Origin of the sequence: Glutamicibacter sp. AOP38-B1-38, from assembly GCF_052377485.1 — a bacterium.
In the GTDB taxonomy this organism is placed as follows: Bacteria; Actinomycetota; Actinomycetes; order Actinomycetales; family Micrococcaceae; genus Glutamicibacter.
Genome location: NZ_JBQSWU010000013.1, coordinates 1 through 57,352, shown reverse-complemented (window position 1 = coordinate 57,352; position 57,352 = coordinate 1). Strand labels below are relative to the sequence as shown.

Below are 57,352 nucleotides of genomic sequence, written 5' to 3'. Positions count from 1 at the left end.
CCCTGGCGGTAGATGCCTCAACCGATCCCACCGGCGCCAGTGCGGTCGCACTGCTCAGCGAACATGGAGATGCGGTCCTCTACGGCGGGGAATCCTTCGACACGATCAGCATGCTCGAATTTGCTGCGCTCATCATGGCGCTGGAATACCTCGCGACCACCTCTCCGGCCAGTGCAACGATCCATACCGATTCGGCCGATGCCTATCGTGTAGCCCAGGCGCTGGCCCTTGAGGGCCGGTGCGAGACCGGCTATTGCGGCATCAGCGAGGACTCCAAGCACCGGTTCCTGCAGGCATGGAACTCCACCGAATCGCAGGTTGCCTTTGAACTGGTCAAAGGGCACAGCGGAGAAAAGCTGAATGAAGGAGCGGATCAACTGGCGTGGGCTGGGCGGGCCGCTTCAAAACGTCCGCGGGAACAGGTCGAGGCGGCGCTGATGTCCCGGATTGCAGAGATTCGCCAAGCCTTCACCGGCGGCTGCCGCTGAGCGGCAACCCCAGGGACCTTGGACGACGGCCGGCTGCGGCTTCCCCCTTGTGATTTCCTTTTCGAGAACCTCGGGTGCCTCGGCACCCGAGGTGCTTTCGTTCATGCGACCAAGGGAAAATGCCTAGCTCGCGCTAGGCCGGCACTGCGTGTTCCTCCGCGGAGCTAGAGCGCCGCCGCCGGGGACTGCGGCTCGGAATGCTCATCGGCCATGCTGAAGACCAGCTGCAGGGCGCCGCGCACGGAAAACGGTTCGACGTGGATCCCGTACACCCGCAGCAGCATCTCGGGAGTGAGCACCTCCTCGGGAGTGCCGCTGGCCACTGCCTGGCCGTTTTCGAGCATAACCAGCTTGGTGCAATAGCGGGCGGCCAGGTTCAGGTCGTGCAGCACGACCACGGTGGTGACCCCCAGCTGCCCGACCATGCGCAGCAGCTCATGCTGGTAGCGGATGTCCAGGTGATTGGTCGGCTCGTCCAGCAGCAGGTGGTCCGCCTGCTGGGCCAGGGTGCGGGCCACCAGCACGCGCTGCTTTTCACCGCCCGAGAGCGTGGCGTAGCGGCGGTCGGCCAGATCCCGCGCCCCGACCCTGCTCAGCGCCGCGGCCACCGCCTGGTGGTCCTCGCGGGTGAATGCCGCCAGCGCCTTGCGGTGCGGGGCGCGGCCGAGCAGCACCATGTCGGCGACGGTCACCGGCAGGTCGGTAGGCGTCTCCTGGGCGACCACGGCCACCCGGCGGGCCAGCTCGGTGCCGCGCAGCTCCTCGAGGGGCTGCTCGTCCAGGGTGACCAGCCCGGCGCGCGGGCGCAGCGCCGCATACAGGGTGCGCAGGAAGGTGGACTTGCCGCTTCCGTTCGGGCCAATCAGCCCAACGACCTCTCCTTGCCCGGCATGCAGGCCGACGGATTTCACTACCAGCTTGCCGCCGTAGCCCACGGATACATCGGTGGCTGTGATCATGCTCTATGCCCCTTTCGGTGGTTGGTTGTCATTGGGTCGGGTTCAGCTTGCGCACCAGCACGAAGAGCAGCGGGGCGCCGAGCAGGGCGGTGACGATGCCCAGCGGCAGCTCCTGCGGGGCCATGGACGTGCGGGCGAGCACGTCGGCCCAGACCAGGAAGATCGCGCCGAGCAGGGCGGCCACCGGAAGCAGCTTGCGGTGTGTGGAGCCCACGCACAGCCGGGCGATATGCGGGATGATCAGCCCGACGAATCCGATGCCGCCGGAGGCCGCGACCAGCGCGCCCACGCACAGCGCGGTCACGATCATCACCGCCGCGCGCAGCTTCGCCGGGGAGATCCCCAGCGTCTGCGCGGTGGAATCGCCGATGGCCAGCGCGTCCAGCGGGCGGGACCAGAGCAGCAGCAGCGCCAAGGTGCCCAGCACCACCGCCCAGGTGAGCAGCGCGGACTGGCCGGTGGCCTGGCCGAGCGAGCCGAGCGTCCAGAAGAGCACCGAGCGGCCCGCGTTCGGGTCATCGGAGGCGAAGATCAGCAGCGAGGTCAGCGCGTGCAGCACGTAGCCCACGGATACCCCGGCGAGCACCAGCCGGGTGGAGGTCATCTGCGAGCCGACCCGGGCCAGCAGGAATACCGCAATCCCCGCGGCCAGCGCCCCGGCGAAGGCGCTGCCGGCCAGCGAAACCGAGCCGATGCCGGCCGCGGTCCCGAACAGGATCGAGGCCGCTGACAGCGTGGAGGCCCCGGAAGTCACCCCCAGCAGGTAGGGTTCGGCCAGGATATTGCGGGTCAAGGCCTGCAGGGCCACCCCGGCCAGCGCCAGCCCGGCGCCGACGGCGGCGCCCAGCAGCACGCGGGGCCCGCGCAGCAGCAGCACGATGGATTCCTCGGAGTCGGTCCAGGCGCCTATCATTTGGCCGCCGGACAGATGCTGGCGCAGGATCTGGAGCACGGTGCCCGCCTCGATGGCCACCGGCCCGAGGCCCACGGCCACCGGCAGGGTGATCAGCAGCGCGCCGAGCAGCCCGGCGATCCACAGCCAGGTGTGCCGGGTGCGTTTGCCGTGCTCCAGGTCGTCTCCGGTGAACACCAGCGGCGCCGCCGGTGGTGTTGCGCCGCGCGGTTCGCGCAGCGCGGGATCAAGTTGGGTCATGGTTGCCTTTCCAGCGATTCGTCATTCGTTGCGGTGCGCAACGTCAGCGCGGCAATCAGGGCAAGCAGGGTGAACCCGCCGAGCACTGCGGCCGCGGCCAGATATCCCGCCGTACCCAGCGCCGCCCCGGCGGCACCCGCGCCCAGAGACAGTCCCAGTGACATGCCGGCGGCGTTCAGGCTCAGCGCGGTCCCGCGCACTTCGGTGCAGCGGCGCACCAGCAGGGTCATCACCGCGGCGGAGACCACCGCATGGCTGGCCGAGAGCACCGAGGTGCACAGCATTGCCAGCGGCAGCACCGGGGAAAGATACACCCCGAGCAGGGCCAGCAGCGCGGCGGCCAGGGCGATGCCCATCACCGCCCGGGTGCGCCGCTCGGAGTCCTCGGCATTCAGCATCCGTCCGGCCAGCAGATGCCCGAGGAAAAAGGATCCTCCGCTCAGCGACCAGACGAAGGCGAACCAGCCGGTGGATAGCTGGAATTTGTCCGCATACAGCGGGGCGAGGAAGGCCAGGTGCCCCATGAGCGCGCCGGCCCGCCCGAAGGAGACCAGCAGCAGGGCGCGCGCCCCGGGGATGGCGGCCAGCGTGCGGAAGGCGGCCAGGTAGCCCAGCCGCGGGGCCGGTTGCCCCGCCCCGGGTTCCGCCCGGCCGTAGCGCAGCAGTGCGGGCACCAGCGCGAAGGAAGCGATGGCGATGGCCACGAGGTTCCCCTGCCAGCCCCACCACAGCGCCGGCAGCACCAGCAGCGGCGCGCCCACCGTGGAGGCCAGGGTCTGGGCGGTCATCACCAAGGTTGCGGCGCGGCCCGCGGCGGGAGTGTTCCCGAAGTGGTCCGCCGCGGCGGTGGACAGCGCCGGGTAGAGCAGCGCGTTGGATACGCCGGTGGCCAGGCAGAAGGCGGCCAGCGCGGCGAGCCCGGAAAAGGTCCCGAGCACCGCGGCGATGCCCAGCAGCGCCAGCGCGGCGGCGGCCACCCGTCCCGGGGCGATGCGCCCGATCAGCGGGGCCAGCGCAACGCCGGTGAGCACCGCGCCGATGCCGGCCAGCCCGCGCAGGGAGCCGACCTCGGCATAGCCGGCCCCGGCCCAGTCGGCGATCGGCACCAGGAAGGTGGAGAGCACGGTGAAGGGCAGCAGGCCCACGGCCGAGGCCAGCAGGGCCGGCCAGATCTCGGCGATGATCTTCCGTTCGCCGGGCAGCTTTTCGTTGGTGTCCTATTCGGTCTCGCGCATGCGGCGCGTCCGATCCCGGCGCGGATCATGCCCAGGTCTTCGCCGAAGTCCTGCACGGCGAAGGCCGCGGAGCGCGGCTGGGTGCCCAGTGCATGCGCCGCCTGCGTCAGCGCGCTCTCGTAGGCGGCCAGCAGGCGGTCGATCATCGGGCAGGGCACCGCCAAGTGCCGGGCGAGGCCCTGGATGATCTTGGTGCGGTAGTAGTCTTCCTTCGGCATCCGCGGCACGTCCCAGCGGCCTGCGTCGTTGCGGAAGATCGGCCGGATGGGAATGGCGGAGAAGTCGAAGTAGCGCCCGTGGGCGTCCGGTTCGGAGAAGGGGTCCACGAGCAGCGAGGCGTAGCGCACGTAGACGAGGTACTCCTGGTGGATGGCCGGCAGCTGCTCGAAGGCGGCCACCTGCTCCGGGTCGATGCTCTGCGGGTGGACCGGGTAGCCGTCCTGGAGCATGAAGGCCAGCAGGTTGACTCCCTTCCCGCCCAGCGCGGCGACGATGGCCGAAAGCTCGCGCCACTGCTGGACCATGGCGTGGACCATTGATGGGGTGACCGGCCCCTCGGGGTAGAGCTTGTAGACATACTGCGTCGGCGGCTTCGCGGCGAACACTGCGCGCAGCGTGACCTCGTTCATGAACAGCGCCGGATGCACGTACAGCGAGATGTTCCGCGCCTCGGCTTCGGCCGGCAGGCCGAGCAGCGCCAGCTCGGTGCCCGCCGCCTCATGCACGGCGCGCAGCCGTTCCAGTCCCGGCGAGCTGCCGCGAGTCGATGCGGCGTAGATGCGGGCCTTGGCTCCGGCGGTCAACACCGCGGCGCCCGGGTGTCCCTGCGGCCAGCGGGTGTCGCCCAGGTAGCTGGAGAAGCTGATCACCTCCGGATCCGCGCCCCGGGCGTTGGCGTATTCGCGCACCAGTGCCCCGGAGCCCAAGGTGGGCGAGAGCAGCACGATGCGTTCGAACCCGGCCAGCACCTCACCGGCCAGTTGGCGCAGCACCGGGAGGTAGGCATCCGCAGTGACCGCCAGGAGCAAGGTGTCCCAGTTCCCGGCCACCGATCCGTACCCGTGGAAGACGTGTTCGATCTGCGCTTCCCCGGCCAGTGCCGCGTGGGCGGGGTTCTGCACCTCGGCGCGCACGGTGCCCGAAGTTGTCTCCAGCGCGGCGAAGAACGCCGCCGCGCGCTGCGATTCGCGGCCTGCAAGGCCCAGGGTCCCGGGCAGCCGCCCGAGCAGCACCGTGCTTTGCACGGCCACCGGACCGGTCCCGGCGATGAGGATATTTCCCAATTCGTCCATCTGCTAAACGTCTTTTCCTATTGGGCGCTGCTTCACGTACAGCGCGATGTCGAATACCTGCTCCGGCTGGCGGATGATGTCGACCAGCCGCCAGAGCGCCGGGTCAACCTGCTGCATCGGGTAGTTGAACAGCGATTTAAGCCCGTCCCCGAAGCGCATGGCCACCACGATGTCCTCTCGGGTCAGCGCATGCATCTGGTGCAGCAACTCGTACTTCACCGGAACCGTGGAGCTGATCACCACGTGGGTGGCCTGCGCGGTGAAGGCCAGCTCGTGGAGCGCGCGTTCCTCCAGCCCGATGTCCAGGCCCTCACCGAGCTGGGCCACAACCCGGCGCCCGAGCGCAATGGACTCGGCGTCGATGTCGATCCCGAGCGCGGACGCGCCGGTGAGCGAGGCGACGTTCAGCAGCGTCATCGGGAAGGATCCCGAGCCGACGAGCAGCAGCTTGGAATCCCCGGTCAGCGCGACGGCCCCGAATTCCTTGGCGATGCAGGATTCGATATTGGCGAAGTATCCCTCCGCTCCCGCCTGCCCCTCCAGCAGCCGTAGCGCGCGGTACTTCTCGATGACCGCCACGCAGCGCGCCGACTGGCAACGCAGTTGGTCCACCAGCTCATCGGTGCCGGCGGCCGCGGCAAGCTGGGCGAAGGGGGGCACGTTGCCCGGATCGGTGACGAAGCGCGCGTAGTCCGCCAGCAGCTCCTCGAGCTCGCCGGCGTGCCGGGTCGAGCCGTCGTAGCCGTCGGCCGCCGCGCTGAAGTGGCGCAGGAAGCCGCGCAGCGTGGCCAGCATGGCCTGCGCACCGGAGCTCAGCTCCGGGCTTGCGCCAATCGATATTTCAGTCATGGATATATGCCCTCCCCTCGGCCACGATGGCCACCTGTCCGGCGACGCGCAGCCCGGTTATCGTTCCGGAGCCGTAGTCGGCTTCCACGTCCATGGTGCCGCCGGGTTGCCGTACGCTGGCGCAGACCGGAGCGCGGTTCTTCGCGGCCAGGTACGCGCCGAGCGCGGCGGTTCCCGAGCCGCAGCTGCGTTCCCAGAGCAGGCTGCCCAGTGCGGGCACGTTGATCAGCGGGTCCAGCGCCCCGCGCGCCGGATCGTAGAGCATCACCCCGGCAACGGAGACGCCTTCGCTATTGCCCAGCTGCAAAGCCGCCTGTTCGGCGTGCTCGCGCAGCCCCTGGCCGTGGCCGGCGCATTCAATGACAAGGTGCACCGAATCCGCATACCGCACCAGGGCCGTTCCCGAGCGGGCTCCCGGGGACGGGTAGGGTTCGATGCTCAGCGGCAGCGGGCTGTCCAGCTGGCAGCGGTAGCCCGAATCCCGGGGCTCGACTCGGCAGCTCAGCAGCTGATCGGCGCCCGAGGCTTCTACAAAGAGTTCAACCCGGCCGGTCTGCCCCTGCCTCGAGGCGTGCAGCGCCGCCAGCGCCATCGCGGCGTTGGCGCAGAATTCGTCCCCTGCCATGTGCAGGCGCAACTGCGCCGCGGAGGATTCCGCCGGCAGGATGAACCCGACCTGTTCGGCATGCAGATGCTCGGCGCGCAACAACTGCTCCGCGATGGTGCGGTACTGCCGGGGCGGATGCTGGCTGGTGACCAGCACGGTGGTGTTGGATGTCGGGCTCAGCTTCGCGAAGTCCACTTCGGTGGTGCCCCTGGCCGCAGTGGAACGCGCGTATCTGCGTGCAGGCAGCGCGGAGGCGCGCCGGCGGCCGGTGTGGCGCGGGGTCCGGCGCAGCTGTGCTGACTGGCTCATGGGGCGGACAGCCGGTCCGCGAGCAGCTCCACGCCGTCCACGGCCAGCGGGCCGGGTGAGGAATAGTAGTAGTTCAGCGGCACCACGGCCGCGTCCTCCTCGATGGCAGCGAGGCCATCGAGCTCGGGTCGATCGCGCAGCGCCTGGAGCACCTCCTGGTCGGTTTCCAGTGCCGAGGAACCGGTAGGCAGGTACATCGCGAAGACCTTGTCGGCGGCGCTGGCGATCAGTTCTTCCGTGGAAGGGTCGAAGTAGCGCTTGGGCACATCGCCGAAGGCATTCTCCAGGCCGAGCAGCTCCATCTGCTCCGAGACCAGCGATTCCCCTCCATAGGATCCGAGGCCGCCGGCGCTCGGCACGTATAGGGACAGCGCGCGCTCTCCGCTGCCCTGCTCAACGCGCGCCGCGGCGGCCGCTACACGCTCGCGCATGTCCTCCACCGCATTCTCGGCCGCCTGATCGGTGCCGAACAACTGGCCGTAGGACTGCACGTCACGGTAGATCTGCTCGAATCCGCTCACTCCTCCGGTGGAGCGGTCTTCGAATCCGGCGCAGTAGCCGCTCACGGTCAGCATCTGGACCCCGGCCTCGTCCAGTCGTTCGGCCAGGGAATCCAGATCGACTCCGGCTGCGATATCGGTGCCGATGACCACGTCGGCTCCCGAACCGAGGATCATCTCGTAGGAGACGTCGTGCGAGTCCTCCGTGATCCGCTCGGCGTCCTCCACCACGGCCTTGGTGGCCGCGTCGAAAGGCACCTCCAGGCTGCCAGCGTAGTGCGTCAGCTTGTCGCCCGCTCCAGCTGCGGACAGCAGCGCCGGGGCCTCCGAACCGACCGCGAGCACGCTGCGCGGTGCCGCGTCGAACACCACCTCCCGGCCGCAGCTGTCCAGGGTGATGCTGCCGGCGGCCGATTCATTCTGCGCGCTGTTCACGGTTCCGCCGGGGACGGCGCAGGCGGTGGCCACGGCCAGGATGACGGCGGGCATGGCCACCATCCAAGGATTGATTCTTCTCATAGATCATTGCTCCATTCGGTGCGGCCAGGGCGGGGACCTTAGGTCTCTGAGTACGCCTTTTAGGCAACAATCGTAAACACTAATGAGAATCATTCTCAAAAGTCAAAACGATGACGGCCCGCCGTCTCCTTGAACCCACGCCAGCCCCGCTCGCCCGGATAGGCCGCAGCGCACCTCGGAACAAAAATAGATCGCCCGCCGTACCCGGAATTTCCGGGTACGGCGGGCGATCTCCTGGATATCCAGCCTAGAGAGGATCTGGCATTAAAGCCCTTCAGCGGTCAGCCAGGCCGAAGCGATATCGGCGGCCGACTTCTGGTCAACGGTGCTTTTCACATTCAGCTCAACCAGGGTCTCGGCACTCAGCTTTTCGCTAACCGGGTTGAGCACCTCGGCGAGATCCGCTGACAGCTCGGCGGAGACCACCGGAACGACGTTCGAAGCCAGGAACAGCGACTCGGGGTCTTCCAGCACCACGAGATCTTCGGTCTTGATGCGCGGGTCGGCGGTGAACACGTTGGCAATGTTCACCGTGCCGGCGACCAGATCTTCAACGGTGGTGTCGCCGGTCCCGGAGAAGTCAGCCTTCACCCCATAGACGCTTTCGAGCCCCTTAGGGCCATAGGGGCGTTCGGCAAGCTCCGGTGGCCCGCCGAGGGTCAACGGCTCGCTAACATTCGCCAAGTCCTTGATGGACTTCAGGTTATTTTCCTCAGCAAACGCCCGGGTCACGGTGTAGGAGTCCTGGTCAGAGGCCTCGGCCGCTTCAAGGACCGCCAGAGAATCCGGAAGCTCCGACGTCAGCTCGGTGTAGACCTCATCGGCGGCACGCGCTTCGGTGTCTTCCTTGAAGAATTGCAGCAGATTGCCGGTGTACTCGGGGAACACATCGATACTGCCCTCTTCGAGCTGAGGCATGTACGCGTCCCGCTGACCAATGCTGTACTTGCGTTCCACCTCTTTGCCGGCACCTTCCAGCGCCTGGGCGTAGATCTCGGCAACGATCTCATTCGAGTAGTAGGCCTGCGAGCCGACAACAATCGTTTCTCCGCCGCCTTGTTCGGCGTTGCTCTCGGTTGCCAGCGGGTCTCCCCCTGCGCAACCAGCCAAGACAAGACTGCCGGCCAGCATTGCGGCTGCGCTCGGGATGGTGCGTTTCAGTTTCATGGCTTTTCCCTTTCCTGGGATGTCGAGTGATCTATTTTCGGGTTTGCATCTTCACCGGCGGTTTTGTCTGGGGCGAGCTTGCGCGGTGCCTTCTTCCTAGCTTTTCCCAGGCCCTCCGGAACTGCCGTCTTTTGAATCACGGCGAACAACAGGTCCAGGAGCAGCGCAAGCACCGCCACCATGAGCGCTCCGCCGAGAACCATGTCGAAGCGCCGCAGATTCAGCCCGGTAATAATTGGCAGGCCCAGCCCGCCAAGGTTCACGTAGGCCGCGATGGTCACCGTTGCGACCACTTGCAGCATGGCTGACCGGATTCCGCCTACGAGCAGCGGCAGGCCGAGCGGGATTTCAACCTTGAAGAGGATCTGCCACTCGGTCATCCCCATGGACCGAGCCGCGTCAAGGGTCTTGCGGTCTATGGCTTCAAACCCCGTATAGGCTCCGGCCAGCAGCGAAGGGATGGCCAGTAGAACAAAGGCGACCATGGCTGCTTCGGGTTTGTGCAGCACGCCAAAGAGCAGCACCAATAAGATCAGCAGGCCGAAAGAAGGTATCGCACGGGCGACACCCGCGGCGCCCACGGCGATCTCGCGCCCAATGCCGGTGTGCCCGATCGCCCAACCGGCAGGGATGGCAATGACTCCCGCAAGAAGCACCGCCGCCATCGTGAACAGCAGATGCTGGCCAAGCAATGCCTGCAGTCCCCCGCTGCCTTCCCACTGCTCTGGCGCGGAAATCCATTCAAGTGCCTTGGCAATCAGGTTCATGGCGACACCCGCATTCTGGCCGCATGCGTGGCTTTTCGCTTTGGTTGCTTAATTTGACGTGTCCAAGGCATCAGCCATCGTCCGAGGAGGACTAAGAACAAGTCGATGGCCAGGGCAATCAAGGCCACCGCAAGGATCCCCGAAAAGACTTCTTCGATGATGCGCCGCTGGAGGCCGTTCGTGAACAGGTATCCCAGGTTCGTCACACCCACCAAGATTCCCACGGTCGCTAGCGAGATGGTGCTGACCGCGGTGACGCGCAGTCCGGCGAGAATCACCGGACCGGCAAGCGGCAGGTCCACCGCGAAAAACCGGCGCCCGGGCCCGTAGCCCACGGCAGTTGCGGCCGCGCGCGCGGCAGGGTCTACGGAGTCCAGTCCGTCCACGACGCCGCGGACCATAATCGCAATCGCGTAAATGCTCAGTGCCACGATCAGGTTGGCTTCACTGATCGCGCTCATTCCGGTGAGCACAGGCAGGAGCATCAGCAACGCGAGCGAGGGGATGGTGTAGAGCAGGCCGGTGGTTGTCACAACCGGTCCGCGAACGATTCGAAATCGCCAAGCTACCCAGCCCAGCGGGATGGAAAGCAGGAACCCGATGACGATCGCTATCAGGCTCTGCCGCAAGTGCTCTAGCGACAGCGACCCGATGAGTCCCAGATTCTCGAGTATCCAGTTCACGCCTTGGATCCGTCCTCGACGAGTCTTCCCTGGGTCCGGCCTTGGGAATCCACGAGCACGGCACCGTGGGGCGTATTTTTGACGCTCAGTGCTCTGGCTCCACGGTCTGTGCCGATGAAGGAAGCCACGAACTCGTTGGCTGGGTTTTCAATGATTTCGCTCGGGCTACCCACCTGCAGCTTCTGCGCACCGGCGGACAGGATCACCACCTGGTCGCCGAGGAGGAATGCCTCATCGATATCATGGGTGACGAAGACAATCGTCTTATCAAGTTCTTGTTGCAGTCGAATCAGTTCCTGCTGCAGTTCGGCGCGCACAATGGGATCGACGGCACCGAAGGGCTCATCCATGAGCAAAATATTCGGGTCAGAAGCCAAGCCACGGGCCACTCCGACACGTTGCTGCTGGCCTCCGGATAACTGGTGCGGGTATCGGTCAGCCATGGTTGAGGGCAGGCCTACGGTCTCCATAAGTTCCAGTGCCCGGGTTCGGGCAACCTTGCGAGATTTGCCTTCGAGCCGGGGAACCGTGGCGATGTTCTCTGCCACGGTGAAATGCGGGAGAAGCCCCGAGTTCTGCATGACGTAGCCGATACTGCGGCGCAGGCCCACCGCGGGCTTTGTGGATACATCCTGGTCGTCTATGCGGACCGTGCCGGCACTGGGGTCAACCATGCGATTGATCATGCGCAGCAATGTCGTCTTGCCGCAACCAGAGGAACCCACGAATACGGTGGTGCGATGGGCTGGAATCGTCAAGCTGAAGTCCTCAACAGCCGTGGTGCCGTCTGGATAGTGCTTGGAAACGGTATCAAATTCGATCATGCACTGTTGCTCCCCACTAGCTCGTTGTGATCAGCTGCGTCGTGCCTGTGCATACATTGGCTCCTTGCGGTGGCGTTGAGCCTAATTCTGCCCTAAAAATCCGATGACGGCACGGCAGACTACGAACTGATTTTCACTCGATCTTCGAGACAACATGCACTAAACCTTCAAGCCACATTAGGATCGACATAAACATAGTTACTACTTTTGGAGGAATATCTTGCTTATCCCCGCCGTTGCCCTAGCTTCCCTCTCGCTGACCACCGGGATATTAACGGCCTCTGCGCCAGCAGTGACTGGCCCCGAAACAGAAATACTGACAGAAATGTGGGATTCGGTGCTGACCCTCGATGCGGCCACCGGGCTAGCCCTTGACGAAAACATGCAGCAGGAATGGGTCTCAATGACGGTCGTGGACGTCCAAACAGGAAAAATTCTAAGTGAGACTACACTGACTCCTGGGCATGCAGGAACTCCGGTCCAGGTTCCGATATCGGTTCTTCCGCTTCGAGATCGCTTGGGCTGGAATTAGTCGCTTTTCGTCGAAGACGGAATGCTCCGACCTCCACAACCTTTCGCTGGACGGAGCTTTGCCTGTTTCCATCGCACGATCATCGTTCTGATAAGCGCCACGAAGGACAGCGGGATCACCATTGCCCCGGCAGCCAGCGATAGATCAGCGGTGATTCGGAATACTCCAGCCTCAGGGAAAACATCGCTCAGCAGCAGTGCCCATATGGTGCTTGGAATAATTCCCAGAGCTAGCGAGAGCAACGTGAACAGCAGAACGCTCACCCGAGTTGAAACGACGAATCCAAGGAACGCCATCAACCCAGCGAATCCGAGCCACGGCAGCAGCGGGAAACTCAGTGCAAACCACAAACCCGCGTCGAGATAAGTCCACCAAGGGGCACGGGCAAGCAACGGATCCACGACAAGCAACAAGATCGCCCATCCTGATCCGCAAAGCAGCGGCAGAAATCGCCATTTGTTTTTTGTTATCAGTTGATTGTTCCCGACACCGCGCGTTTGCTCAGAGATCTCCACGGATTCGTTCCTGTCGGGTTTTGAAAGTCTTAGTGATTGGACCTGCACCGAGGAGATGCGCTTCGATTGGAGCCTTGCCTATTCCGCGGGTGCTCCCGGCCGTGGCCGAATCGAAGATGCTGCCCTTCGTTGCGCTAGCCCACGAATGCTCATCCACGCGATAGCGAAGCACAGTATGAGGAAGGCCAAAGCAGATGCAAGCCCGGATACGAGGTCCAGCGCTTGGGAGAAAATTGCGCCGAGCGCCAGTACCACGAAGACCCCGCCGGCGGCGGAACCGATCGCGCCCATCAGAGCCTGGGAGTTTCCGGTAGCGGCGGGTCGTTTCTTCTCACGAATCGCCAAGGCGATGGTTGCCCCCGTGGCGGGAAAGACCGCGGCGATCGCGCCGATCCACGCGCCGTTGGCCAAGGCCAGCACCAGACCCCCACCAATGCCGGACAGCGAGAACGGTGATTCCTTAGCCAGAATTGGCCAGAAAATTGCGGCGCTGAGCGCGGCGCCAAAAACAATGCCGGCCAGGATCGCCAGCCCGAAGAGCGGCAAAGTGAACGATTCGGCCTTCTGCCCAGCAATTTTCACCATATGGTGATCATATGCGATTGCTATTTGACTTGTCGATATTTAATGCGTTGCAGTGATACGTCAGTCTATGCCGGTTAGTCGTTCAGGTCGTTTGCGCCACGGACCCGAGCTTGGCGATCAGGGAATCCCGCCGCTGCCAGTAGCCGAGCGGGCCCAGCGTGGGTGGCAGCAAGCTGGCTGAACGCTGCGCGCGGAGCGTTAACATGGCTCTTCTCAGATGAGGGTGTAGGTCGGCCGGGCGCGTCGGTCCGCAGATAGACGTCGAGGTCTCCCGACGATGGAGGTTCCTACGCCATCCATCCGAAAGACCTCGACGTGACCGACGCTACCCCGCCGGCCGGCTTCGGCCGCCCTGACCTGACCGCCTTCGCGTCTCATCCCAATCGACCCTGATCGGGTCTGCTGATCCTCTCGACGAGAACGCAGCGACATCATAGCCACCCAACCCCGACCGTCCGGGAAGCCGGGGCACGTCGCATGGCCTGTGCTGCGGGCGTGTCGAGTGGGGCGTCCAGGGGCGACGCAGGAGCGTCGACGCGACGTGCTGAGAGGTGGTTCTAAGGCATGGCGATAGGTCAGGAACGGCGTCGCTCCCTGCGCAGGAGGGAGCGCAGAGTCTCGGCGTTCGCGTAGCCGACCCGTAGCGCGATCTCGGCGGAGGTGAGGTCCGTGGTTGCTGAGAGGTGCCGAGCTCGTTCGATGCGAAGCCGTTGGACGAAGCCGAGCGGAGTGAGGTTGAGCGCCGCACGGACTCGTCGTTCGAGGGTGCGCCGGCTGGTGCCGAGCGACTGCGCGACGAAGGCGACGTTGAACGGTTCGTCCAGGCGGGCGCGCACGAAGCGTTCGAACTCGACGACGATCGGGTCCTCGTGCCGGAGATGTTCGTAGGCGACGAAGGCCGCCTGCGACGGACGCTCGTCGATGATGAGGAGCTTGGCGACATGTTGGGCCAGGTCGGGGCTGATCGATCGCACGAGTGAGAGCGCGAGGTCGATGTGGGCGAAGGCGGCGCCGGCGGTGACGAGGTTCCCGTCGACCACGACCATGGTGTCGAGATCGAGGGCGACGGTCGGATAGCGCTTCAGGAACTCCGGCCCCAGGAACCAGCTGGTCGTCGCCCGCCGATGATGCATCCGTCCGGTCTCGGCGACGGCGAACACGCCGGTGCACGCCGCGGCGATCCGGGTGGTCGCCTCGTCGAGGCGCCCGAGCGAGGCGATGACCGAACGAGCATCTCGGCTCTGGAGGGCGTCGTTGGTAGCGGCGGCCGTAAGGGTTCCAAGCGCAGGGACGACGACCACGTCGAACTCTGCGGACTCCGACAGCGGGTGGTCCACCGACAGGGTCATCGATGCCGTCGTGGTCACTCGCCGTTTCGGTCCGAGGATGGCGAGTTCGATCGGGTCGATCCGCGGGTCGACATCGCCGCGGGCTCCGTCGGCCACCCGCACGATGTCGATGATCGACGCGATAGCCGAACCGAAGCAGCCGTCGATCGCGATCAGTCCAATACGCATGACGTAAACAATAGCAATACTGCCGTATACGCCACTTCTCACATGCCCTTTTTCGTCATAGACTGAACTCGCTTCACCAAGAAACCTCGACACCTAGGAGAACCCCTCATGTCAACACCCGCATCACTTCCGTATGCCTTCGTCGCCAAGATCGTCGCGGCCGATGGACAGCACGACGCGCTCGCCGATCTGCTCGCCGGCGCTGTCGCGCTCGCCAACGAAGAAGTAGGAACGATTGTCTGGTTCGCGGTCAGGACCCACGCCGACACCTTCTGGATCTTCGATGCATTCCCCGACGAGGCCGCTCGCGACGCCCACGCCAACGGCGCCATCGTCGCAGCCCTGATGGCCAACCAGCACCTCCTCGGCGCAGCACCCGAGATCCTGGCGGCCGACGTCCTCGCGTCCAAGCTCCCGTAGTCCGCCAACGCACGAGACCATCGCGCCCCGCCGAGCCGTCGCCAGGTCGCGACGCAACGCCACGCTGCGTTGCCGAGCGGTGCGAGGCCTATCGGCACACGGACAGGATGCCGGCCGCGAGCGCTCAGCCTGCGAGGGGTCCGTCGCAGAGGAGAGCGACGTCGGTGTCGGGCAGAGCCGTGAGGCCAGCGCATCGCGCGACCACCAGAACCGAACAGCCCCTGCCCTGCGTTTCCGCAGGTCAGGGGCTGTTCGCCGGAGCCGCCTGTCGGAATCGAACCGACGACCGAATCACGTCGGCTTTGCGTCTATCACTTGATGCGCCCACTGGGCGAACGAGCCGCTGACCTGCGCAAACGCCGAGCGTGGGGGACGCCGCCATCCGGTGGTGACCGACGACGACCGACCAGTACCGACCGTTTCACCGGAGCTTGCGGCGGCGTCGAAGCCGAGTAAGCTCCATTCCTTTAGCTCACCGCGCCCTCCTCCTCGCCGGTCCCGTCGTCGTCGAAGACGTTTCAGGGGTCTTCTCAGATGACGGTGTAGGTCGGCCGGGCGCGTCGGTCCGCAGATAGACGTCGAGGTCTCCCGACGACGGAGGTTCCTACGCCATCCATCCGAAAGACCTCGACGTGTCCGACGCTACCCCGCCGGCCGGCCGGCTTCGGCCGCCCTGACCTGACCGCCTTCGCTCGACTCGACGGCCTCGGTCTGAGCGTGACCGGACAACGACTTGAACCGGATCGTGCGGTCCTCGCGTGCCGCGTGGTGGAACCAGATCAGTGGTGCCGACGGTGCGGCAGCGAAGGCGCTGCTCGTGACACCGTGATCCGGCGGTTGGCCCACGAGCCGCTGGGCTGGCGACCGACCGTGCTGGAAGTTGTAGTGCGCCGCTACCGCTGTGCCGACTGCGGACACGTGTGGCGCCAAGACACCAGCGCCGCGGCGGAGCCACGCGCGAAGCTCTCGCGCACCGGGCTGCGGTGGGCGCTGGAAGGGATCGTGGTCGCACACCTCACCGTCGCCCGTGTCGCCGAGGGACTCGGGGTCGCGTGGGACACCGCCAACAACGCGGTCCTGGCTGAAGGCAAGCGGCTGCTGATCAACGACCCCACGCGGTTTGAGGGCGTGAAGGTCATTGGCGTCGATGAGCACGTCTGGCGCCACACCAGGCGTGGCGACAAGTACGTCACCGTGATCATCGACCTCACCCCGGTCCGCGATGGCGCCGGCCCAGCAAGGCTGCTGAACATGGTCGAGGGCCGGTCGAAGGCGGCGTTCAAGACCTGGCTCGCCGACCGCGACGACGCCTTCCGTGACGCGGTCGAGGTGGTCGCGATGGACGGCTTCACCGGGTTCAAGACCGCCGCTGCAGAGGAGATCCCGGACGCGGTCACGGTGATGGATCCCTTCCACGTCGTGCGCCTGGCCGGTGACGCCCTCGACAGGTGCCGGCGCCGGGTCCAACTCGCGATCCACGGGCACCGTGGGTTCAGGGACGACCCGCTCTACAAGTCGCGGCGCACGCTGCACACCGGCGCGGACCTGCTCACCGACAAGCAGAGCGACAGGCTACGCGCGCTGTTCGTTGATGACGCTCACGTCGAGGTCGAGGCGACCTGGGGTGTCTACCAGCGCATGATCGCCGCCTATCGCCACGAGGACCGGCAACGTGGCCGCGAGCTCATGGAGAAGCTGATCACCGACCTCAGCGCCGGCGTCCCCAAGGTGCTCACCGAGCTCACCACCCTGGGCCGGACCCTGAAGAAGCGAGCCGCTGACGTGCTCGCCTACTTCGAACGACCCGGCACCAGCAACGGGCCGACCGAGGCGCTCAACGGACGGCTCGAACACCTGCGCGGCTCCGCACTCGGGTTCCGCAACCTGACCAACTACATCGCCCGAAGCCTGCTCGAGACCGGCGGCTTCAGACCCCAACTCCTACACCCCCGATTGGGATGAGCCGTTAACATGACCACAGCATCGGCAGAGAACCTTGCCTTAGATACACGAAATGCCCCAAACCACTGGTGGTTTGGGGCATTTCGAGGATTGAAGCTTACGCTTCGAGCACTACCGGAACGATCATCGGACGGCGGCGCAGCTTGCGCGACACCCACGAACCGATGACGCGGCGCACGATCTGCTGCAGCTGGTGGGTGGAGTGGTTTGGATTATTAGCCACTGCCTCCAAGATCGCTGCGGCGATCTTTGGCTTGATCTCGTTGAAGACCGCATCGTCCTCGGCCACGCCGCGGGCGTGGATGTCTGGCCCGGAGATCAAGGTGCCGTTCTGGCGGTTGATCACGGTGATCACCGAGATGAACCCTTCTTCGCCCAGGGTGACACGGTCCTTGAGGTCCTCGTCGGTGATGGTGCCGACCTTGGAACCATCCACGTAGACGTAACCGCATTCGACCTGGCCAACGAGTTCGGCTACGCCGTCCTTGAGGTCAATGACCGAACCGTCTTCCGCGAGGATGACGCTCTCTTCCGGAACACCGGACAGCGCGGCCAAACGGCCATTGGCGATCAGGTGGCGGGTTTCGCCGTGGACCGGAAGAACGTTCTTCGGACGGACGATGTTGTAGCAGTACAACAGCTCACCGGCCGAGGCGTGGCCGGAAACGTGGACCTTGGCCATGCCCTTATGGATGACCTCGGCGCCCAAGCGCATCAGGCCGTTGATCACGCGGAAGACCGCGTTCTCGTTGCCCGGGATGAGGCTGGAGGCCAGGATCACGGTGTCACCCGGGTTGATCTGGACCTTGTGTTCACCGTTGGCCATGCGGGACAGTGCTGCCATCGGCTCACCCTGCGAACCGGTGGACATCAGCACCACCTTGTGATCCGGCAGCTGGTCAACCTGCTTCAGGTCAACAACGACCCCCTGCGGGATGTGCAGGTAGCCGAGGCGCTCGGCGATGCCCATATTGCGCACCATCGAACGGCCGATGAAAGCAACCTTGCGGCCGTGCACGGCTGCAGCATCCAGCACCTGCTGGACGCGGTGCACATGCGAGGAGAAGGAGGCGACGATGATCCGGCGGCGGGCCCGAGCAAACTTCGCTTCCAGCACCGGACCGATTTCGCGTTCGGCGACGGTGAAGCCCGGCACCTCGGCGTTGGTCGAGTCGGTGAGGAACAGGTCCACGCCCTCCTCGCCGAGCTTGGCGAAGTGGCGCAGGTCGGTGATGCGGCCGTCGAGCGGCAGCTGATCCATCTTGAAGTCACCGGTGTGCAGCACGGTACCGGCTTCGGTACGCACGAACACGGCCAGCGCGTCTGGGATCGAGTGGTTCACCGCGACGAATTCGCACTCGAACTCGCCGATCTGAGCCACTTCATTCTCGGTGACCACGTTGGTGATCGCCTTGATGCGGTGCTCGGCCAGCTTGGCTTCGATGAAGGCAAGGGTCAGCTTCGAACCATACAGCGGGATATCTTCGCGCAGACGCAATAGGTACGGAACCGCACCGATGTGGTCTTCGTGGCCGTGGGTGAGCACTACGCCCACCACGTCGTCCAGACGATCCTTGATGTAGGAGAAGTCGGGCAGAATCAGGTCAACGCCCGGCTGGTGCTCTTCGGGGAAGAGCACACCGCAGTCGATGATCAACAGCTTGCCGTTGATCTCGAAAACGGTCATATTGCGGCCGACCTCGCCCAATCCGCCCAGCGGAACGGTACGTAGGGTCCCCTTCTTCAGCTTGGTCGGCTTCTGCATACGCGCAGTATCGGCCTTGCCTACTGAACTTTCAGTCATAAGTGGTTAAGCCCTTTCGTTAAAGATCCCATCCACCTTCACGTAGGTCCGCGCGGATGGCATCGAGTTCTGCGTCCGATGGTGCCAGTAGCGGCAATCGAACGACGGTGTTCGGCAGGACACCCTGCCAGTGAAGTCCATATTTTGCGGCAACTGCGCCCTGAATGTGGCCCATGATGCCGCGCTGGATCGGGTCCAGCTCGAAGTGTGTAGCGCGTGCAGTCGCCAAATCCCCGGCATGCATCGCATCAACAAGCGTACGGTACTTAGCCGCCGCGACGTGAGCCGTCACGGAAACGACACCGGCGGCGCCGGCTGCCATCAGTGGCAAAGTCAGCCCGTCGTCCCCGGAGTACACGTGCAAATCGGTGTTAGCCAGCACGGTGGTGGTCGACTGGTAGTCGGCCTTTGCATCCTTCAACGCAATGACCTGAGGAATCTGCGCTAATTCAATGATAGTTTCTGGGCTCAGCGCGATTCCGGTGCGGCCCGGGATGTCGTACATCATGATCGGCAGGTCAATGGCCTCGGCAATCGCCTTCACATGGGCGATAATTCCGGCCTGGCTTGGCTTGTTGTAATAAGGTGCGGTGACCAGGATGCCGTGCACTCCGGCCTCCTTGGCACCGAGCGACAAACGGATGGAGTGGCGAGTGTCATTAGTTGTGGAGCCTGCCAGCACCGCTGCGCGGTCGCCGACCGCATTGACGACGGTGCGGAACATTTCGATGTTCTCTTCGTCGGTGAGCGTCGAAGTCTCCCCGGTGGTGCCGGTGACGACCAGACCGTCGCAGCCTTCATCAACGAGTTTGATAGCCAGCTTGGCGGCGACATCATAGTCAACCTCACCTGCCTCGGTGAAGGGGGTGACCATCGCGGTCAGCACGGTACCGAACGGGAACGACTGATTATCAATTTCACTAGTTGCCATGGCTTAAATCTACACGCGGAAGTGTCTTGATGGCATATTCATGTTGTTCCGTGATGCGATATGTCTATGGACGTGGAAACAAAGGCCCGCAGACTGCCCGGATTGGATGCAGCCAGGGCGCTAGCCATCTTGGGAATGTTCGCCGCCCATATCTTTGATCTTTTCGCCCGCGATGCGACCGGTGCGCTGCAGCCAACCCTCACCGGAGCCGTGGCAAATGGCCGCGCCTCGGTGCTCTTCATGGTGCTCGCCGGTGTTTCGCTGGCCTTGTTCGCCCGCTCGCTGGAACGCAAGGGCCTGAATCGCAGGTCCGCATCGATGGTGCTGCTGCGCCGCGCGGCGGTTATCGCCGCGCTGGGCATGCTGATCGGCCCGGCGAACGAGTCCATCGCGAACATTCTGGTGCATTACGGATTGCTGTTCCTGGTGCTGATCCCGGCGTTATGGGTGCCAGTGAAAGTTCTGTGGGCGCTCGCCGCTATTTGGCTATTGGCCACTCCCCTGATCTGGCGGCCGTTAGCGGCTAGCGATGCCGCACAGTCCCTGGGCCATAACCCAACGTTCACCGATCTTGTACACCCGGGATTGCTACTCGAAGACCTGCTCGTCACTGGGTACTATCCACTGCTGATCTGGATCGGCTATGGCCTACTCGGAGTTGCTGTGGGGAAACTTCGGCTGACCAATCGGGGCACTGTTGCCTGGTTGGCGGCCGGGTCCGTTATTGTCGCCGCACTATGCCTACTGATCGGGTGGTTGAAGATTCTGCCTTGGACCGATGGGATTAGCGCCGTGACCGGCGTTCCCCGCTCGCAGCTTTTTACGGCCCTGGTGACCGGGCGTTCGCCATCTGGGAACCTGGACCCATTCTTGACTCAATCCGCCTATATATGGCTCCCAACCGCGCACTCGGGTTCACTAATTTTCACAATTCATGCAGCGGCCTGCGCAGTTGCAGTCTTAGCCATACTGCTTTTCCTAATTCCATATTTAGGCTACATCGGCTCGCTCATTGCAACCGCTGGGCGAGCACCACTGACGCTCTATCTCGGGCATCTGATCTTGTTGCCGATGCTCCAACTGGGACTCTCGCAGTGGGCCCAGTGGTGGGTACTGTGCGTGCTGATGCTGCTTACCGCGCTGATCTTGCACCACACGCGCAAGGCAGGACCGATGGAAGCTGGCGTTCGATACCTCAGTGAATTACCGAGCGCAGATCAAGAAGAGGACCCAAAGTAAGCTTTGAGAAAGAAATAAATAATTTGATTCTAGGTCAGCTGACAAGGAATTAGTTAGACTTTTCTTATGATCAAATGCGCCTTCGGCAAGCAGAAACCACACCAGATTCTATTCAAGTCTTCGAGTATTTTGCTTGCCTCTACCATCGTTGGATGTTCCTCAGCGCCGATGGCACCACCGAGTGAGCCCTCGGATTTGCCGCCCGAATCGCCCACACCCCAGACCCTTCGCGACTTTGATCTTGATAATGCGCAATGGGAAATCAAAGAGGGCTACGGCGCCAAAAAGTCCACAGCGTTGCAGTTCAAAGATGGCAAGGCAACCATCAACACCGCCGAGTACTCCGTTGGGGACGTAGTTTATTCTGATTTGAACGGCGATGGAGTTGAGGACGCCCTGGCACCGATCGAAATGCTAGATGGAAACAGCTTCTCCTCTCATTGGTTCATCTGGCTTGCCGAGGTTGATCAGCCAGAACAATTACCTCACCCCGTGGCGGCCAGTAGAAGCTGTGGGGATTTCATCAATGAGGTGACCGCCGTACCCGGTGGCATAGAGATTACGGAAACACGTCGTACGATCTTTGATGCGGACCATTCCTGCGCAGAGGGCGGAACGTGGGAGGAAACGCGAACCATCGCCGTGGAGCAATTTGGCGAGGACAAGATCTGGCTTCCCGTTCAGACGAGCCCCGAACGCGGCTACGGCGGCGTTTGCAATGAAGAACTGCCCGGCGATGTTATGCCCTTTGACGAGCCCTACTATCTGGCGCCCACTATGCAGGCCAAGGAGGAATTCACCTCTGGTGAGATCCGCGGGATCAGCATTGCTGGACTTGAGGACCAAGGCACCGAAGGTGGCGAACCCGGCGGGTGGCGGCTCTACAACGTGGTGGAGACTGACGACTCCGTAGAGCGCTGCATCTGGCTCCCCATCCACTAGCGCTAGACTTCGGCAAAATTTCAAATAAAAACGGCAGGAGCCTCGAAACCAAGAGTAGGTTTCGAAGCTCCTGCCGTTTTATCTGTTCAGATCACTTGCTCGTGGCGCTCGCGTTCTTCTCGGCCACGAAGAAATTCACGGCGGTGCGCATCGAAGCGCGTGCACGTTTCCGGTCTCCGCTGGCGTCATAAGCCAAAGCCAAGCGATACCAAGACTTCCAGGATTCAGGATGGGCCTCGACGTCTTGCTTGTGGATCGGGAAGTCAGCGTCAGCAGCTTCTCGCACAAACCTGCCCGAGGGCATGCGTGGCAAGTCTTCTGGCAGTTCGCCGAGTTCTGCGAGGATCTTGCCCATCTTCTCGGTGCGCAGCCCGAAGAGAATCTCGCGGATCAAGATCCACACACCCAGCGCAGGAATGACGAAGACCGCAACGCCGAGGGCGATGGCGATCGGTTCGCCGGTGCGCATGAAGCGCATCGCTTGGGTGAAGGACATGACAATATACAAAACGAACAGCAGCAGAATGCCGCCTACCCAAAGTTTGGTTTTCACTGGCCCAACTCCAAGTAGCCGTCCAGCCCATAGGTAAGCCCTGGGCGCGAAGCGACGGTCCGCAGGCCTAGCAGCACCCCTGGCATGAAGGAGGCCCGGTCATAAGAATCGTGGCGCAGGGTGAACTGCTCGCCGGGGCCGCCGAAGAGAACTTCCTGATGGGCCACCAGACCGCGTAGACGCACCGAATGCACGTGCACATCATCTACGAGAGCGCCTCGAGCACCGTCAAGTTGGGTTTCCGTTGCGTCCGGACTTTTCGCCACGCCGGCGTCCTTGCGGGCTGCGGCAATCAGCTCGGCGGTGCGCACCGCGGTGCCGCTGGGTGCATCCACCTTGTTGGGGTGGTGCAGTTCGATAATCTCTACCGATTCAAAGTATTTTGCCGCCGTGGCTGCGAAGGCGCTGGCAAGCACCGAGCCAAGAGCGAAGTTCGGGGCGATCAGCACGCCTGCTTCGGGGTGCTGCGCGAGCAGCTGCTCAAGCTTCGCACGGCGTTCGTCGTCCCACCCGGTGGTTCCAACTACTGCGTGCAAGCCATTTTCCACGGCGAAGCGCACGTTGGCCTCGGTGGCCGTCGGTACCGACAGGTCAACGATGTGGGTTGCGCCTGCCTCAAGAATTTCTTTCAGATCTGCGCCTCGTCCAAGGCTCGCCACGAGATCCATATCGGCGGCTTCGGAGACGGCTTTAACCGCTTCCGCGCCCATTCGTCCTGCGGCGCCAAGCACCGCAACCTTAATCTGTGCACTCATGGGTTTAAGCCTATCGCCTGTACCCTGCTGGTCTTCACATCGGTGACGTGATCTACGCCTGTTCCAGCCTCGACGGCACCGCGGGGTTCCACCTCCAAGATTTTTGCGATCACCTCGTGATATACGGCGTGTAGCTTGTAATTCAATTCTTCACAAGGAAAAATAGGTGACAGGAACTTTCTAGGAGTTGTCAAGCAATGGGGACCGTCCTGAAGCGATGGCGCGCTATCACATTCATCTTATTTGCTGTTGCTTGTGGAACTGTCGCTTGCGGTTCCGGCGATGTGCCGACGTCATTAAGCGATGAAGAGCGCTCCAGGCTCGTTGATCTGCTGGAGCAGGAAAGCTCGTGGATCGAAACGCCGTCATGCCAAGTCGAAGTTTTCCGCCAGGACGCCGACACCACCTATGGCTGGGCGACCTGCGTGACCGCTGCCTCCGCGCCAGATCAAGAATTGGACCAGGGGCATTCCTACCCCTTCCGTGCCGATGGCAATGAAATAAGCGCTCCCGGTGACGGTAGCGACTACCAAAAAGACATTGAAAAACTATTCCCCGAGGATCTGTGGCCGGCAATCGAGCAACACGCGGTGGGTCTGCCCTGAGGCTGCATTGCAGCCGTTGCTCGCAATGATTGGCTATTCTGGATCCGCAGTGAACTGAATACTAGGAATTTTCGTGGAATCGTCCGCGGACGGAAGGTTATGTGTGCGGCACGGTTACTTTGGACAGGTCCCGGAGTCTTTGCGCACTCGATTATCGGTGCGCGTGGCCGGCGAAGGCCCGGACGTGGTTCTCATTCACGGGTTGGGAGCTTCAAGCCGCTATTTCACTCCCCTGGCCACGGAGCTGGCCCGCGACCATCGAGTGATTGTGCCCGAGCTGCCGGGGCATGGCAAAAACATGGACGATGGACGCCCAGTCAGCGTGGCACGCTTCGCCCACGAAGTATCCCTGGCGCTGCGCACGCTCAACGTGAAGAATGCGGTGATTCTCGGGCATTCGATGGGGGCTCAGGTCTCCATCGAAATTGCCCGCACGCACCCCGAATTGCTCGAACACCTCATCATTGCCGCGCCCTCGGTCAATGACCGGGAAGCCACGCTTTTCCGGCAAGCCCGACGGTTAATCCAAGATTTCCCTCATGAGTGGAACGCGGTCAAGGCAATCTTGCTCGTTGATTATCTGCGTTGCGGGATTCCGTGGTGGGCCAAGAGCTGCACGGAAATGCTCGACTACTCGACCATCGATCTATTGGGCACCGTCCCCTTCCCGGTGGATGTGGTTTGCGGTACCCAAGATTCACTTTCGCCGCCGGAATTTGGGCTACGGCTGACAGCAAAGGCCCCGCAGGCGAAACTGACGGTGTTCCAGAACGCTGCTCACGGTTTTAATTACTCGCATTTCGAAGAACTCGCTGAGCTTGTACGCACAGCAAATTCGGCAACAATTTCAGCTTCAAAGCAATGAACTCAAACGGCTCCCTGCAGCCCAGTGGCCTCGTCCAAAAAGTATCTCCAGACCCTTGATTTAGGGTTGCGCTCGGCATAGTGTTGCCCCTGACCATCATCACCGAGCATGTGAGGTACGCAATGAGGCGCATTCTACGAACACTTGCCGCGGCAGCGGCGCTTACGCTGACAGTCACAACTCTGTCAGTTCCCGCACAGGCCTACGAAAACTACAACATGGATAATTCTTGGGCGAAAAGTAGCGGAACGGTTTGGCGCGACGATAATCGAAGCATCGGCTTTAATCTGGCGCTCACCGATGACAATCTCGATGGCAAGTGCGTCTACTACCAATACCAGGGAGTCCGCAATGATGCTCCGGATACCGGGTGGTCCAGACTAACCACCAACGTCTGCGGTAAGGGAACGACAAAATACTATCGAGACGACTCCAAGCGAGTCATTCCGTACTACTCGCTCACCGTCAACGAGTTCCGAGTGCGAGCCTGCAAGGCCATCAACAACGCGCCCGACACCTGCACCGCAGCCTCGTACGTTGCCACGCGGGGCAAGTACAACAAGGGGTAGCTTTCCTCCACCACGAGGAAAGGGACGCGAGGCCAGGCACCAATTGGTGCGTCCTCGCGTCCCTTTCTCATACTCAGAGAACTACTAGCGTCCGAGCGCTTCCGCAGATTCAAATGGACCAACCACGGTGATGGTTCGTTCTTTGGCTGCCAGCTCTTGAGCTAGCGCCTGAACGTCTTCCGTGGTGACCGCATTTACGCGGCTCAGCGCCTCATCAATGTCTTGGAATTCGCCGGTCACCATCTCAGCCCGTCCCAGTCGTGACATACGGCTTCCTGGGTCTTCCAATGCCAGCACCGTTCCGCCGGCGAGCTGGCCCTTTGCTTGAGTAAGCTCCGAATCGGTGATGCCGTCGGCGGCTAAACGATCCAGCTCGGATTCGAGCAAGCCGATGACCTCTCCGGCTTTAGCCGGTGAACAACCTGCATACATGCCGAAATATCCGGCGTCGGTGTATGCAGCTGAGAATGAATAAGTGGAGTAGGCAAGGCCACGCTTTTCGCGGATCTCTTGGAAGAGCCGCGAGCTCATGCCGCCACCCAGTACCGCGTTTAGGACCGCAAGGACCTGCCGGCGGTCATCTTGCCCGCTAATACCTGGGCAGCCAATGATGATGCTGGCCTGCTCGACCGGGCGGTTGATCACTTCGATGCCAGGAACTGAGACGATCGTTGCTGGTTCCGAAGAACGGCGTGGTTTCGGCACTGCCATAGGATCAAGATCCCAGCCAGCCTCGGTTAACGAAGCGAGCACCATGGAGCACAATTCATCATGGTTCAATGAACCAGCTGCGGTGATGATCACTTCGCTCGGACGGTAGTGGGCCCGATAGTGTTCCATGACTGCTTCGCGAGAGATCTCCATGATCTCGGCCGGTGTCCCGCCGATCGGGCGAGCCAGAGGATGATCGCCTAGCACCTTGGCGACGAAGCGCTCGTGGGCGACCTCGGTGGCGTCGTCAGCGTCCATGGCAAGTTCCTCAATGATCACCCCGCGCTCCTGCTCTAGCTCTAGCGGATCGATTACCGCGGAGGTCACCATGTCGGCAATGACATCCATAGCCATCGGCAGATCGGAATCTAGCACTCGCGCGTAATAGCAGGTGGATTCCTTCGCCGTCGCGGCATTCGATTCCCCACCTACCGCGTCAAAAGACTGAGCAATTTCAAGTGCGGTGCGCTTCTTAGTTCCTTTGAACAGCAAGTGCTCCAAGAAATGAGTTGAGCCGTAGTGCCCTGCTTCTTCATCACGGGAGCCCACTGGTACCCAGAATCCAACGGTAGTCGAACGCTGGCCGGGCATGGCCTCGGTCAGAACCCGTACGCCTCCGGGAAGAATACTGCGGCGGACTTCCGCGCCACCCTCACCACGGTGAACCAGCGAGGGGTCAGCCGGGTCAATCGGAGAGAACTGTTGAGCCTCTACCGAGTGCAATGGCAACGGAATCATGACCACAGAGAAACATCCTTAAATCATTGGGGCCCGGATCGTAAGTCTGGGCGGAACATTGTCCCTATTCTCCCACAGCCCCACCATTGAATACTTGGAACTAGGGGCAACCTCTCAATTGCTTGCCGCGCTTGACCTCCGAGGTTTTCCTAAGATACTGGGCTTGGGTACCTCGATGCGAAAGAGCGGCAAGTGGAGTCCGGACTTCCTCGGTTCCAGCATCGGTGCCCCTTTGGTGACAGCCAAGAACAAGATCCGACTCGCCAAGTGGGCGAGCCGGACCTCGTTAGAGACAAACCCTCAGAATGAGCTTGAACCGAACTTATGTTGCTGGTCAGCTGTCCGTGGGCGTAGTCGGATCAAACGGTGGCTGTGTGCTGGGGCCACCGGGATCGGGCCGGCTTGGTGGCGTGGTCGGATCAGGTGGATCTATGGGCGAGGTTGGATGATCTGGAACATTCGGCCGTGGTGGCTGACCAGGTGATGGCCATCCTGGTTCTCTCGGAAAATCGGGATCGGTGGACTCCATATTGTTTTCCTCTTCGCTCCGTTGAATGATTCTCCGCTATCGCGGCTATCCGTCCATTCAAGTACCCAGCGCAGAATAGTTCAATAGTCAGCAGGGAATACTCACTAGTTTCACTCACGCGAGCGCGCACCGAATCAGGCCATGGCCGAAGTGAACTACTCGATGCCGTCAGCTACGCGATGTTTGTCCGGTCAAATGCATCGAGGCTGATGCCTTGTTCCAAAATCAGTTTTGCCCATTCCTTGGCCGAGTGCAGGCTGTGGTCTCGGTAGTTACCGCAGCTCACTGCTTCGGTGCCTGGAACGTCATCCCAAGTAACGCGCTCAGCTAGGTCTTCAAGGGAAGACTTAATGGCCTTAGCAACCTCGGCTGGAGTCGGCTCGCCCCACACAATCATGTGGAAACCCGTACGGCAACCAAAAGGAGAGAAATCAATCAGGCCTTCGAAGCGGGTCCGGATCAAACCAGCCATGGTGTGCTCAATAGTGTGCAGGCCAGCGGTAGGGATCTCACCGTGGTTCGGCTGCACAAAACGAATGTCGTAGTTCGTGATGGCGTCACCCTTAGGTCCACGCTCAACGCCAATCTTACGAACGTAGGGAGCCTTGACCTTGGTGTGGTCCAAGGCAAAACTTTCGACTTCAGCAAGTTCAATATCACTCATACTTTAAGTCTATCCGCTCCCCTGCCAGCAAAATCGAAAAACTTCATCTTCCTTAACCGATAAACTCAAGTGAGGATACTGGCCGTGCGATCTGCTTCCGGCCTGAATCAAAAAGACTTTAGTTGTTGTTGAGAGGAACCGAATGTCGGATCAGAAGACCCTGCTAGTATTCGCGCACAGTGACGAAGCGTCAGCTTTCGCGGACGTACCGCATGTGGTCTCCGGAGTAGGCAAGGTCAATGCCTCGGTCGCTCTTGCCGGTGCGCTCGCCGAGGGCAATGTTGAGCGCGTGATCGTTTTGGGCACCGCCGGTGTAGTCGGCAGCGCAGATGAAGACCGCCCAAGCTTGGACACCATCTATCAGGTCACCCGATTGATCCAGCACGACTTCCCATTGGCCTCGGCCGATGTAGTGCCCGCCGGTGAGATCCTGTTGCCAGATACTCAGGCGACCATGGCCACCGGTGACGTATTTGTCAGCAATGACGAGCAGCGCACCCACATCTCCGGGCTGAATGCAGCATTGGTGGACATGGAAGGCTACGCCTATGCCAGCATGTGCCAGCTCTTCGGTGTACCGCTGCAGATCTTTAAGGTGCCTTCTGACTATGCGGACAGCTCCACCAGCATGGAAGATTGGGACGCGATTGTCGTGGCCAAGAGTGTTCAGCTTCGCGAGTTCTACGATGCGCACCTGCGCACGGCACTCGACGCAGCCAAATAGTACCGCGCCCGCGCGCTATTGAGAGGTGAACGACAGGTGATTGACCGGTCCGCCATCGGCTTTTGCTAAATCGTTCCCCTGGCGCAGACGTGGTTCAAGGAAACAGATGCCTAGACCACGCCTGCGCCATTCGCGTTCAAGATCGTGCGCGGATTTCAAAATCCGAGAATTCCTAGATGTTATTTTGATCGAATATCCCATTGATTTCCCTGGCCGATCAAAATGACCAATCTTCTATGGCTTGCGCCATCCCGCTGATGGTTCGCACTAGAATCGAATGACTAGGATCGATTGGAGAACGTTTCATGACCGCACAGGCAAACGCACGTGTCAGTGTTGGAGACATCTCTGTGCCTCGCCATCATCAGCTGATCGTGTCCCTCTTTGGTTTATACGCACGCCAGTACGGGGGCGCCTTGCCTGTGGCAACGATTATTTCCCTGATGGAGGATGTTGGGGTTGAATCTGCCGGAACGCGTTCCTCGATATCTCGGTTGAAAAAACGCGGAGTCATTGAGAGCGTTCAAGTGCAAGGCCGCAATGGATATTCGCTTGCTGACTCAGTCTTGACCACGTTCGCCGAAGGTGACGAACGGATCTTCCATCCCCGTCGCGCCACAGCTCAGGATCGCTGGTTGTTGGCGACCTTCACGGTGCCAGAAACCCAGCGCAATATACGGCACAAGATTCGCTCATCACTGGTGCGGATGGGCTTTGGCTCCGTAGTTCCTGGACTGTGGATTGCTCCGGAACATGCCAAAGACGCAGCGCTGGCCTATTTCACGCGACACGGACTAGATCAGTATTTCGAATTTTTCCTTGCCGAGCATATCGGCGGTGCCCAAATTCAGAAGAATCTTAGTTCTTGGTGGGACTTAGTTTCCTTGGATCAGCTATATTCCGAATTTTTGAACGAGAACCGAGGCCGATTGGAAAGCTGGCAACAGCTTGTCCAGGCCGGGGACAACCCTGAACTTGATGCCCGGGCATTCGCAGATCACTTGATCCTGCTCACCCAATGGCGACGACTCCCTTACTCCGATCCAGGGCTCCCAGCAGAATTGCTTCCAGAGGGATGGAATGCATTAAAGGCAGAAGATCTCTTCCACAATTTACACACACTCTTGGCACCCATGGCTGGTCGTCATGCTAAACGTATTATCGGCGTGGACAGCTGACACAGCTCACAAAATAGCTATTACCGCGCAAAGCCAAAGAGCCACGGACTCGCCCATTGGGTAAGTCCGTGGCTCTTTGGCTTTGCTGAAGATTAGTCGCGATCCTGAATCACGGCGACACCCTGAATCTCGATCAGGGCTTCTTTCTGCCAGAGACGCGTGACACCGACGCCAGCCATGGCGGGGTATTCGGTGCCAGCCATTTCGCGCCAGGCTCGACCAATTTCGCGGCCATTGGCCATGTAGTCGTCAACGTCGGTCAGGTAGATCGTGACGCTTACCAAATCTTCTGGATGTCCGCCTGCTTCAACCAAAGTAGTCAGCACGTTGGAAAATACCTGCTTAAACTGCTCCACTATGCCGCCGGGAACGATATTCATGTCCTTGTCCAGGGCGGTCTGCCCGCCAAGGTAAACAGTGTTTCCGGCCTTCATTCCATGCGCATAGCCAGAGGGCTTAGCCATGGAAGCCGGGTTAATCGTTTCATTGCGATGAAGCTTGGTCTCAGTCATTTCCAACTCCTGTACTGGGCTAATCAATTTTGCCCCATTTGGCTCTAGCGTCATCTTTGTGATGCGTGCTACATTGAGTTTACGTGACGGCGGTAAAAAAGTCGACACATGGATTCTGTACCGAATAACAAGGACTCACACATGAAACTCGCAACGGTCGAAGTTGGCAGGCAAACACATGCGGCGCTCCAGGTCGCCCAGGGCTATCTCCCGCTTCCAGCCCGTAATCTCAGCGAGTTCCTAAAAGACTCAGATTGGCTATCCATCGCTTCTAAGGTCCTTGCAGAGCACCGCTCGGACAGTCTGATTCCAACAGGCGAGGCACGACTACTGAACCCGGTTCCAGCACCGACTAAGGTGATTTGCTGCGGACTGAACTACGCGGACCACATTTTGGAAATGGGACGGGAATTGCCCCAATATCCGACGTTGTTCGCCAAGTTCGCCGACACCCTCGCCGATCCCGGTTCGGAGATCATCAGTACCGTTTCAAATAACGTGGATTGGGAAGCCGAACTTGCCGTGGTGATCGGAACCGAAATCACCAATGCCACCGAAGAAGAGGCTGCTGCCGCCATTGCCGGCTACACCGTGGCCAACGACGTTTCGATGCGAGACTGGCAGCGCCGCACCCTGCAGTGGTTGCAAGGCAAGGCCTTCGACGGCACGACGCCGCTCGGCCCAGTGCTAGTCACCACCGATGAGCTCGATCCGGAGTCGGGCTTGGAAGTCATCTGCAGGGTCAACGGAGAAGAAGTCCAGCGCGGCAACACTTCGACCTTTGTCTTCTCAGCGGCCCGACTCATTAGCTACATCTCCGAGTTCACTACCTTGCGCCCGGGAGATGTCATATTGACCGGAACTCCAGGCGGAGTTGGCATGGGTATGGAACCCGCGCGTTTCCTCGCAGACGGGGACGAGCTCCAGACAGAAATCCCGGGTATCGGAACCCTCAAAAACCGCGTCCGGCTGCGAGTGAACACCCCAGTTGCGAGCCACTGAATACCTGCAAACAAACATCACAAACTTTAAAGGAGAAGAACATGACTGAAACACCCATGACATACCGCACCGAAGGCGATAACTCGATCTACGCTTCGGAAAATGGCCAAGTTATTCCCGTGGTCACTCGTGCCGGCTCCGAAGACACCAACACCGCACAGTCAGGTGACTGCATCCGTGTTTCGGGCGTCAGCGTCCAGCACACCCCAGCGACCAAAATCTGGTTCGGCCAGGTGTCCAACGTTCCGGGCTACCGTTCCCTGCCGCATCATCATGGCGAAGCAGAAACCGGCGGCTACGTGTTGCGCGGGCATGGCCGCATCTACTTCGGCGAAAACTACGAACAGTATTCAGATATGAAAGCTGGCGACTGGGTCTTCGTTCCGCCCTTCATGCCACACGTTGAAGCAAATATGTCGGTCACCGAAGAACTCGTGTGGCTCACCGCCCGCACCCCAGAAAACATCGTAGTGAACCTCCCCGATGTTTCGGACGCCTCGCTGGAAGGATACCGCCGAGCATGAACACCACCGAACTTTCCGCACAGGTATTCCTTGACGCCATCGAATTAACTGAGTGCGAAGCCGAGGTCTTCGACCAGGTTTTCACCGCGGTCCCGCAATATGTACCTTGGCCCAAGGCCTACGGCGGCGACATGGTTGCTCAAGGTGCGCTTTCGCTGATGAAATCGGTGGACACGGACCGCTCGCTGCATTCGATGCACTCATACTTCCTGCGCCCGGTGGATATGCACCAGCCGGTACGCTACGAAGTCGAACACCTGCGTGATGGACGTGGGTATTCCACCCGCCAGGTCCGCGCCTTCCAGAATGGCAAACCCGTCTTCTCCGCCTTGGGATCCTTCCACGTCCCGGAAGAAGGTGCAGAATACTCAATGGATGCACCGAGCGATTCCTTAGACCTCGACCCGGAAACATTGTCCAGTGCAGCCCAAGCCTTGCAGGGCGTTGACAGCCAGGCCGCCACCTATTGGGCTGGCGGGCGCAGCTTCGACATGCGCCACGTGCCCGAAGCAATCTATCTTCCCGGCGAGCGCGCACAGAGCGCTCACCAGGCCGTATGGATCCGCGCTTTTTCGCCTCTTCCGGATGACAGTCTCGTGCAGAAGGCCGCTTTGGCCTATGTCTGCGACTACACCATCTTGGAACCGATTATGCGCAGCCTCGGGCTGAGCTGGGGTGACCCGGGATTGGTGACTGCCAGTCTAGATCATTCCATGTGGTTCCACCGTGAAGGGCGCATGGACGATTGGGTACTGTACGCCCAAGAGGCCGTATCCAGCCAAAACAGCCGTGGCCTGGCTATCGGGCGTTTCTACACCCGCGATGGAAAGCTCTTGGCCACCGTTGCCCAAGAGGGCATGATCCGCGCCGCGCGGACCACCACAGCCTAGGACATCCGACCGATTCACCCTACGGAGTTACCTGATGGAACTTTCACCTTCCGCGCATGAGGATACCTTCACGCGAGATCACCTTCCGCCGCAGAATCTGTGGCCGACAATGGAATTCACCTTGCCCGAATTGCAGTACCCGGAAAGGCTGAATGCCGCAGAGGTCCTCATCGACCAGGCTGTTGCAGAATTTGGTGCGGACCGCACCGCGCTCCTGGCCCCAGACGGCACCAAGCTCTCCTACGGTCAGTTGCAACGCCAAGCGAACCAAGTGGCCCAGGTGCTGGTCGAAGACTATGCGCTGCGCCCAGGAAACCGGGTGATGCTTCGTGGTCCGAATAATTCCTGGCTGGTCGCCTCATGGCTTGGCGTGCTCAAAGCCGGCGGCGTCGTGGTCACCACGATGGCGGCCCTGCGCGCCGCTGAGATATCCAAGTTGGCTGGGCTGACGCGTCCTTTGGTGCTGCTGACCGATCACCGATTCGCCGAAGACGCCGTACAGGCCAGCGGCGGCACGTATCCAGTGCTGACCTATGGTGGCCAGGGCGAGGACGATCTGGCGCAGCTATGTGCTGCCAAGTCCGGCGAATTCACTGCGGTGGATACGGCGGCCGACGACGTGGCTTTGCTTGGACCGACCTCGGGAACCACTGGCGTCCCTAAGATCACCATGCATTTCCACCGTGACATTCTGGCCAATGCGGACACTTTTGCCCGTTACCTTCTTAAACCTACCCAAGATGATGTCTTCGCGGGTTCTCCCCCTTTGGCATTCACCTTCGGTTTAGGCGGCCTCGTAGTTTTTCCGTTCCGCTTTGGAGCTAGCTCGCTTCTGACCGAACGCGCTACCCCTGTGGAATTGGCCGAGTATTCGCATCAGGTCGGAGCCACGATTTTGTTTACCGCTCCGACCGCCTATCGCGCAATACTCAAGAATGGCAAGGAAGACCTGCTCAAATCGCTGCGCGTGGCGGTATCGGCCGGCGAACACCTGCCTGCTGAAACTTGGCACCAGGTCAAGGACGCCACCGGATTGGAACTGGTCAATGGCATCGGAGCCACCGAGCTGCTGCATGTGTTCGTATCCGCTGCAGGCCGGGATATCAAGCCCGGAGCCACGGGCAAAGCGATCCCCGGCTACCGTGCCACCGTGCTGGATGAAGATGGCAATGAGGTCGGAACAAATGAACCGGGCCGGCTCGCAGTTATTGGGCCGACCGGATGCCGCTATCTCGATGACGAGAGGCAGCACAACTACATCTGCAATGGTTGGAATATCACCGGCGACATCTTCTATAGGGACGAAGAGGGCTATTTCTTCTACCAAGCTCGAAGCGACAATATGATCATCTCCTCCGGTTACAACATCGGCGGGCCAGAGGTCGAACAGGCTTTGGACCAGCACCCGGACGTGCTGGAAAACGCCGTAGTGGCTCGTCCTGATCCGAATCGCGGATCCATCGTCTGTGCTTTTGTGGTTCTCGTCGAAGGCGCCGAGGCCAGCGACGCGAAGGTCAAGCAATTGCAAGACTTCGTCAAGGCCACGATCGCGCCGTACAAGTACCCACGGGAGATCCGCTTCGTGACTCAACTGCCGCGCAATCCCAGCGGCAAGCTCCAGCATTTCAAACTCCGTGAAGCCTTCAATAGCTCACCGGTCGCCTAAGCACTGACAAACTTATCCGGGCCCTTACCGGCCCAGCACCCCTGTGGGGTTGATGAAAGGACACACCATGAAAATTGCAATTATCGGCGGCGGCCCAGGCGGCCTGTACTTTGGCGCTTTGATGAAGCAACTGGATACCAACCACGAGGTCACCGTCTGGGAGCGTAATGCCGCCTCGGATACCTTCGGTTTCGGCGTGGTGTTCTCCGACGAAACCCTGGGAGGCATCGGCAATGCCGATCCGGTGGTCGCCGAATACATGTCACGGCGCTTCGCCCGCTGGAGCGATATCGACATCCACTTCCGCGGACAGATGCATACCGTAGGCGGCCAAGGCTTCGCGGCCATGAGCCGTAAGGAACTCCTTGAGCTGCTGCAGCGCCGCTGCATCGAGCTGGGTGTGGATGTACGTTTCTCCACCATGGCCCCAGATGTGGAACAGCTCTCGGCTGAATATGATCTAGTGCTGGCCGCCGACGGGCTGAACTCCGCCGTGCGCACCAAATACGCCGAGTCCTTCAAGCCTTCGCTTGATCCGCGTACTTCGAAGTACATGTGGTTGGGCACTGATCAGGTGTTCGAGGCCTTCAAGTTCTTCGTCAAGGAAACCGACGCCGGAACCATGCAAATTCATGGCTACCCGTACTCCGATGAGGGGTCAACCTTCATCGTGGAGATGCACGAGGACGTGTGGCGAGCAGCCGGTTTTGATGAGACCGAAAATGAAGTCTTCGCCCCGGGTGTCAGCGACGCAAAGTCCGTGGCCAAGGTGTCCGAGATCTTCGCCGAGGAGCTGGCCGGCTACCAGGTGCTCACCAACAACTCGAAGTGGATCAACTTCACCACGGTGCGCAACGAAAACTGGCGTCATGGAAACATCGTACTTCTGGGAGACTCCGCGCACACCGCCCACTTCTCCATCGGCTCGGGTACCAAGCTCGCCATGGAAGACGCCCTGGCACTGGCAGCCTGTTTGCATGAGCACGCTGACGTGGATAACGCGTTGGCTGCCTACGAAACCGAACGACGTCCGGTGGTTCAATCCACCCAGCGTGCTGCCCAGGCCTCACTGGAGTGGTTCGAAAATATTGGCCAGTACAAGGATCAGGACCCTGTGCAGTTCTGCTTCAACCTGCTCACCCGTTCCCGGCGGATCACCTACGACAACCTGAAGCTGCGAGATCCCGGGTTTGCGCAAACCGTTGATGAGAACTTTGCCAGGTTGAATAATTCGCCCTCCGTCGCTCCTGCAATGTTCCAGCCACATAAGCTGGGCAACACCGATCTGGTGAACCGCGTGGTGGTCTCCTCCATGGACATGTACTCGGCCACCGACGGGGTACCCGGTGAATTCCATCTGGTCCATCTGGGTTCCAAGGCCATGGGCGGTGCCGGGCTCGTAATGACCGAAATGGTATGTGTCTCGAATATCGGGCGCATTACCCCTGGATGCACCGGGCTCTACACCGATGAACAGGCCAGCGCGTGGAAGCGGGTGACCGATTATGTGCACGGAAATTCAAATGCCAAGATCGGCGCACAGATCGGGCACTCGGGCCGCAAGGGTTCGACGAAACTGATGTGGGATGGCATCGACCAGCCACTGGAGGAAGGCAACTGGGAGGTACTGGCTCCGAGCGCACTGCCCTACGGGGAAGGCTGCCATGTGCCAGTGGCGATGAACCGCTCGCAGATGGACGAGGTGCGTGAGCAGTTCGTCGCCGCGGCCCGCCGCGCCGACGCCGCAGGCTTCGACGTGCTGGAAGTACACATGGCCCACGGCTACCTGCTCTCCTCCTTCCTTTCCCCGTTGTCCAATAAGCGCACCGATGAATATGGTGGCTCGCTGGAAAACCGACTGCGCTACCCATTGGAAGTCTTGGACGCGGTGCGCCAGGTCTGGCCAGAGGAGAAGACTATCGGTGTGCGCATCTCGGCCACCGATTGGTCCGAAGGCGGAAACACCGAAGAGGACGCGGTTGGCATCGCCGCAGCCTTCATCAACCATGGTGCGCAATTCATTGATGTCTCCTCCGGGCAGATCGTCAAAAATGAAAAGCCAGCCTTCGGGCGAAGCTACCAGACTCCTTTTGCGGACAAGATCCGCAATCAGGTTGCCGCTCAGACGGGTGTCTCTGTCATCGCCGTCGGAGCAGTCTCCTCATACGATGACGTGAACTCGATCCTGCTGGCGGGCCGTGCGGATCTGGTAGCACTGGGTCGTACCCACTTGTACAACCCGCAGTGGACCTTGCAGGCAGCAGCCGAGCAGGATTATGTGGGCGCCGGCGCGACTTGGCCATTGCCGCTGAAAGCTGGACGACGCAAGCCACCAGCAGCCCGCACCGATGCGGTACGCCCGCGGCTCTCGCTGTTGTCTCAGACCCAAGAAGTTGACCCGACGCACGTGCGTTGGACCCCGGCGAAGGATGCCCAGGCGCTGGCAACCAGCCGGTAACCCTTCCGTAGTTTAAGGCAAGCAAGAGGCGCACTCTCAACGTGATGAGTGCCTCTTGCTTGCCTATCCTTTCACCCACCGTTGAACATGGATAAGCCATTTCCATGATCGATAAAAATTGCAGAGCGTCTCACCAGTTACGCAGTGCCTGACCTGGCCTGGGTAGCTTTTGGCGTTGACATAGCTCCAGTCATCACATCCGCGCGATTCGCAGTCTCTCCTTTTGGCCCCGGTCAGCCCTTCCCTTTATGAGGACTAGACTTCTCGACAAACCGTGTCGACTCGACAGTCGTCCTCGGAGAGCAAGCGATTGCTTGTACCGGTGTGTGCGCATTGTTTCCCGGACTCCAACAGCCCAGCATCAAAGGCATGGGCAAGCCAGAAGGATAAGACACACGGGGACTGCCAAGCGTGATCGCGTCGTTGCCGGCGGGCAGGTCTTTACGACGGCCGCGAGCTGATGTTGGAATGACTGCGAGAAAGTCGACAAACCCCAGAAGACGCTGAGAGGTTGTGAATTGACCTTATTTGGCTGCTTCATAACCACTCTATGATTGCCTCCTCGTGGTCCACAAATCCTTTCACTCATGACTAAAATCCGCTTCCCATTGTCAAATGCTGCGGGCGGGGCAAGAAGCCCTTTTATGAATTGGACCCCGAGTAAGAGCGACCGGAAATTTTCTAGGAAATGGCCATAATTTTTACCGGCCTAAGACTCGCAGAACTTCATGCAAATCCATGAACTCGTCGCAGCTAGTAATGATCCCGGCTTCCACCTTCATGATCGTGATGATTTCTATGTCAAAGTTCATCCCGTTGCGCGCCTGAGCGGTTTCGTGGACGTGTGACGTAACCATTGACTGCGCTTCGTCGCAGTAGATTCCCTTGATATTCAGTCGGACCGTCCCCGGGACAAAGGTCTGGCCCAAGGTTCCGATGAGATCGTCAAAGAAGGAATCTGCGCCCTCGTAGGTCCGAGCCACCGCCGAATGGACTCCTGCGACACGCCACGCCAGCGATTCGGCCATCACGGATCGGGCAGTTTTCCTATCACCTCTCTGCTGAGCTTCCCAAAAGGTTCGAACCGCCTGAGCAGACGTGAGTTCAAGCTGAGAATTCATATAGGTTCCTTTGCTGGTCTCTGGACCAAATAAGCGAGCATTCTCGCGGGCCGATCGTTCAGAATAATTAAAAGTTGGCACAGAAATCTAAGTACCGTTTCTAATTTGCGCCAAATTTTCGGACGTGACTAGATTTCGACCGTGTACTAAGAACCTGGAGATCAATGACGATCTTCCAAGCGGAATCATCGACCATTTTCGATAAACAACTAGTCAAATCGATACTGCAGGTGCATTTATGATTCTTAGATTCTTCATTCACAACATTCAAGGTCGCGTCATTTCACAGGGTACGCAAGGATTCGGCACCTAGAACTTCTAATTAAAGTATTGCATATATAGCAACGGTCGCAATAAAACGGCTATACAAGCCGCCTTGCTTCTGGCAGACTTTCTCCCACCAAGCAGAAACGACCCGGAAGTGTCAGCATTACACAACCCGGTTGTCGATCATCCTCCGCGAGCTATCTCCTCACTCGCACACCTTCTCTCGAAAGACTCATCATGACGGGATTACAAAAGGCTTCCACAGCCACTCGGCCCGAAGTTCCGCAAACCGCACGGGAAAAACGCAAAATCATTCTGGGTGTCGGCGTGGGTAACGCCCTAGAGTGGTACGACTGGACCGCCTATTCAATTTTTGCAGCCTACTTTGCTGGCCAGTTCTTCCATGCTGGAGATCCGGTCACTGCACTGCTCGGTACCCTCGCCATTTTCGGCGCAGGATTCCTGATGCGCCCGCTTGGCGGTCTATTCTTCGGCTGGTTCGCTGACCGTTACGGACGCCGCCAGGCTATGTCGATTTCCATGTTGATCACTGCCGGCGGTAGCCTCCTAATCGGCGTCTCGCCAACCTACGGAAGCATTGGAGCCGCGGCAGCCGCCTTTCTGCTCGCGGGGCGCATGTTGCAAGGTCTGGGACACGGTGGCGAAGTTGTATCTTCCTTCACCTACGTCACCGAAATGGCACCACGCAAATCCCGCGGGCTTTGGTCTTCCAGTGTCTTTGCCTTCGTCACTCTCGGTGTTATCGCCGCCACCTTGCTCGGGGCGGTCTTGTCCACCACACTCGGTACGGACGCCGTCCGCGAATGGGCCTGGCGCATTCCGTTCATTCTGGGCGGACTTTTAGGTATCTACGCACTTTACCTGCGCCGGAAGTTGGACGAAACTCCGATGTTCAAGGAAAAGGTCCGGCTGGCCGAGGCTGGCTTATCCCAAGAACCTCGCGGTCGCATGTTCGCCGACATCTGGGAGCACCGCCGTGCATGCATGCGCATCGTAGGTCTTGCCGCCGGCGGTACAGTCATGTTTTACGTCTGGTCGATTATGGCTCCAGCATTTGCCATGGGCCCACTGGGGATGGACCCAACTCAGGTACTTTGGGTGAGCACCGGCGCCAACGTCTTCTTTATCGCCTGTTTGGTGTTCTGGGGTTGGCTGTCAGACCGCATCGGACGTAAGTTCAACTGGTATTTCTTTGCTATTGGCGCCATGATACTGATCATCCCGCTGACCATCGTCTTAAACGGTGGCCCCGAGATTTGGCGACTGGCCGTCTACATGGGCGTGGGTATGATTTTAATTTCGGCACCCACCGCCATCATGCCAGCGTACTTCCCGGAGCAGTTCCCTACTCGGGTACGGGCCGTAGGTATGGGTTTGCCATATTCCGTTGCCGGCGCCCTCGCCGGCGGTACCGCGCCATATCTTCAGGCATGGCTGTACGCCGAAGGTTCTCCACGAATCTTCGACTTCTACCTGATTGCGCTTTGCGCACTGGTCCTGATCGCCGCGGCGCTTTCCCCAGAAACCCGTAACAAAGACCTGGCAAAGTAACAGCGGGACGCACATCGAAGCGTGAGCAAAAATCACGATCACTAGGCCCGGCGTTATCCAATGCTGGGCCTAGTTCCTTATTTTGGAAGCATTTCGCGACCGAGCCAGAATACCTTTATTGCAGTTTTTTGACTATCGCTCTATTGTTGTCACATGAGACTCTGTGACTCAAGATACAGTTGGCATGATGGGAATGATTCATGACCACCCCCGTGCGCACCGCGCCTTCGACCAATCCCAACTCATTCTTCCGACCCAACCGAGCGATACAGCGGCACATTGGCGTGCGTTATGCTCGGCTACAGGACGGTCAAAGATTCGATCCGCCAAGCCTAGTTCCACTCTCCGAGGGATTGGCCGCGTCCGCACAGTTCGATTCGACTGAGGATGTACCGGTCTTCCCTCAGCTCACTTCCCGTTTAGATACGTTCATGGGTTCGCCAGCAGGAAAACAAATTCACGACCAAGACGCGTTCTTCCTAAACACCTTTGCACCAGAAGGTCTCACCGACCTACCGGTTCTCGTGTTCGTTCATGGTGGTGCCTGGGTGTCGGGCGCCGGGACCTTCAGCTGGTACGAAGGTGACGAGATCGCTTGTGAAGGGGTCTGCGTTGTCAGCGTAAACTACCGGATTCACGCTACAGCGCACCTTTCCGATTCCGCAGAGCACCGCCCACTTCAGGATTTGGAAACTGCTTTGGAATGGGTTCAACGGAACATTCAGCACTTTGGTGGCAACCCAGAAAACGTCACCCTGGTAGGTCAGTCCGCCGGAGGCTGGTATGTTCATGCTTTGTCGCAGCTGGAACGATTACGCGGAAAGTTCCGCAGGATTGCCCTCCTGTCCATGGGCACTCGCACTCCGTGGAGCCGCCAGCAATTAGAGGCGACCCGCCAGCAGATATCTCTGGCGAATAACGGAGCCGAACTAGGTGAGATTCCCACAGACAAGCTGTTGGCGGATTCCATCTCGTGTTCGCGCGCCGTGCTACAGCCCGAACTAGCCTCGGCTCCGGTTGGTTATACCCCGGCCCCCTTATTGCCCACCGCGTCGATCGATCTACCCACAGATTTCTTGGACCCACTGTCCTCCACCAAGAATCTGATCGTCGATGATGTTTTCCTGCGTTATACCCTAGATGAGACAGGAATTTTCCTTTGCGGTTCTGCCGCGGCCATCAAGGCCACCGCTGAACAAGTCGAAAACTCCTACCGTGCCTTTATCCCGGACCCCTCCACGGTGCCAGAGCATCTGCATCGGCGAATGGTCGACACCAAGTCCAACCCGTACCTGCGGTTGCGCGCCATCACCTCGTGGGCGCAGTTCCAAGAACTGCCAACCTTGCTAGCCAGTGCTTATTCGTCCGCGGGCAAGAACGTACAGCTTCACGAGTTCAATGTTCCAAGCTCCAACACGACGCTTGGCTCGTGTCACTGCCTCGACCTGCCATACCAATTCGGCAACTTTCACGCGTGGAAAGATGCGCCAATGCTGACCGGAGTCAACCCGGAGGACTTCGCGGCAATCAGTAAACCACTTATTAAACAGATGACGGATTACGTGCGGGGTTAGCTCCTCACTCTAGTCGCCAACAGCGCACCGCGTCTCGCGGCAGTGACCAATCAGGACAAAACATGTCGATTTCGCACTTCCCTGAGCATTTCGCTTGGATCCCCACGGGCGAACAGCTACATTTTTCGCGACCTAGGGAAGCCGAGGAATACTTCTCCCGGCTTTTCGTTTCCCATGAATTGCAGCCACTTGAACAGCGCACGGCCTTACGTCTCGATGCCCGGGCACGCTGGTTTCACGATTGCGGATTGCTGACGCTGGAATACGCAGTTCCCGTGCGCATCTCCCCCGAGCAGCTCGGTGACATCTTTCTCATCCAACTACCGATCTCCGGAGAGTCTCGAATGAGAGTGGGGACCGAAGAAATCATTGCCACGCCCAATCGGGCTACCCTTCCACCCACCGACGAACCTGCGGTGATCCGGTGGAACCGAGAATCACCCCATCTGCTGATCTGCCTACCGCGGGCTACTGTGGAGGACGTGGCGGCACGTATGTATTCGATCCCATCCGCAGCCGGACTCACCGTGGCACATTCATTGGACTTGACGACCACAAACGGCCAAAAATTCATGCAAACCTTGCGGGCGTTCCATGACGAGCTGGAAGCCGATCCAGCGGACTGCTATGAAGTCGTTACCGCCGCGGCGCTGGAAATGATGATCATGAGATTTCTGGTTGCCGTCGACCATTCACTGGCGAGAAATCGGGAGGCTTCCAATCATGACATCCCAGACGATCTACTCTCCCAGAACGCCATAGCCCACCATTTTATCCAATTGCTTCGCGAACACGCGCGCGAAGACGCACAGATCTCCGACTATGCCGAACGACTGGGCATCTCAACCCGAACCTTGCAGCTAGCCACCGCTGCAGCCTTCCAGCGCTCACCCTTAAAACTACTTGTAATGGAACGCCTACGAGCAGCGCACGGCATGCTCGTGGATCAGGCGGCGCCACACCTGAGCATCGCTCAAATTGCCACTGACTGCGGCTTCGGTCACCTAAGTCGATTCTCGGCGAGCTACCGTCAGCGGTATGGCGAAACACCACGCGAGACCCGCAAACGCCACCTCACCGGGCATTCGGCGGAGTATCGGCAAACCTGATCCAGCCGATCGGCAGGATCGGGTCTACTCAGCTGAATCACTCAATGGAATCCGCGCCGCTGTTCGAACAGCACTTCGTCTTTCGGTCACTACTTCGCAATTTGGATATTGCGAATCTTTGACGGTAATAGTAATTTTGAGACATAGAACACAGAATACAGAATGAATGCGAGGAAAAGATGACCGAGTCAACTCTTACAAGGCAAACCGCTACCGATCGGGTCAGTACTATTCGGGCAGAGGACCGTGAGAACCTCTGGTTCCTAGGTGACCTGATCCAGCCGATCATCACCACCGAGATGACCCAAGGGCGCTTTCAAATGGCCCTGACCCATGCCAAGGCCTCCTCCGAACCACCGTTGCATGAGCATGATGCCGAAGATGAGATCTTTTACATTCTCGAAGGGCACGTCTCCTTCTGGGCAGGCGATCAACACGTGGTACTGGGGGCGCACGACTGCATCTTAATGCCCAAAGATGTCCCCCACATCTTCCAAGCTTCCAAAAACGTCGAAGCCAAGTGGCTAGTTTTCTCGGCACCGGGCGGGCTTGATGAATTCTTCCGCGACGTATCGGTCCCTGCCGAGTATCCTGGTCCGCAGCGCGGCTGGAAGATGGACGACGAAACCGAGCAACGGTTGGACCGGGCCTGCGTCAAGCACAACATCACCTTACTGGACCCCTCGTTGGCAGAGAAAATCAAGCGCGGAGAAGGACTGAACTCATGAGCGTCGCAACGACCACTATCATCTCATCCAAGGCTCCAGCCCGGGAGGTCACCGACGAACTGGTGGCTCGCGTTCATTCGATCGGCGAAATTCTCGCACGCAACGCCATAGCCGCGGATACAGATCGGTTGGTTCCCAAGGAATCGGTCGAGGCTCTCAAGGGAATTGGAGCATTCAATATCTCCCGTTTGCAACGCTACGGCGGTTACGAAGGCGGTGCCCGCATGCTCATGGAGGTCTCCCGTGCGATCGGGTATTACTGCCCCGCTTCGGCTTGGATCACCGTTATTTCAAATGGTTCCGTCATGCTTGCAAATCGCTTTGACTACGACGTACTGGACACCATCTTCGCCGATAAGGAGCCAGTGCTCATGGCCTCGATGTTCTCCTCGCCACAGGGTAAAGCGACTAAGGTCGAGGGCGGCTGGCAGATCAGCGGCAAGTGGCCTTTTTCGTCAAATATCATGAATTCCCAGTGGTCCATCGGTATTTTGAAGACCGAGGAAAATGGAAAGGAAGGCATCGGGTTCGCTATTCTGCCGCGGGAGCAATACACAATCGATGACACCTGGTACACCATTGGCATGCGTGGCACCGCCTCGAACACCATGGTCATCACCGACCAATTCGTTCAAGACCTGCAGGTCATCCCGACCGAACGGATGATGGGTCCAGGATTCGAGGCCTCGGATGAAGAAACTTTCGGACGCAAGATTACCCCGCACCTGACGATGTCGAATACGATTGCAACCCCCGCGTTGGGGGCCTCTGAGCGCGCTATGGATTTCGTGATCGAAATGTCGCATAAGCGCGGTGTCACCAACACGAACTACTTCCCGCAGCACTCCTCGGGGGCCTTCGTCAGCGGGCTGGGCAAGGCCTCGCAGCAGATCGAGTCCTCGTACTTGCTATTGAGCAAGGCAGCAGACGCGATTGATAGTTTCGCCGAGGGTACTGAACCTATGGAGAAGTCTGTTCGTGCCCGCCATCGTGGCAGCATCGGGCATTCGGGCACTGTGTTGGCCGAGGCAATGAATGACCTGTGCTGGTTGCACGGAACCGCGGCATTCTCTGAAAGTAGCCTGCTGGGCCGACTGTGGCGGGACGTCAACACCGGCGTGCGTCACGCTTCGATCACCGCGCCGCTAAACTACGAGCTTCACGGTGATGGGCTGGTAGATATCGAAATGATTTCTACCAAACTGTAGCCCGTCCGAGAACAACCGATTATTACTCCTTCTGAGCGAGGGCGCGAAGGGCATGAGCCCTCGCACCCTCGCTCAGAAGCGTATTAAGGTCATTAAAAAGTTTCTGCGCAGAATAGCCGGCCCATGTTCGTGGCAGCACCGATTTGGGAAGTCCCGGATCCAAGAACGGTAACGTGCGCCACTGAGTGAACATCGGAATAAATGCCTTGAAGGCCTCGGCATCCAGCTCCGGTTGAGATAAAGAGGACACCCGGTCGCGCCAATTCCCCAGCAACCCGATGTAGGTTCGTTCGAAGTGAACGTAGCGTAGCTCGATTTCTTCGAGGTCCCACCATGAACCAAGTTCAGCTTTGGATTCCCCCGGCCCGTTATAGGTGGAGGTGAAGGTCTGGATGTACTGCGTAAGGTCATGGGTCTCGAAGTAGTCAGTAGCTTCCTCCGACAGGTGAGCCGGTGCAATCCATACGCCAGGGTTTACCGAACCGAAGCCCATTTTTTGCAATCCGGTGCGCAAGAGATGCCGGGCTTGACGCGAATCCTCGGGAACGGTGTAGACCACCATCAGCCAATCGCCTTCGTTCTCGGCGTGACGAGGAGTATAGATTCGATCATTGCGCCGCGAGAGATGATTGTAGGCTTCGGTGGAAAGGGCGTAACGTCCTTTGCCGGTTTGTTCCAAGACGCCCTTTTTCTTCAGGCGTGAGACCGATGAGCGCGCACTGCTGGAGTCTACGTCCAACTCTTGGAGCAGGTCGATCAGTCCACCAATCGGTACCGATAGCCCCGGCTCACGCGCATATAGGCCGAAAATGGTCACCACGAATCGGTGATGAGTAGTTTGGCTACCTCGTCCAGCAATGAATTCGTCAGCTACATGCACAATTCTCATTCTACGATGAGACCAAGACAATTATGGCCACGAATTACCGCTAGATGAAGTCATCCAAGCTCTAAAGACTCCAATTGATTAGCAGATCCTTTGGCAGCGCATGTGTAACGAAACGGTAGCAAGAGTGCGGGGACCGGGTGTGAATCCGATAGCACCCCTTGCTATTGCACCCATCGATGCTGGCCGTATCTGCGGTGAACGGAGCGCTCTCCTCCTACTGCCTACAAGGATGCTTGCCCGTTCCGTAATTCCATTCAAGACCGATTGGTTCACTGCCCAATGCTATAGGTGCTGCTTAATGATTCCTGCGATTGGTTCCATCTCAAATAGCGCGAAGGTTCGGATTGTTATTCCTCGGCGACATGAATTTCTCGATTCGCTGACAGCGAGGTTGCTTGTACTCTGGTTTGTAGGTACTCACTAGAGCGAGGGATAGCCGGGACCTGAACGGAAACATATACTTTCCAGGAAAACAGTGGGTGGGCGATTTGTTGAGCAATGGTCGTTTGCACGCCTGTCAGCCTTTGGGTGCTTTGATTCAAGTGTTTTCGATATTTACGCGGCGCTACCGTTTCGCCCCACAGGTGCTTCTAATTGCGTCTGATATACACCTAATTAATATATGGGCCTTGTCGATGTTGTAGCCGAAAGGACCGACCCAAGAGTTTGATTCGAGGCTCGGTCCTTACAGCTTGGTGCATTATTTACTTCTGACTAGAAATTCTGTTTATTAGCTCTGGGAACCGCTCATTTGACCCTGGTGGAATAGCAGTGCTTCATGCTCAGGATGATACGAAAACTCGTGCACTTGCCCGATCAGCACTCGGTGGTCACCCGCGTCATGATTCGAGTAAAGGCTGCATTGGAAAGTAGCTAGGCACCCTCCAAGCACTGGATCCCCAAAGATACCCATGGAGTAGTCGACACCCGCAAATTTGTCTTCTGACGGGCGGGCGAACTGTCGTGCCAGGCCCTGTTGATTAGCTCGCAGAATATTGACGGTGAAGTGGCCCGAACGTTCCAGCACCGGAAGCGAGGCGATCGTTTTGCTCGGACAGAACAACAACAGTGCCGGGTCCATGGACACGGAGCTAAAGGAATTTGCGGTAAGCCCGTATGAACGCCCGTCTAGGTCGGTCGTCGTAATAACGGTTACACCGGTAGCGAACTGGCTAAAGGCGTTACGTAGATCCCGCTGATCAATGCTCTGGTGGGCGGTCTCTGGAACTCGTACATCAATACTCATCACAAATCTCCTGTGCGCTTGTAGGGTAGATCACGTTCGGTATGTATTGACAATATCGATCGTCCACAGCGTTCACTATCCACGTTGCGCAGGAATCAGCCGTTTTCCGCAATCCCTAGTTTCCACACTGCGAAACTATATTGAGATAACCAAATCTGGGTATGAAGAGACTGACGGGGAAGCCAGAATCCACGAAAGCGGAGCACTCATCATTGAAGCGCGCACTGCGATTATTCTGTTTTCCAACCGACTTCTACCTTTGGCTTTGAAGGTCACGGACCGCAAACGCGATTCTTTCTCCGATGGGCCAGCTAACGGATTAGTGCCCTTTAAACGCCTCAGCCAGCCACCAGGCTCCGCCGTCCGACGGGATCTTCGCATCAATGACCAACGGCCCGGCCGGGTCCGATTCAAGCCACTGCTTAACCGCTTCGAGGTCTTCCAACGAACGCACCGTGATTCCTTCGGCGCCGAAACCGCGGCCAATGGCAGCGAAGTCGGTCTCGGGGAAGACCACCGACGCCATGTCGGCGGCCGGATCGCTCGCGCCGAAGTGGTGCACTTCCGCGCCATACGCGGCGTCGTTGTAGACAATGCACACCAGGGGCATCTTCAGGCGGACCGCGGTGTCCAACTCGGCGATGGCCATGTGGAATCCCCCGTCGCCGGTGCCCAGCACAGGCAAGCGATCAGGCTGGGCCAAGCCGGCGCCGATTGCCGTGTACAGCCCCAGGCCGATGGCCTGAAACGCCTGCGTAAAGCAGAAGCCGTGCTCGTCCGGGACGGAGAGGAACTGGCTCGGGTATCCCATGAAGTTCCCGGAGTCCACGCTGAGGATCCGCTCGGCCGGCAGCAGCTGATCCAAACGCTTAGTCAACGTTCGGGGATCTATGGAATTATCCGTGGAGAGGTCCTGGTAGTTGACCTGCTGCCAGTGGATTCCCTGGGTGATCCGTTCATGGACTTCTGCGGTGCGGTAGCCATCGCGTTGATTGATCTTCTGCGAGCGAAGAAGCGAGAGCACATCGCTGGCGCATTGGGCCGAATCTCCCACCACGCCCAGATCCACGGGTCGGTTGGCGCCCAAAGCAGGTTCCTCCAGATCCACCTGGATGACCTTGGTGCCGTTGCCGATCAGGTGGCCATGGCGCATGGTCCACATATTCAGTGCGCAACCGAATCCGACGATCAGGTCCGCATTGCTGATCAGCTCGGCGGCCAGCGGCGAAGAGAATCCTCCGGAGATTCCGAGGTTGAATTCGTCCTCGTTGAATAGCCCCTTGGCTACGGCCGAGGTGGCGACCAGTGCACCGCTATGCCGCGCGAGAGCCAGGAGCTCATCGCGAGCGGACTTTCCGCCGCGGCCGGCCACGAAGACCGGGCGCTTTGCGCTTTGCAGCAGCACAGCCATGGCCTCGACCGAAGCATGCGAGGGCCTGATCGGTTCGACTGGAACCACAACCGGGATTTCGACAGGCTCCACGGCAGGCAGGGCCTGGATATTCAACGGCAGGTTGAGCACCACCGTACGGCGGTCATTGACCGCCGTACGGTAGGCTCGCACCGTATCGGCTACAGCGCTTTCGGCGCTGTGCACCCGTTCGGAGACCGCGTACACCGAGGTTACAAACGAATCCTGGTCCATCGCGAAGTTCGAGTAGACCGCGCTCGGGGCAGCTTCCGCAGCCAAGACGATCAACGGGGTACGGGACTTCGCCGCTTCGCCGATCCCGGTTGCGGCATTGGTCAGCCCGCAGCCCTGGTGCACTGAGAGCACCGAAACCTTGCCACTGGTCCGCGAATACGCATCCGCCATCGTGGCGGCGCCGCCCTCATGCCGGGTGGCGGTATAGGCCACGCCATGGGCCATGAGGGCATTGGTCACCGCAAAGTTTCCGCTGCCGACCACACCGAAGGCGTGTCCCACTCCGAGCCCGGCCAGGGTTTTGCCGACTAATTCTGCGACGTTCATTCACGTTCCTCCATACAGGCGAAAATCAATAATACGAGCACCCATTGCGCGACTGGGCAGTCGAGTCATGAAGTCAGTTCTCAACCAGGGCAAGCACCCGTGCGGGAGCACCGGTGCCGCCGACAATCGGCAACGGTGCGACCACGATCATCGCACCGAAGGCTGACAACTTGTCCAGGTTCTTCAGCGAAGTGATCCCGTACTTATCTGCTCCGAGCAGGTAATAATGCATGGGAAACGGAGGTTCCAGCACCCCAGCATTGCCCGCATCGATTCCCACTGTCTCCACGCCGATTCCTGAGATATCCAGTTCGTCGGCAATGTACTTGGCGCATTCGGCGCTGAAGCCCGGGGTGTGCGAACCGGAGTCATCCAGGTTCAGGAATGCCTGCTTGTCATGGTCGAACTGGTCCCAACCGGTCCGGAAGAGCAACCATGAGTTCTGCGGAAAGTCCCCGTGTTCTTCCTGCCAGGCCTGGAGGTGCTCCACGTCGATGAGGAAATCCGGGTTGGCGGCTGACTCTGCACTGAAGTCCAGCACTACTGCTGGTCCGATCAGGCGCTGCGGGTCCAGCTGGGAGACGTCCTTGCCGTCTTTGCCACTGATCCAATGGATGGGCGCGTCAATGTGCGTTCCGATATGCTCACCGGTTTGGATGTTGTGGTGTTTCCAGAACGGTCCTGGCGCGTTATAGGCTGATACCTCTTCGAGGCTGAAGTCGTTCAAGTTAGCGAAAGGTTCTGGCAGCACCAAGGTAGGGGTCTCTGCCGATAGCGGCGCGGTCAGATCGTGGACTTGGACTGCTCCCGTAGCCAGCGCCGTCAAGGTGGAGCTCAAGGTGCCTTCGTTAATGTTGGTCATATAATCTCTCCTGCATGCGCCGGTCACCGAGTAATTAACCTAGAGTTAAAGTGACGATCGTCACGAACTTAACATTTCGATTCAATCTACCAGCCGGCGCGCGGAAGGCAAACAATTTCACGAATTGGGTCAAGCCGCATGGAGGCATCAGCGCACGGACAATAGCGGCCCCTTCATGTAGGCGCCACAGCCGTAAGCCACGGCCCGCAGAGGCGGGTCGACGGCATTTAGGTTCCAACACCCAGCGCAGCAAGGATTTCCTTTGGCCAAGGTGCCGACACTTCCCCACCTTGAGGAACGCAGACCGTCACGAATTTCCCCTCGGCCGCAAGTACTAGCCCGCGCCCTTGGTGCGGGTGGCCCCAGACCTTGAACCCGAAGGTCATCGAGCTCGTTCCGATACGCTCCACCCGGACTGCGGTAGTCACCTTCTGGCCGAAGAAGAGCTTGGCGCTAAAATCAATTTCTTGGCGCACTCGGGGTGCCATCGCGAAATAGGAATCGGCACCAGCATCGCGAAAGAGCTTCGCCTCGGCCGCCTCGACGAAGCGCATGATGGCAGAGTTGTGCTGGTGCCCGGCCGCGTCCGTATCCACCCATTCAATAGTCCTCTGTAGCGCCTCGCCATTCACTCCCGACGAGAGGAATACCTCGGCCAGCGTCGCCAACGATGCCTCCGCGACACTTGTTTTCTCGCGATTACTCATCGCTCCTCCTAGATAATATTTATATAGGCATTGTAACGCACGTCACTTTAACGAGATGATTCATAAGTTGGACCCGAGAACACACGCCCCATCAACAACTAGGAGCTTGAAGATGACTTCTTCTCCCAAGGTAACGGATTGGAAAATCCCCAAACGCACCACCGGCATGGTGCTGTTCGCCTGTTGGCTCGCCATTCTGGCGGAAGGCTACGATGTCGGGGTGCTCGGCGCGGTGCTTCCTGCGTTGGCCGAGTACAAGGAATGGTCACTCAGCCCGATGGAGCTAGGTGGCCTCGGCGCATACGCCCTCGTCGGCATGCTGTTCGGTGCACTATTCATCGGCACTCTCAGCGACATCATCGGCCGCAAGCGCATGTTGCTGTTATCCATGGTCGTCTTCACCATCACGCAGGCCGGAGCCGCCTTGGCACCAACTCCTGAAATCTTCGGGCTGTTCAGACTAATTGGCGGATTGGGAATGGGCGGCATCATTCCCGTGGCTGCGGCATTGACCATCGAATACTCGCCGCCGAAGAAGCGTTCGCTGAATTACGGAATCATGTATTCCGGATATTCATTGGGCATAGTCGCGGCAGCATTGGTCGCCATGGCCCTGCTCCCCATCCTCGGATGGCGTTGGGTAATCGCCGTCGGCGTGCTGCCGGTCGTGTTGCTGCCGCTTGTGGCATGGATTCTCCCGGAATCCCTTGAGTACCTCGTTGCCAAAGGCAAAATCAGCGAAGCGAAAGCCCTGGCAGCACGCCTCAATGTTGCCGACTACAAGCCGGTGGCACCGCCAGTACTGGCAGGAAAGATCCCTTGGCGTGAAGTCATGGGCTCCATGTTCTCCGGCAAGTGTCTTCGCTCCACCATATTCTTTTGGATATCACTGTTCTGCGGCATGGTCTTGGTCTACGGATTGAACACGTGGTTGCCGCAGATTATGCGCAGCGCCGGTTACGACCTAGGTTCATCGCTGACCTTTTTGCTCGTGTTCTCCTTGGCCTCAGCCGCAGGCGGACTGGCGCTGGGTTACCTGGCCGACAGGTTCGGCCAGAAGCCAGTCTTGGTGATCTTCTTCCTGCTCGGTGCCGGCGGCATCCTGCTGCTGATGTTCCCGAACACCATGTTCATCAACTTGTGCTTCGTGGCCTTCGCAGGCATCGGCTCGATCTCTACCTCGCTGGTGCTCACCGGCTACATCGCCGATTACTACCCCGCGGCTCAGCGTGGCACCGCGACCGGATGGGCGCTGTCCTTCGCACGCGTGGGCGCCATCTCCGGTCCGATCATCGGCGGTTGGATCGCAGCGACGGGGATCAGCTTTGAATTCAACTTTGTTTTCTTCGCCATCGTTGGAGCCATAGCGGCCATCGCAGTGGCCTTGATTCCGCCGAGGATCAAGGAAGACCAGCCCCCGCAACCGGTTATCGAGCGGGAGCTCGCAGCCGACTGATTCTTCGGAAATACACTTAGTAGCAAAACCAGCACGGTCTCGGAACTCGCTTTCAAGCGTGGACCGAGGCCGTGTTTGCATATGCACATGAAACCAGTGAAGGGCCGGATACTCAAGCTTGCCGGGTGACACTGACACGCAATTGAGCCTACGGTTACGCCGGCGTCCCAGGACCCCATCCGGGAGCTGCCATTGCTACCGCGCTTCGAAGACTTGCCCGGATCTCTGGTCAGGAAGCGGCATCCATTGGTGCCTCACTTCCAACACCATGATGCTGAACCCAATCCCAAGGTATTTGGGTTGGCACTTCCCAGGTTTACTTGCTGCGTCCGATCCGCGCATGCAACCTTGTCACATCGCCAATCCATTCACATGGCCGTTACCGAATGGGCTGCGTGGTCATCGCGCTACCCGATTACCATTGGTCGGGATCGGCGAGCGCTATCTGCCTGGCGCATGCGCCGACGGGTCCCGCATAAAAGGCCAAAGCTCCAAAACCCGCGCCCGCTGACTAAGCAAAGTCAGCGGGCACAGACGTAACGAAGGCTCTGAGGATTCGTTGCTGACGATCAGCCGGTGAACGTGAATTTTGTCTGCAGCTTGCGCGCCGTGCGGTCCGGGTTGAGCATCAGGACGCAGAAGATGCCGACGATGACCAGGTAGATGCCGATCATCCCGAATGAGGAGTTCATGCCCTGGGCGAGCAGTGCGGACATTTCCGCCGTATCGGCGACCCCCTTGGCACCCGGGATATAGCCCGCGCGATCCATGAGTCCACCGACCATGGCCGGAGCGATGACACCGCCGATCGAGGCCAGCCCGGTCAGCGTGGCCATGATTGCAGCACGTTGCTTGGAGCAGACACTGAAGGCGATGGCCGTTGGTGCAAGCGGGTAGATCATCGCGGTGCCCGCGCCCAAGGTCAGCATCGCGACCGCAGCGTATCCCGAAAGGAAAGGAAGGATCGAGAAGCACACGCCGGAGATCAGGAGAGTCGCTCCGAACAGTGCACCCAGAGCCCAGCGGACGGTAACTCCGCGTTTCATCAGGTAGCGCGAGCCGAAGCCCAGAATCAGCAGGGCGATGGCACCCACAACCCACGGAAAGGTCGAAACTAGTCCGATCATTTCCGGTGACAATGCGACCACTGAGCCTAGATATTTCGGAGACCAGGTGGTGAGGAATCCTTGGGCCCAGAAACATCCGGCCCCAGCCAAGACCGCGGCAACGAACATCCATGATCCCAAGACTCTTCGAATCGGGACGATCTGCAGCAGGTCTGCCGAATCGGCGATACTGCCCGTACCGTTGGGTTCGAATTCCTCCACCGGTTCCGACTGCGTTTCGTGCTTCGTCGCTGAATGCGGCGTGGTCCGCTGCGCTGCCTCAGACTCCTCTTGGGCTAAGGCTCTGCCCGCTTTCGAATGGCTGTACGGACCATCGCGACCCACAATGAGCCATGCCACGCTCCAGAGCAGCCCGAAGAGACCCAAGAAGCCGAAGGCCCAACGCCATCCCAAAGCTGGGTTTGCGATGATCCAGGCCAGGGCAGGAGCTGCGAGAATCGGCCCCAAGGTCGACCCAGCGGCGACGATACTGCTGGGCAGTCCGCGTTCCTTGGGTTTGAACCATCCATGAACATGCTGCAAAGAAATAGGTGTGGCCGGGCCTTCAGCACCACCTAAGAGGATACGGGTCACCAGCAAGACCGCTGCACCGCCACCAAAGAGCATCGGGAACTGCAGGACGGCCCATGCGACGCCCATGGTGAGCAGGATCCAGCGGGTGGACACCTTTCCCGCTAGAAAACCGACCGCGACGCCGACGATGGCGAAGAGGAAGAAGAATGCGCTGCCGATGAAGCCGAACTGCCCGGCGGTCAAGCCCAGCTCGCGCATGGCGGGATCAGCCACAAGGCCCAATACTGCTTTGTCGGCAAAATTGACGATCTGGAAAATAACGAGCATGCTCGTCACGATCCAAGCCCGACGGTTCATCTTGCCGTTCCTGATCGCGGCGCTCAGGGTGTGGTCTGCGAGATTCTGTGCATGGCTCATGCCAAGCTCCCTTTGGATTCAGTGGCGGCAAGTTGCAACTCTACTCCGCCAATATCAAAGACATCATTGTCTTCTGCGATGGAAACGGTCCCGGAAAAATCCCTACGCGCGGTGTTCAGCATGATCTCCAAGTCGGCGGTGCCGGGAGTGTTGGGAACGATATGGTGCAGCACCAACGATGAAACGTTGGCCTGCTGCGCGACCTTGCCCACTTCGCTGTACGGAGTGTGCGATTCGCGCAGGTGCACTTCGATGCCATCCCGGGTCGGCCCGTCAGGGAATGTCTGAAGGATCCCCGGAAGGTCGATGACTTCGTGGAGCAACAGATCCGCGCTTTGGGCCAGCTTGATGCAGTTCTCGGAGTAGGCTGTATCCCCCGAAACCACGACAGAACCGTAGCGCGAGTCGATCCGGTAGGCGAAGGCCGGGAAGCACAAGCGATGGTCAACGAGAATGGTCGAGATGGTGACCAGGTCGTCGCGGTAGATCTCGAATGGCTCCATCTGCGGGTGCCTATTTTCCACAGCGCAGGCTCCGGTGGATTCAGGGATCTGGATGTTGTGCGCTTGGATCCATTTATGTGGCTCGTCACGGCCTTCGTCTGCCATGCGAATGAGTACATCCGAGGCAAAAACCTTATCCAGCAAAGCGTCCACGATTTCTTCCGTGCTGCTCATCTCTCTATTGCCCACTCGTGCGGCGACATCTTGCTCGTGCTTCTGGTCCAGAGCGGGGACGCGGTTGGGCCGGCCTGGTCCGAAGACCTGGATGGGCCGGGTGAAAGACTCTCCCGGTACCTGCCACCCGGTGACCAGGTAGGCGCCGAGGTCGTAGATGTGATCGGAGTGGTGGTGGGTCAGCAGCACCGCGCGCAACTCGCCCCAGTCGGCGTGCGAACGGTAATTGCGGATGCTTCCCATTCCACAGTCGATGACATAGGTAGCCCCATCGACACGAATCGCCGTGCTGGTTCCTGCACGGGAGCTGGAGACGATAGGGCCGCCTCCGGTACCGAGCGTATAGACGCTCATTCCTGTTGTCTGATTGGTGTTCACATTGATGCCTTACTCGTGGTGAGCAGCAAAGGGTCCCATCGACCGCGATGCGTGGATTGCGAGGGTAGTCAAGCGTCCGGCAACGACGCCGACGTGATAGAAATCATATACACCGTATTTTGCGACCGCAAGACCTATTGCATATTCAATGTGATCTATGCCATTCTGAGATCATAAGTTCGCAACCTCACAAAGGAGTCATCATGGATCAGCAGCAAGGCCAGGAAATCATCTTGGGCGACCTACCCAAGGGCATCACCTTGGCAAGCGAATCAATGGGCAACAAGACATGGAACGTCCTTGGCCATACTTACCTATCCAAGGTCGAGAGCTCCAGCAGTTTTGCATGGCTGTCCCTGGATCCAGTGGGCACCGGCGTGCCGCCACATGTGCACCCGACCCAGGACGAACACATCTACATCATGGAGGGCACCTACACCCTTTATCTGGACGGCGAATGGTTCAAGGCGGGCCCTGGCGATACCGTGCGGATGCCGATGGGCCTTCCTCACGCGTACTTCAATAAGGATGAAACACCGGGCAAGTCGCTCTTCTGGGTCAGTCCTTCAGGTCAGCTCGCCACGCTTTTCGATGAACTCCATGATTTGACCGACCCGGAGGAAGTCGTCCGGCTCTCGGCGCTGCGCGACGTCAACTTTCTGCCACCAGGATCGGTCCCTGGCGCAAACTAGTATCGTATGAAAATTCCGGGTGGCCGGCAGGGAGATCCTGCCGGCCACCCGTCGGTGAAAGGTAAAATCCCGTGACTCAAAAACAGCAAGGCAGCCAAGTATTGAGCTACGGCGGCCATCCAGATCAGCGCATCACCTTGGTGCACCCTCAAGACCAATCCTCCCGGGGCACCGCGGTCTTGGTCCACGGGGGCTACTGGCGACAGCGGATCACCGCCGCGGTTATGCAGCCCATGCTTGAGGATCTGCTGCAGGCCGGCTGGAGCGTGGCCAATGTGGAATACCGGCGCGGACCAGAACATGCCTGGCCCATGCCTTCTAGCGACGTAGCCGCAGCGATTCGGCTGGTTCGCAGCACGCTGCGCGACCAGGGACGCGAACAGCACGTAGTACTGGTCGGGCACTCGGTCGGAGGGCAGTTGGCCCTGCTCAATGCCGATCTTGCCGATTCAGTAGTCGGCCTTGCCCCGGTCACCGATGCGGCAAAGGTCTTCGAAGAAGACCTCGGGGACTCGGCGGCCATCGAGTATTTCAGGAAGTCACCAGTTGAGATTCCCGGCATCTACCGCCAAGCGTCACCATGTGCGCAGCCGGCTCCGGTGGTGCCTGTGCTATTGGTCCACGGGCGAGATGACGACCGGGTGCCACTGGAGCATACCGAGCAGTACATCCGCTCTCTGGGCGAAATCGCCCAGTACACGACGATGATCCATCCCCGGTTGGATCACTTTGGGATCATCGCTCCGGAGCAGCATCATTGGGATGCGGTTCGGGACTGGATGGATCAGAGCTCAGCTAGCGCGCGAGCAGAGTAGCTCAGTCGCATACGACTCCGCCAGCGGGGACAACAGCTCATGCAACGCAAGGAAGGTCTTCTTAGCCTGCGGCGCTTTCCACCCTTCGGGAAGGTATTCGAAGGGAAGATTCGGATCACGATAGGGGAAGTGCCGCCACCGTGTCAGCATGGGCACGTAGAAGGCAAACGCCTCACGCTCTAGATCGCTGCGCTCCTCGGAAGATTCTGCTGTCGCGGCAAGTCTCTCGCGCCATGCGCCCAGTCGTCCGACGTAGAGCTGAAGGAAGTCGGTGTACTGCTGGTCCAAGGCCTGCAGGTCCCACCACTGCGCCACACGGTCCCGGATATCTGCCGCGGGAATGTAGTCTGCGCGGAAGTACTCAATGTATTCGGATAGCCCGCGTGCGTCCAGCCGCGCCTTGGCCTGTTCGAATGCCATTTGCGGCCCGACGGCCACGCCTCCGGCGACCATCCCGAAGCCCATGCTCCCCAACTCAGTACGAAGTTCGTACCGGCGGTGCCGCTCGCTTTCGGGCACCGAGAAAATAGCCAAAATCAGCGACTCCTCCGAAGTGGAGCGCGACGGGGCAAAGATCCGCTGGTCGTCCTTGCGGAAGCCATCCACGATTTCGGCGGACAGCTGATAGACGGACTCATTTCCAGAGCGCTCGTTGATGAGCACTCCGCGGCTTTTCAATCGAGAAATGGTCGAACGGGAGGCTTGGGATTTAATCCCCAGCGCACCGAGCATCTCAACGATGACGGAGACGGGGAATGAGCTGGCAGCTGATTGCCCATATAAGCCATAAAGCGTCACCAGCAGATTCTGGTGTTGCAATTTCATTCCCCCGACATCCACTGGAACGACGTCCTCCATTTTGCTGATTAGAATTTATGGTACTCAATCTCATCCTATGCGGACAGCCGCTATTTCCAGCGCAAGACGGTGACGTGGCCGCATGCCACGGGGCATTTCAGCGTAAGCCTCTTGGAATGCACCACGGCCACCGCGCGCGACATATCACCTAGCGAAAGCAGAGAAACGGGTACCGCCCGGTCGCTTCTTTTGATTTCGCGTTCGCTTCTTTTGATTTCGCGTTCGCTTTGACATCGTAAGCCAGCGACAGCTTCCCGCTGTTTTCGTGTTGGCGCTCTCGACCGATCCCTCTGCCCGACAAAGTAGGCGATTAATTCCCTCCAATTCGATATCCACTCAATTTCGCGGTGGTCTGTGCAGGAACATTTTTGGTCGATGCGCTTGTAACTCCGAGTATTCATTGGTCGAGTTTTCCACAACAC

At 59.7% G+C, this 57,352-nt stretch carries 54 protein-coding genes and 1 pseudogene (1 of these 55 cut by a window edge); 23 read left to right on the top strand and 32 right to left on the bottom strand.

Features of this window, described 5'->3' with window-relative positions; all coding sequences use genetic code 11:
- Nucleotides 1-488: the 3' end of a ribonuclease HI gene (locus ACT3TP_RS09460; RefSeq protein WP_444620461.1), read on the top strand. Its footprint begins 583 nt before the window's first position; 488 of the gene's 1,071 nt are visible here — the last part of the coding sequence; its start codon lies beyond the left edge, outside the window; it ends in the stop codon at nt 486-488.
- A 164-nt stretch (nt 489-652) separates the two neighbouring features.
- On the opposite strand, the gene ACT3TP_RS09455 is transcribed toward ACT3TP_RS09460, so the two are convergent.
- The 11 genes from ACT3TP_RS09455 to ACT3TP_RS09405 form a co-directional block, all read right to left on the bottom strand.
- Nucleotides 653-1,447, bottom strand: coding sequence for an ABC transporter ATP-binding protein (locus ACT3TP_RS09455; protein ID WP_443463947.1), 795 nt, complete (start codon nt 1,445-1,447; stop codon nt 653-655).
- A gap of 28 nt (nt 1,448-1,475) precedes the next feature.
- Nucleotides 1,476-2,600, bottom strand: a complete 1,125-nt coding sequence (locus tag ACT3TP_RS09450; RefSeq protein WP_444620460.1) for a FecCD family ABC transporter permease — start codon at nt 2,598-2,600, stop codon at nt 1,476-1,478.
- Nucleotides 2,597-3,706, bottom strand: a complete 1,110-nt coding sequence (locus tag ACT3TP_RS09445) for an MFS transporter (RefSeq protein ID WP_444620491.1) — start codon at nt 3,704-3,706, stop codon at nt 2,597-2,599. The genes ACT3TP_RS09450 and ACT3TP_RS09445 overlap by 4 nt, the downstream gene beginning before the upstream one ends.
- Nucleotides 3,601-5,127, bottom strand: coding sequence for an opine metallophore biosynthesis dehydrogenase (locus ACT3TP_RS09440; RefSeq protein WP_444620459.1), 1,527 nt, complete (start codon nt 5,125-5,127; stop codon nt 3,601-3,603). Before ACT3TP_RS09440 ends, ACT3TP_RS09445 begins: the two co-directional genes overlap by 106 nt.
- A 3-nt stretch (nt 5,128-5,130) precedes the next feature.
- Nucleotides 5,131-5,976 carry a class I SAM-dependent methyltransferase gene (locus ACT3TP_RS09435; RefSeq protein ID WP_444620458.1) on the bottom strand — a complete coding sequence of 282 codons (846 nt, stop codon included), beginning with the start codon at nt 5,974-5,976 and terminating at the stop codon, nt 5,131-5,133.
- Nucleotides 5,969-6,892, bottom strand: a complete 924-nt coding sequence (locus ACT3TP_RS09430) for a hypothetical protein (RefSeq protein WP_444620457.1) — start codon at nt 6,890-6,892, stop codon at nt 5,969-5,971. The genes ACT3TP_RS09435 and ACT3TP_RS09430 overlap by 8 nt, the downstream gene beginning before the upstream one ends.
- Nucleotides 6,889-7,911 carry an ABC transporter substrate-binding protein gene (locus ACT3TP_RS09425; RefSeq protein ID WP_444620456.1) on the bottom strand — a complete coding sequence of 341 codons (1,023 nt, stop codon included), beginning with the start codon at nt 7,909-7,911 and terminating at the stop codon, nt 6,889-6,891. The genes ACT3TP_RS09430 and ACT3TP_RS09425 overlap by 4 nt, the downstream gene beginning before the upstream one ends.
- Before the next feature lie 264 nt (nt 7,912-8,175).
- Nucleotides 8,176-9,078 (bottom strand): ABC transporter substrate-binding protein, encoded by a 903-nt coding sequence (locus ACT3TP_RS09420; RefSeq protein ID WP_096288121.1) that lies wholly within the window; start codon nt 9,076-9,078, stop codon nt 8,176-8,178.
- Nucleotides 9,075-9,845, bottom strand: coding sequence for an ABC transporter permease (locus ACT3TP_RS09415; RefSeq protein ID WP_443464386.1), 771 nt, complete (start codon nt 9,843-9,845; stop codon nt 9,075-9,077). The genes ACT3TP_RS09420 and ACT3TP_RS09415 overlap by 4 nt, the downstream gene beginning before the upstream one ends.
- A complete protein-coding gene (locus ACT3TP_RS09410; protein WP_443464385.1) occupies nt 9,842-10,528 on the bottom strand; it encodes an ABC transporter permease in 687 nt (228 codons plus the stop codon). Before ACT3TP_RS09410 ends, ACT3TP_RS09415 begins: the two co-directional genes overlap by 4 nt.
- A complete protein-coding gene (locus tag ACT3TP_RS09405; RefSeq protein WP_096288127.1) occupies nt 10,525-11,352 on the bottom strand; it encodes an ABC transporter ATP-binding protein in 828 nt (275 codons plus the stop codon). Before ACT3TP_RS09405 ends, ACT3TP_RS09410 begins: the two co-directional genes overlap by 4 nt.
- Before the next feature lie 220 nt (nt 11,353-11,572).
- On the opposite strand from ACT3TP_RS09405, the gene ACT3TP_RS09400 reads away from it, so the two are divergent.
- Nucleotides 11,573-11,884: a hypothetical protein gene (locus tag ACT3TP_RS09400; RefSeq protein WP_141393589.1), complete on the top strand. Its 312-nt coding sequence runs from the start codon at nt 11,573-11,575 to the stop codon at nt 11,882-11,884.
- On the opposite strand, the gene ACT3TP_RS09395 is transcribed toward ACT3TP_RS09400, so the two are convergent.
- From ACT3TP_RS09395 to ACT3TP_RS09380, 4 genes are all read right to left on the bottom strand, one after another.
- Nucleotides 11,881-12,399, bottom strand: coding sequence for a hypothetical protein (locus ACT3TP_RS09395; protein WP_444620455.1), 519 nt, complete (start codon nt 12,397-12,399; stop codon nt 11,881-11,883). The two genes, ACT3TP_RS09400 and ACT3TP_RS09395, sit on opposite strands and share 4 nt — an antisense overlap.
- Before the next feature lie 78 nt (nt 12,400-12,477).
- Nucleotides 12,478-12,984: a hypothetical protein gene (locus ACT3TP_RS09390; protein WP_096288133.1), complete on the bottom strand. Its 507-nt coding sequence runs from the start codon at nt 12,982-12,984 to the stop codon at nt 12,478-12,480.
- A gap of 82 nt (nt 12,985-13,066) precedes the next feature.
- Nucleotides 13,067-13,189 (bottom strand): hypothetical protein, encoded by a 123-nt coding sequence (locus ACT3TP_RS09385; protein WP_255248509.1) that lies wholly within the window; start codon nt 13,187-13,189, stop codon nt 13,067-13,069.
- 370 nt (nt 13,190-13,559) lie between these two features.
- Nucleotides 13,560-14,501, bottom strand: a complete 942-nt coding sequence (locus tag ACT3TP_RS09380) for a GlxA family transcriptional regulator (RefSeq protein ID WP_062244175.1) — start codon at nt 14,499-14,501, stop codon at nt 13,560-13,562.
- 108 nt (nt 14,502-14,609) lie between these two features.
- On the opposite strand from ACT3TP_RS09380, the gene ACT3TP_RS09375 reads away from it, so the two are divergent.
- Together ACT3TP_RS09375 and ACT3TP_RS09370 are read left to right on the top strand one after the other, a co-directional pair.
- Nucleotides 14,610-14,921 (top strand): putative quinol monooxygenase, encoded by a 312-nt coding sequence (locus ACT3TP_RS09375; RefSeq protein ID WP_003941073.1) that lies wholly within the window; start codon nt 14,610-14,612, stop codon nt 14,919-14,921.
- 632 nt (nt 14,922-15,553) lie between these two features.
- Nucleotides 15,554-16,883, top strand: a pseudogene (locus tag ACT3TP_RS09370) (ISL3-like element ISPfr2 family transposase).
- A 97-nt stretch (nt 16,884-16,980) separates the two neighbouring features.
- Here the strand turns inward: ACT3TP_RS09370 and ACT3TP_RS09365 are convergent.
- Together ACT3TP_RS09365 and dapA are read right to left on the bottom strand one after the other, a co-directional pair.
- Nucleotides 16,981-18,648, bottom strand: a complete 1,668-nt coding sequence (locus tag ACT3TP_RS09365) for a ribonuclease J (RefSeq protein WP_374954802.1) — start codon at nt 18,646-18,648, stop codon at nt 16,981-16,983.
- Between the two features lie 58 nt (nt 18,649-18,706).
- Nucleotides 18,707-19,618, bottom strand: a complete 912-nt coding sequence (gene dapA / locus ACT3TP_RS09360) for a 4-hydroxy-tetrahydrodipicolinate synthase (RefSeq protein WP_096288145.1) — start codon at nt 19,616-19,618, stop codon at nt 18,707-18,709.
- Nucleotides 19,619-19,690: 72 nt separating this feature from the next.
- On the opposite strand from dapA, the gene ACT3TP_RS09355 reads away from it, so the two are divergent.
- Entirely contained in the window at nt 19,691-20,857 is a 1,167-nt protein-coding gene (locus tag ACT3TP_RS09355) for a heparan-alpha-glucosaminide N-acetyltransferase domain-containing protein (RefSeq protein ID WP_444620454.1), read from the top strand.
- 66 nt (nt 20,858-20,923) lie between these two features.
- The gene (locus ACT3TP_RS09350; protein ID WP_444615979.1) at nt 20,924-21,799 is read left to right on the top strand and encodes a hypothetical protein; all 876 of its coding nucleotides are present in this window, start codon (nt 20,924-20,926) and stop codon (nt 21,797-21,799) included.
- 91 nt (nt 21,800-21,890) lie between these two features.
- On the opposite strand, the gene ACT3TP_RS09345 is transcribed toward ACT3TP_RS09350, so the two are convergent.
- Both ACT3TP_RS09345 and dapB read right to left on the bottom strand, forming a co-directional pair.
- Nucleotides 21,891-22,352, bottom strand: coding sequence for a hypothetical protein (locus tag ACT3TP_RS09345; RefSeq protein ID WP_444615981.1), 462 nt, complete (start codon nt 22,350-22,352; stop codon nt 21,891-21,893).
- Nucleotides 22,349-23,107: a 4-hydroxy-tetrahydrodipicolinate reductase gene (dapB, locus tag ACT3TP_RS09340; RefSeq protein WP_444615983.1), complete on the bottom strand. Its 759-nt coding sequence runs from the start codon at nt 23,105-23,107 to the stop codon at nt 22,349-22,351. Before dapB ends, ACT3TP_RS09345 begins: the two co-directional genes overlap by 4 nt.
- 197 nt (nt 23,108-23,304) lie before the next feature.
- On the opposite strand from dapB, the gene ACT3TP_RS09335 reads away from it, so the two are divergent.
- Complete coding sequence (locus ACT3TP_RS09335; RefSeq protein ID WP_444620453.1) at nt 23,305-23,712, top strand: hypothetical protein; 408 nt, start codon at nt 23,305-23,307, stop codon at nt 23,710-23,712.
- A gap of 73 nt (nt 23,713-23,785) precedes the next feature.
- Entirely contained in the window at nt 23,786-24,577 is a 792-nt protein-coding gene (locus tag ACT3TP_RS09330; protein WP_444615987.1) for an alpha/beta fold hydrolase, read from the top strand.
- 498 nt (nt 24,578-25,075) lie between these two features.
- On the opposite strand, the gene ACT3TP_RS09325 is transcribed toward ACT3TP_RS09330, so the two are convergent.
- The 3 genes from ACT3TP_RS09325 to ACT3TP_RS09315 form a co-directional block, all read right to left on the bottom strand.
- A complete protein-coding gene (locus tag ACT3TP_RS09325; protein WP_444616005.1) occupies nt 25,076-25,186 on the bottom strand; it encodes an SWIM zinc finger family protein in 111 nt (36 codons plus the stop codon).
- A gap of 44 nt (nt 25,187-25,230) precedes the next feature.
- Entirely contained in the window at nt 25,231-26,601 is a 1,371-nt protein-coding gene (locus tag ACT3TP_RS09320; RefSeq protein ID WP_444615989.1) for a M16 family metallopeptidase, read from the bottom strand.
- Nucleotides 26,602-27,296: 695 nt separating this feature from the next.
- Nucleotides 27,297-27,788: an S-ribosylhomocysteine lyase gene (locus tag ACT3TP_RS09315; RefSeq protein WP_096288161.1), complete on the bottom strand. Its 492-nt coding sequence runs from the start codon at nt 27,786-27,788 to the stop codon at nt 27,297-27,299.
- 142 nt (nt 27,789-27,930) lie between these two features.
- On the opposite strand from ACT3TP_RS09315, the gene ACT3TP_RS09310 reads away from it, so the two are divergent.
- Complete coding sequence (locus ACT3TP_RS09310) at nt 27,931-28,512, top strand: phosphorylase family protein (protein WP_096288163.1); 582 nt, start codon at nt 27,931-27,933, stop codon at nt 28,510-28,512.
- Nucleotides 28,513-28,817: 305 nt separating this feature from the next.
- Nucleotides 28,818-29,690 carry a PaaX family transcriptional regulator gene (locus ACT3TP_RS09305; protein WP_096288165.1) on the top strand — a complete coding sequence of 291 codons (873 nt, stop codon included), beginning with the start codon at nt 28,818-28,820 and terminating at the stop codon, nt 29,688-29,690.
- Between the two features lie 92 nt (nt 29,691-29,782).
- Here the strand turns inward: ACT3TP_RS09305 and ACT3TP_RS09300 are convergent, their stop codons facing one another.
- Nucleotides 29,783-30,202: a RidA family protein gene (locus tag ACT3TP_RS09300; protein WP_096288167.1), complete on the bottom strand. Its 420-nt coding sequence runs from the start codon at nt 30,200-30,202 to the stop codon at nt 29,783-29,785.
- 141 nt (nt 30,203-30,343) lie between these two features.
- Between ACT3TP_RS09300 and ACT3TP_RS09295 the strand changes: the two genes are divergently transcribed.
- From ACT3TP_RS09295 to ACT3TP_RS09275, 5 genes are all read left to right on the top strand, one after another.
- A complete protein-coding gene (locus tag ACT3TP_RS09295) occupies nt 30,344-31,204 on the top strand; it encodes a fumarylacetoacetate hydrolase family protein (protein ID WP_096288169.1) in 861 nt (286 codons plus the stop codon).
- 41 nt (nt 31,205-31,245) lie between these two features.
- Nucleotides 31,246-31,728 carry a cupin domain-containing protein gene (locus ACT3TP_RS09290; RefSeq protein ID WP_096288171.1) on the top strand — a complete coding sequence of 161 codons (483 nt, stop codon included), beginning with the start codon at nt 31,246-31,248 and terminating at the stop codon, nt 31,726-31,728.
- Entirely contained in the window at nt 31,725-32,618 is an 894-nt protein-coding gene (locus ACT3TP_RS09285) for an acyl-CoA thioesterase (RefSeq protein ID WP_444620452.1), read from the top strand. The genes ACT3TP_RS09290 and ACT3TP_RS09285 overlap by 4 nt, the downstream gene beginning before the upstream one ends.
- Nucleotides 32,619-32,652: 34 nt before the next feature.
- Nucleotides 32,653-34,284 carry an AMP-binding protein gene (locus tag ACT3TP_RS09280; protein WP_096288175.1) on the top strand — a complete coding sequence of 544 codons (1,632 nt, stop codon included), beginning with the start codon at nt 32,653-32,655 and terminating at the stop codon, nt 34,282-34,284.
- A gap of 67 nt (nt 34,285-34,351) precedes the next feature.
- On the top strand, nt 34,352-36,742 hold the full coding sequence (locus tag ACT3TP_RS09275; protein ID WP_444615994.1) for a bifunctional salicylyl-CoA 5-hydroxylase/oxidoreductase: 2,391 nt from the start codon (nt 34,352-34,354) through the stop codon (nt 36,740-36,742).
- 701 nt (nt 36,743-37,443) lie between these two features.
- Here the strand turns inward: ACT3TP_RS09275 and ACT3TP_RS09270 are convergent.
- A complete protein-coding gene (locus tag ACT3TP_RS09270; RefSeq protein ID WP_141393590.1) occupies nt 37,444-37,773 on the bottom strand; it encodes a hypothetical protein in 330 nt (109 codons plus the stop codon).
- 594 nt (nt 37,774-38,367) lie between these two features.
- Here ACT3TP_RS09270 and ACT3TP_RS09265 point away from each other — a divergent pair.
- From ACT3TP_RS09265 to ACT3TP_RS09245, 5 genes are all read left to right on the top strand, one after another.
- On the top strand, nt 38,368-39,702 hold the full coding sequence (locus tag ACT3TP_RS09265) for an MFS transporter (RefSeq protein WP_096288181.1): 1,335 nt from the start codon (nt 38,368-38,370) through the stop codon (nt 39,700-39,702).
- Between the two features lie 212 nt (nt 39,703-39,914).
- Nucleotides 39,915-41,276 (top strand): alpha/beta fold hydrolase, encoded by a 1,362-nt coding sequence (locus ACT3TP_RS09260; protein WP_217990414.1) that lies wholly within the window; start codon nt 39,915-39,917, stop codon nt 41,274-41,276.
- Nucleotides 41,277-41,338: 62 nt separating this feature from the next.
- Nucleotides 41,339-42,385, top strand: coding sequence for an AraC family transcriptional regulator (locus ACT3TP_RS09255; protein ID WP_096288185.1), 1,047 nt, complete (start codon nt 41,339-41,341; stop codon nt 42,383-42,385).
- A 179-nt stretch (nt 42,386-42,564) separates the two neighbouring features.
- A complete protein-coding gene (locus tag ACT3TP_RS09250) occupies nt 42,565-43,113 on the top strand; it encodes a cupin domain-containing protein (RefSeq protein WP_096288187.1) in 549 nt (182 codons plus the stop codon).
- Entirely contained in the window at nt 43,110-44,321 is a 1,212-nt protein-coding gene (locus ACT3TP_RS09245; protein ID WP_096288189.1) for an acyl-CoA dehydrogenase, read from the top strand. The genes ACT3TP_RS09250 and ACT3TP_RS09245 overlap by 4 nt, the downstream gene beginning before the upstream one ends.
- Nucleotides 44,322-44,343: 22 nt before the next feature.
- Here the strand turns inward: ACT3TP_RS09245 and ACT3TP_RS09240 are convergent, their stop codons facing one another.
- The 5 genes from ACT3TP_RS09240 to ACT3TP_RS09220 form a co-directional block, all read right to left on the bottom strand.
- Nucleotides 44,344-45,201, bottom strand: coding sequence for a PaaX family transcriptional regulator (locus ACT3TP_RS09240; protein WP_176484257.1), 858 nt, complete (start codon nt 45,199-45,201; stop codon nt 44,344-44,346).
- Between the two features lie 739 nt (nt 45,202-45,940).
- On the bottom strand, nt 45,941-46,456 hold the full coding sequence (locus tag ACT3TP_RS09235) for a flavin reductase family protein (protein WP_096288193.1): 516 nt from the start codon (nt 46,454-46,456) through the stop codon (nt 45,941-45,943).
- Between the two features lie 319 nt (nt 46,457-46,775).
- Nucleotides 46,776-48,428 carry a thiamine pyrophosphate-binding protein gene (locus tag ACT3TP_RS09230; RefSeq protein WP_444620451.1) on the bottom strand — a complete coding sequence of 551 codons (1,653 nt, stop codon included), beginning with the start codon at nt 48,426-48,428 and terminating at the stop codon, nt 46,776-46,778.
- Nucleotides 48,429-48,501: 73 nt separating this feature from the next.
- A complete protein-coding gene (locus ACT3TP_RS09225) occupies nt 48,502-49,290 on the bottom strand; it encodes a cyclase family protein (RefSeq protein WP_096288197.1) in 789 nt (262 codons plus the stop codon).
- A gap of 227 nt (nt 49,291-49,517) precedes the next feature.
- Nucleotides 49,518-49,997: an acyl-CoA thioesterase gene (locus ACT3TP_RS09220; protein ID WP_096288199.1), complete on the bottom strand. Its 480-nt coding sequence runs from the start codon at nt 49,995-49,997 to the stop codon at nt 49,518-49,520.
- Nucleotides 49,998-50,109: 112 nt separating this feature from the next.
- Between ACT3TP_RS09220 and ACT3TP_RS09215 the strand changes: the two genes are divergently transcribed.
- A complete protein-coding gene (locus tag ACT3TP_RS09215) occupies nt 50,110-51,453 on the top strand; it encodes an MFS transporter (RefSeq protein WP_096288201.1) in 1,344 nt (447 codons plus the stop codon).
- 569 nt (nt 51,454-52,022) lie between these two features.
- Here ACT3TP_RS09215 and ACT3TP_RS09210 read toward each other — a convergent pair.
- Together ACT3TP_RS09210 and ACT3TP_RS09205 are read right to left on the bottom strand one after the other, a co-directional pair.
- Nucleotides 52,023-53,510 (bottom strand): MFS transporter, encoded by a 1,488-nt coding sequence (locus ACT3TP_RS09210; RefSeq protein ID WP_444616001.1) that lies wholly within the window; start codon nt 53,508-53,510, stop codon nt 52,023-52,025.
- Complete coding sequence (locus tag ACT3TP_RS09205) at nt 53,507-54,541, bottom strand: MBL fold metallo-hydrolase (protein ID WP_096288205.1); 1,035 nt, start codon at nt 54,539-54,541, stop codon at nt 53,507-53,509. The genes ACT3TP_RS09210 and ACT3TP_RS09205 overlap by 4 nt, the downstream gene beginning before the upstream one ends.
- 227 nt (nt 54,542-54,768) lie before the next feature.
- On the opposite strand from ACT3TP_RS09205, the gene ACT3TP_RS09200 reads away from it, so the two are divergent.
- Together ACT3TP_RS09200 and ACT3TP_RS09195 are read left to right on the top strand one after the other, a co-directional pair.
- A complete protein-coding gene (locus tag ACT3TP_RS09200) occupies nt 54,769-55,257 on the top strand; it encodes a cupin domain-containing protein (protein ID WP_176484258.1) in 489 nt (162 codons plus the stop codon).
- Between the two features lie 71 nt (nt 55,258-55,328).
- Complete coding sequence (locus ACT3TP_RS09195) at nt 55,329-56,072, top strand: alpha/beta hydrolase family protein (protein WP_096288207.1); 744 nt, start codon at nt 55,329-55,331, stop codon at nt 56,070-56,072.
- Here ACT3TP_RS09195 and ACT3TP_RS09190 read toward each other — a convergent pair.
- Nucleotides 56,049-56,897 (bottom strand): PaaX family transcriptional regulator, encoded by an 849-nt coding sequence (locus ACT3TP_RS09190; RefSeq protein WP_096288316.1) that lies wholly within the window; start codon nt 56,895-56,897, stop codon nt 56,049-56,051. The genes ACT3TP_RS09195 and ACT3TP_RS09190 overlap by 24 nt on opposite strands.
- Nucleotides 56,898-57,352 lie beyond the last annotated feature (455 nt).

Coding starts and splice junctions, on each gene's coding strand:
- ACT3TP_RS09365 (WP_374954802.1), bottom strand. CDS start 18,648: ATGCAGAAGCCGACCAAGCTGAAGAAGGGGACCCTACGTACCGTTCCG.
- ACT3TP_RS09190 (WP_096288316.1), bottom strand. CDS start 56,897: ATGAAATTGCAACACCAGAATCTGCTGGTGACGCTTTATGGCTTATAT.
- ACT3TP_RS09315 (WP_096288161.1), bottom strand. CDS start 27,788: ATGAGTGATATTGAACTTGCTGAAGTCGAAAGTTTTGCCTTGGACCAC.
- ACT3TP_RS09350 (WP_444615979.1), top strand. CDS start 20,924: ATGATCAAATGCGCCTTCGGCAAGCAGAAACCACACCAGATTCTATTC.
- ACT3TP_RS09450 (WP_444620460.1), bottom strand. CDS start 2,600: ATGACCCAACTTGATCCCGCGCTGCGCGAACCGCGCGGCGCAACACCA.
- ACT3TP_RS09215 (WP_096288201.1), top strand. CDS start 50,110: ATGACTTCTTCTCCCAAGGTAACGGATTGGAAAATCCCCAAACGCACC.
- ACT3TP_RS09415 (WP_443464386.1), bottom strand. CDS start 9,845: ATGAACCTGATTGCCAAGGCACTTGAATGGATTTCCGCGCCAGAGCAG.
- ACT3TP_RS09210 (WP_444616001.1), bottom strand. CDS start 53,510: ATGAGCCATGCACAGAATCTCGCAGACCACACCCTGAGCGCCGCGATC.
- ACT3TP_RS09380 (WP_062244175.1), bottom strand. CDS start 14,501: ATGCGTATTGGACTGATCGCGATCGACGGCTGCTTCGGTTCGGCTATC.
- ACT3TP_RS09310 (WP_096288163.1), top strand. CDS start 27,931: ATGTCGGATCAGAAGACCCTGCTAGTATTCGCGCACAGTGACGAAGCG.
- ACT3TP_RS09220 (WP_096288199.1), bottom strand. CDS start 49,997: ATGAGTAATCGCGAGAAAACAAGTGTCGCGGAGGCATCGTTGGCGACG.
- ACT3TP_RS09245 (WP_096288189.1), top strand. CDS start 43,110: ATGAGCGTCGCAACGACCACTATCATCTCATCCAAGGCTCCAGCCCGG.
- ACT3TP_RS09295 (WP_096288169.1), top strand. CDS start 30,344: ATGAAACTCGCAACGGTCGAAGTTGGCAGGCAAACACATGCGGCGCTC.
- ACT3TP_RS09455 (WP_443463947.1), bottom strand. CDS start 1,447: ATGATCACAGCCACCGATGTATCCGTGGGCTACGGCGGCAAGCTGGTA.
- ACT3TP_RS09390 (WP_096288133.1), bottom strand. CDS start 12,984: ATGGTGAAAATTGCTGGGCAGAAGGCCGAATCGTTCACTTTGCCGCTC.
- ACT3TP_RS09385 (WP_255248509.1), bottom strand. CDS start 13,189: ATGTTAACGCTCCGCGCGCAGCGTTCAGCCAGCTTGCTGCCACCCACG.
- ACT3TP_RS09265 (WP_096288181.1), top strand. CDS start 38,368: ATGACGGGATTACAAAAGGCTTCCACAGCCACTCGGCCCGAAGTTCCG.
- ACT3TP_RS09440 (WP_444620459.1), bottom strand. CDS start 5,127: ATGGACGAATTGGGAAATATCCTCATCGCCGGGACCGGTCCGGTGGCC.
- ACT3TP_RS09205 (WP_096288205.1), bottom strand. CDS start 54,541: ATGAGCGTCTATACGCTCGGTACCGGAGGCGGCCCTATCGTCTCCAGC.
- ACT3TP_RS09275 (WP_444615994.1), top strand. CDS start 34,352: ATGAAAATTGCAATTATCGGCGGCGGCCCAGGCGGCCTGTACTTTGGC.
- ACT3TP_RS09335 (WP_444620453.1), top strand. CDS start 23,305: ATGGGGACCGTCCTGAAGCGATGGCGCGCTATCACATTCATCTTATTT.
- ACT3TP_RS09250 (WP_096288187.1), top strand. CDS start 42,565: ATGACCGAGTCAACTCTTACAAGGCAAACCGCTACCGATCGGGTCAGT.
- ACT3TP_RS09435 (WP_444620458.1), bottom strand. CDS start 5,976: ATGACTGAAATATCGATTGGCGCAAGCCCGGAGCTGAGCTCCGGTGCG.
- dapA (WP_096288145.1), bottom strand. CDS start 19,618: ATGGCAACTAGTGAAATTGATAATCAGTCGTTCCCGTTCGGTACCGTG.
- ACT3TP_RS09305 (WP_096288165.1), top strand. CDS start 28,818: ATGACCGCACAGGCAAACGCACGTGTCAGTGTTGGAGACATCTCTGTG.
- ACT3TP_RS09430 (WP_444620457.1), bottom strand. CDS start 6,892: ATGAGCCAGTCAGCACAGCTGCGCCGGACCCCGCGCCACACCGGCCGC.
- ACT3TP_RS09405 (WP_096288127.1), bottom strand. CDS start 11,352: ATGATCGAATTTGATACCGTTTCCAAGCACTATCCAGACGGCACCACG.
- ACT3TP_RS09200 (WP_176484258.1), top strand. CDS start 54,769: ATGGATCAGCAGCAAGGCCAGGAAATCATCTTGGGCGACCTACCCAAG.
- ACT3TP_RS09280 (WP_096288175.1), top strand. CDS start 32,653: ATGGAACTTTCACCTTCCGCGCATGAGGATACCTTCACGCGAGATCAC.
- ACT3TP_RS09300 (WP_096288167.1), bottom strand. CDS start 30,202: ATGACTGAGACCAAGCTTCATCGCAATGAAACGATTAACCCGGCTTCC.
- ACT3TP_RS09235 (WP_096288193.1), bottom strand. CDS start 46,456: ATGAGTATTGATGTACGAGTTCCAGAGACCGCCCACCAGAGCATTGAT.
- ACT3TP_RS09255 (WP_096288185.1), top strand. CDS start 41,339: ATGTCGATTTCGCACTTCCCTGAGCATTTCGCTTGGATCCCCACGGGC.
- ACT3TP_RS09225 (WP_096288197.1), bottom strand. CDS start 49,290: ATGACCAACATTAACGAAGGCACCTTGAGCTCCACCTTGACGGCGCTG.
- ACT3TP_RS09425 (WP_444620456.1), bottom strand. CDS start 7,911: ATGAGAAGAATCAATCCTTGGATGGTGGCCATGCCCGCCGTCATCCTG.
- ACT3TP_RS09290 (WP_096288171.1), top strand. CDS start 31,246: ATGACTGAAACACCCATGACATACCGCACCGAAGGCGATAACTCGATC.
- ACT3TP_RS09375 (WP_003941073.1), top strand. CDS start 14,610: ATGTCAACACCCGCATCACTTCCGTATGCCTTCGTCGCCAAGATCGTC.
- ACT3TP_RS09420 (WP_096288121.1), bottom strand. CDS start 9,078: ATGAAACTGAAACGCACCATCCCGAGCGCAGCCGCAATGCTGGCCGGC.
- ACT3TP_RS09230 (WP_444620451.1), bottom strand. CDS start 48,428: ATGAACGTCGCAGAATTAGTCGGCAAAACCCTGGCCGGGCTCGGAGTG.
- dapB (WP_444615983.1), bottom strand. CDS start 23,107: ATGAGTGCACAGATTAAGGTTGCGGTGCTTGGCGCCGCAGGACGAATG.
- ACT3TP_RS09285 (WP_444620452.1), top strand. CDS start 31,725: ATGAACACCACCGAACTTTCCGCACAGGTATTCCTTGACGCCATCGAA.